This window comes from Senegalia massiliensis (assembly GCF_900626135.1).
Classification (GTDB): Bacteria; Bacillota; Clostridia; order Tissierellales; family SIT17; genus Anaeromonas; species Anaeromonas massiliensis.
In genome coordinates, this window is the sequence record NZ_LR130786.1 from 461371 (window position 1) to 519041 (window position 57671).

A 57671-nucleotide genomic window follows, 5' to 3' on the forward strand; every position below is an offset into this window, starting at 1 on the left:
AGATACATTTGCAATTCCTTTTGAAACTTCACTTGATACATAATCAAAATGTGGTGTAGCTCCTCTAATAACAGCACCTATACATATTACACCATCATATTTTTCTGACTTAGTCAATTTTTTAGCCACTAAAGGCATTTCAAATGCTCCAGGTACCCAAATAATTTCAATATCTTCTTCTTCAACCCCATGACGTTTAAAAGCATCTATAGCTCCAGACAATAATTTACTTCCTATAAACTCATTAAATCTTCCTACTACTATAGAGAATTTTAACCCTTTAGCAATTAAATTTCCTTCGTATGTTTTCATTTACTTTTCCTCCTTAAAATTTAGCATGTGCCCCATTTTTTTCTTTTTAGTTTTTAAATAATATTCATTTCTTTCATTATGATTCATCTGAATAGGTACTCTTTCTACAACTTCTATTCCATATCCTGAAATTCCTGATAATTTTTTAGGATTATTAGTCATAAGCTTTACCTTTCTTACACCTAAATCAGATAATATTTGAGCACCAATACCATAATCTCTCATATCTTCTGGAAAACCAAGAGCTATATTAGCTTCTACTGTATCCATTCCTTTATCTTGTAGAGCATAAGCTTTAATCTTATTTATCAGACCAATTCCTCTTCCTTCTTGACGCATATAAAGTAATATTCCTCTTCCTTCTTGTTCAATATTTTTCATAGCTGCAGCAAATTGATCTCCACAGTCACATCTAAGAGAACCAAAGGCATCTCCTGTTAAACATTCTGAATGTACTCTTACTAATACTGGCTTTTCATCAGATACATCTCCTTTAACTAGAGCTACATGATGTTCTCTATTTAATTTGTTAACATATCCTACTATTTTAAATTCTCCATATTTAGTAGGCATAAAAGCCTCTGATGCTCTTTCTATTAAAGATTCATTTTTTCTTCTATATTTAATTAAGTCTGCTATAGTTATTATTTTTAAATTATGTTCTTTTACATATTCCATAAGTTCAGGTACCCTAGCCATTGTTCCATCTTCATTCATAATTTCACATATAACACCTGCAGGATATAAATTAGCTAACTTTGCTAAATCTACTGCTGCTTCTGTATGACCTGCTCTTTTTAATACACCACCTTCTTTTGCTACTAAAGGGAATATATGTCCTGGCCTATTAAAATCATTTGATATTGCAGTAGTATCTATTAATTTTTGAACTGTCATGGCTCTTTCTTCTGCTGAAATACCAGTGGTAGTTTCTGTAGAGTCAACAGATACTGTAAAAGCTGTTTCCTTTGGATCCGTATTTACAGATACCATTGGATAAATATCTAACTCATTAACTCTTTCTTTTGTCATAGGAGTACATATAAGCCCTCTACCATATTTAGCCATGAAGTTTATCTCCTCAGCAGTTGCTTTTTCAGCTGCCATTAATAAGTCCCCTTCATTTTCCCTATTTTCATCATCTACTACTACAATCATTTTCCCAGCTTTAATATCTTCAATTGCTTCTTCTATTGTATTAAATTTATACATTGTGTCACCTTCCTTTATACAAATCCATTTTCTTTTAAAAAATTTATATCTATTAAACTTTTTGGTTGATCCAATTTTTCAAATGTCATAAATCTTTCAATATATTTTCCAACCATATCAAATTCTAAATTTACTTCGTTTCCCACTTTTTTACTTAATAATATAGTTTCCTCTTTAGTTAATGGTATAATTGAAACTTTGAAAATATTATCATCTACTAAAGCTACTGTTAAACTAGTTCCATCAATAGCTATAGAACCTTTATTAATGATATACTTCATAACTTCATAAGTAGATTCTATAGATACCCAAGTAGCATTATCTTCTTCTTCTATACCTTTAATAATACCTACTCCATCTATATGTCCAGATACAATATGTCCTCCAAATCTATCTCCTAATTTCATTGCTCTTTCAAGATTAACTCTACTTCCAGAATTTAAATCTTTTAAATTACTACGTCTCATTGTTTCAGGCATAACATCTATAGTGAAGGTGTTTTTACCAAAATCTACAACTGTAAGACATACTCCATTAGTACTTATGCTATCACCTAGATGTATTCCCTCTAAAACTTTCTGTGCTTTAACAGTTATTTGAGATGAATTAATACCCTTTACAATCTTATCAACTATTCCTATTTCTTCTATAAGTCCTGTAAACATTTATCTATCTTCCTTCCTTAAATAACCTTCAATTAAAATATCTCCATTGAATTTTGACATAGTCATATCTTTTAGAATAAATGCATCATCTATATAGGATCTACCTTGTCCTCCAACTGGAGTTTTAGCATTATTTCCTCCTATTATTTTAGGTGCTATGAAGGATAATACTTTATCTACAATCCCTTGTTCTAATGCACTATAGTTTAGAGTAGATCCTCCCTCTAATAAAATACTGTCTATTTTCATTCTAGCTAATTGACTCATTAAATTAGCTAAATCTACCTTCCCATTTTTTAATGGAGTAATTATAACTTCTCCACCTTTTTCTTTAATTAATTGTATTTTTTTATTATCAATTTTTTCAGTTGTAGCTATAATTGTTTTTGATTTTGACTTTATTTTTAATACATTAGCATCTAAAGGAACTCTTCCATTTGTATCTACAATTATTCTAATAGGATCTAAATATCTATCACCAAGTCTTGTTGTAAGTCTAGGGTTATCCTTTAACACAGTACCTATACCTACCATAATTGCAGATACTTTATGTCGTATTTGATGTACATATTTTCTAGAAAATTCATTAGTAATCCACTTTGAATCTCCAGTATATGATGAAATTTTACCATCTAAAGTCATTGCTGTTTTAAGTATGCAAAATGGCTTATTCTGAGTTATATACTTTATAAAAATTTCATTTACTTTTTTTATTTCTTCTTGTAAAACTCCTACTTTAACCTCTATACCATTAGCTCTTAAAATTTCAATACCTTTTCCTGATACTAAAGGATTAGGATCTTTCATGCCAATAATTACTTTTGAAATACCCTTCTCAACAATGTTATTTACACAAGGAGGAGTTTTTCCAAAGTGAGAACAAGGCTCTAATGTAACATACATTGTAGCTCCCTTCACATCTTCTGTAGCATTATTAAAAGCATTAACTTCAGCATGAGGTCCACCATAAAATTCATGATAACCTTCTCCAATTATTTTTTCATCTTTTATTATTACTGCACCTACTAAAGGATTTGGGTTAGTATATCCTTCACCCTTTTTAGAAATTTCTATGGCTCTTTTCATATATTTTATCTCCATTTACTCCCTCCCAACTCTTATAATAAAAATATTCTTTTTTTATTATGTCCTTTATTAAAACTATTAATTATTATATTATTTGACCAAAAAATAAAGCTCTGAAGGTTTAACTTCAGAGCTTTATAAATATGTCATATTATATATAAATACATCAAAATAATATATAAACTTATATTTATTAATTAATTATATCTTCTTCCATCCAGACTTTACTGTCGGTCTTGGAATTTCACCAAATCAACCATATTTTCATATGGGTCGCGGACTTTACCGCCGGTCGGGAATTTCACCCTGCCCTGAAGATCTTATTCAATTTTATGTTTAAAATATATCATTGTTAATTAGTTTTTGTCAAGAAAAATCTTAAAAAAGTTAAATATTACATATTAGTCAATTCTTTTTCTATGCTTTTTAGTCTAGGAGTTTCCCTTGTCCATATATATATGCTTACTGTACTTGCTATGGTAAGTAACATAATCCTAAGTATCAGTTTATCCAAAACAAATATCACAGAAAATCCTATTGTAAGCCAGATTAAAAGTATTGCTCTTTTTTTAGCTTTTAAAGGTATCCCATTACCTTTTATATAGTCAGATACATATGGAGCTAAATATTTGTTATTTAATATAAACTTATATAATCTATCACTACTTTTTACAAAACAAGCTAAAGATAATAGTAAAAAAGGAGTAGTAGGAAGTACTGGTAATATTATTCCTATTGTTCCAAATATCAAACTTAAGCTTCCTATTATAATTAAAATTATTTTTTTCATCTTATTTTCCTTTATATTTTTTGGCTAAGCTATTACACTTTCATTATATTTATAACATTTTTTATATTTATTGTATCATATTTTCTTAAATATTTAATTATAAAAAACCACTTTTCAATTGAAAAGTGGTTTTTTATAATTAATAATTTGATTGTTTTATTTCAAAATATGCTTCTTCATGTTTACAAACTGGACACATTTTTGGAGATTTTTCTCCTACATGTACATGCCCACATTTACGACAATACCAGCTTTGCTCATTTTCTTTTTTGAAAACTAATTCTTCTTTAACATTATCGTAAAGTTTTAAATAACGTTCTTCATGATCTTTTTCTATTTCTGCTATTGATTTAAATGCAATTGCTATCTTTTTAAACCCTTCTTCTTCAGCTATTTTTGCAAATTCAGGATATATAGCAATAAACTCTTCATGTTCTCCATCTGCAGCAGATTTTAAGTTTTCAGCAGTAGTACCTACCTTACCTGCTGGATATGTAGCAGTGATTTCAACATCTCCACCTTCTAAAAATCCAAAGAATATTTTTGCATGTTGATATTCATTTTCTGCTGTTTGTAAAAAGAAGTCTGATATTTGTTCATACCCTTCTTTTTTTGCTTGTTTTGCAAACATTGTGTAACGATTTCTTGCTTGAGATTCTCCAGCAAATGCTTTTAGTAAATTTTGTTCTGTTTTAGTTCCTTTTAAACTTGACATTTTAATAAATTCCCCCTTAATTATATATATTTAACTTTAAAGACAACTTTTACATTTACCTTTAAAGTATAAATGCTTTTCATCAATTTGAAACCCTTTTAAAGTCCCGTCTTGTAATTTTATATCTTCTATTTCAAAGTCATACACTTCTCCACAATCAGTACATTTAAAATGTCCATGAAATTTAGTATCAGCATCATATCTTGTTTCATTCTCTTCTATTGTAATCATTGTAGCAATATTATTTTTCATAAATAAACTAAATGTATTATATACTGTTGTTTTAGATAATGTAGGCATTTCTTTTATCAAATCATTATATATCTTTTCTACAGTTGGATGGTTTTTATTTTTTGATAAATATTCATATATTTTTATGCGTTGTAGTGAAGGTTTTATACCGTGTTCTTTTAAATAATCACTTGTACTAATCTCCATAATCTTTCCTTCATCTCCTTACATCGCTCTTTATTTGTAATAGTTTTAAATTTGTAATGATTACAATATAATCATAATAGATTCTCATTAGTTTGTCAAGTATTTATTATAAATTATAATGAAGTTATATATATCAAATTCCCTAACTACTATAGTGACTTAATCTTATAATAACACATATTATATAAAAAGATATAAATTAAAACTAAAATAATATTATCCAGGAGGTATGTGCTATGGAATCTTTCAAATCCTTCTCTGGAATTGTTGTTATGATTGATCACTTTTGGAGAGGTAACTCTGATAGAATAGGATGTAATAAATTAATTTCTGTACAAAATCCAAATAGACAATTAGTAAATTTTGTAGTATCACCAGATACTTACTTTGTAAATAGAGTAATGGTGAATATAGGAGATAGAGTAAATGTGTTTTATGATGCAAATCAGCCTACTCCTCTAATTTTCCCACCACAATTACAAGCAGTGGTTATTAGTAAACCTTCACAACTTCAAAATGTAAAAGTAGATTATTTTGATAGAAATTTAATAAGTAGTGATGGGACATTACAATTAAATATTTCTCCTTCTACTCAAATAATGTTAGAAAATGGGCAGGTATTTTTAGGCGATATTAAAAACCGAAATCTAATTGTTGTATATGGTCCCAAAACAAAAAGTATCCCACCCCAAACTACACCATATAAAGTTATTGTCATGTGTTAATATATAAGATAAGAACTGACATGTCAGTTCTTATCTTATATATATTATTTACTTCTCTTCATATCCCTTAGGATTTTCACTTTGCCATCTCCATGAATCCCTACACATATCTTCTAATGACTTTTCACTAGACCAATCTAATTCTTTTTTTGCCTTTTGTGGATCTGCAAAACAAGTTGCAATATCTCCTGCTCTTCTATCTTTAATATCATAAGGAATTTTTGCTCCTGTAGCCTTTTCAAAATTCTTTACTACATCAAGTACACTATATCCCTTTCCTGTACCTAAATTATATGCATCTACTCCTGTTGTATTTAATGCTTTTTCAAGTGCTTTTATATGGCCTTTGGCTAAATCTACTACATGTATATAATCTCTTACTCCTGTTCCATCATGAGTATTGTAATCATTACCAAAAATGGATAATTTTTCTCTTTTACCTACTGCAACCTGAGTAATATAAGGCATCAAATTATTTGGTATTCCAGTTGGATCTTCACCTATTCTACCAGATTCATGAGCTCCTATTGGATTGAAGTATCTAAGAAGAGATATGCTCCAATCTTTATCTGATACATAAACATCCCTTAATATTTGTTCTATCATTAGTTTTGTACTACCATATGGATTTGTTGTACTAAGTGGTAAATCTTCTGTTAAAGGAGATTCATTATTCATACCATATACTGTAGCTGATGAGCTAAATACCATGTTTTTCACATCATATTTATCCATAAGTTCACAAAGAATAAGAGTTCCTGTTATATTGTTATGATAATATTTTAATGGTATTTCTACTGATTCTCCTACTGCTTTAAGTCCTGCAAAATGAATTACTGAACTTATTTCATTTTCCTGAAATACCTTTTCTAAATTTTCTCTATCTAATAAATCTACTTCATAAAAATCAAAATCTTTATTTGTAAGTTCTTTAATTCTCTTTAAAACTTCAGGTTTGCTATTAGAATAATTGTCTACTATTACAACTTCATAACCATCATTTAATAACTCAACAACTGTATGGCTTCCTATATAACCTGCTCCTCCTGTTACTAATACTTTCATATTATCCCTCCAAAATTATTATCTATATATATAATACCATAATTTTAATATATAATTAAAAAAAGATAGTTAGAAAAATTATAACTATCTTTTTTTATGTAAATTCCAACCTATAACTGCTGCTCCTAAAGCTCCAATTATTTGTGTATCTTCTGTTGAAAATATTCTTTGTTTTAATTTAGTTTCTAATATATTTTTAAGATTTTTACTTTTTGCAACTCCACCAGTAAATGCAATTTTCTCATTAATATTAACTCTATTTAATAAAGAACATGCTTTATCAGCAATAGAATAAAGTATTCCAGTGGCTATTTGTTCTTTTGGTTTACCTTGAGCTAAAAGACTTATTATTTCTGATTCAGCAAAAACAGTACACATACTACTTATATTGACAGGTTTTTCATTTCTACAAAAGTCATCAATATCATCTACATCTATTCCCAAATTATTCAAAGTCACTTCAAGAAATTTCCCTGTACCTGCTGCACATTTATCATTCATTATGAAATTTACTACGTTTCCATTGGAGTCTAAACTTATAACTTTACTATCTTGTCCTCCAATATCCAATATTGTTCTGATATTAGAATTTAAACTATATGCTCCTTTAGCATGACAGCTTATTTCAGTTATAGTTTTGTCAGCAAAATCCATGGAAATTCTACCATAGCCTGTCCCGATTATTTTAGAAATATCATCTTTACAAAGATTATTTCTATCAATCAGTATTTCAAATGCATTTTTTGATGATGATTTAGGACTCCATCCAGTAGGTATTATTAATGTATCTATTATATTGCCATTATATAATACAGCCTTTGTAGCCACAGAACCAGTATCTATCCCTATACTATACAAATAACCACCTCTATTTAAACCAATTTCTAGACTTTTTCTCTATAGTATGAATCCCACTTACTTCTATATCCTTATTTTCTTCTATAATTTCTTCTATTAAATGTCGTAATTCTGGATCTATAATTATAGATATACCACAACATTTACTTAAACTTCTAGGAGTAGGTGAAATAATATATTTTATAGATTTCTCTTTTAATTTTTTCTCGAGTGCTAAACCATCACTATGTGAAGGAAAAAGTATATAAGTTTGTTTTCTCAAAACATCACCTTTATATCGCTAACTCTTTATTCATACTTATCATTTCAAAGAAAGCCTCAAGTCTAGTATTAATCTGACCTGCATCTTGCATACTATAGTCACTTTCTATCATCATTACTGGTATACCTTCTTTATCTAATGCATCTTTAACCTTTTTATATTCAATAGCATAAGTATGACAGAAAGGAAGAGAATTATATATTACTCCATCTGCATTATATTCTTTATATAATCTAATAATATCTTCTATTCTGCCTTCATTTGGGCTAAAACATGCACAATTTATCCCCATATATCTATCTGAAAGTGCTTTAAGTCCACTATCTAAATCTGTTATATTCTCATCTACAAGTCTTTCAAAATATTTTGTACCAGTACATGCCTCTTCACAAACTACTGCTCCCCCACTAGTTTCAATTAAATGATGCATCTTCCAGTTTGGTATAGCCATTGGTGTACCTGTAAGTAATATTCTTGGAGTATCATCTTTAAATACTGATATATTTTTCTCTATTCTTTCTTCTAATTCATCACAAAGTTCATTTGTTTTTTCTATGAATCTATTTGGATCATCATAAAAAGCTACTTGAGTTATTAAAAGAGCATCCTTACCACTAATAGGTAGTTTTTCTGACTTTCTTGCATCATATAATCTTTGTAATACTCTTCTTTTATCATTAACAAGTTTTATTTTTTCTTTTAAACTTTCCAAAGTAACTTTATTTCCAGTTAAATCCTCAACTTTTTCCTTAAAAATATTTATTTCTTCTTTAAAATGGTCATAATCTTTTTCTCTTTTCATTTGTGGTAAATCCATGACATGCATTGGTGTATATTCACCTAGTATTTCCCAAGCTTTTTTCTTGCCATCACAAGTAGTCTCACCTACAAGCATATCAGCAGATTGAAAATATGGACATGTTCCACTTAATTTAGCACCTACTGAAGCTTTTATAAGAGGACACATATTTCTTGGTAAAACCTTTTCACCATCAGGAACCCAAAAATCAGACCCACCACATAATCCAACTCCTATCCCATCTGCAGCCATTATAACCTCATCTGGAACAAACACACAAAAACTTCCGAAAACTTTTCCTCCATCTTTTCTATGCTCATTCAACTCTTTTATTCTTAGACCATGAATTTCAGATACTACAAAATTAAAATAATTCATACCTTCTGCTCTATTTTCTTGTGTCATGTAAATATCCCCATAAAATTCTGGCAATACTTCACATAATTGATCATGCTTTTCTAAATCCATATCTAATGAATCCCATAGTTCTCTGTAATCTGCCATTTCATTTCCCCCTATATTATATAATCTATTCAGATTATATAATATTTAAGAAAATTAATTAACAATTATTCATAACTTTGATACTTAAAATACAAAGTATTTATTTTATCTATACTCTAAATCATCTTCATCCAAAATACTACTAACATTATAGATATTGAATTTTTCTCTTATTTCTGGATATGTCATAAAAAAACTAACTAATTTTTCTATTGATCTTATTGTATCAATACACAAGTAATGCTCCATTGCTTCTGCTTCTGCTTTTTCATCACATGAAGAACCTATAATATCCACAAATTCTCTTAGAATTCTATTTCTTTCAACTAAAAATTTTCCTTTTCTCTCTCCTTTTTCTAATACTTCAATTTTTTCATAAGGTTCATATTTTATATAATTTAGCTCTTTTAGTTTTTTCAGTCCCTTAACAACTGAAGGCATAGATACATTTAATGTATCAGCAATATCCTTATTTCTAATATCTTTTTCTTTTAATGATAATCTATACACTTCTTCTAAATAGTCCTCTAAACTAGGTGACAACATATAATCATTCCTTTACTATAAATTAATTTAAATATCATTAATATTTATTATACCCATTTTAATATGATTATTATATAAAGAAATTAGGGGGTTAAATCTTGCAAGTATTAAATATTATAATAATCTCTATAGCATTGGCACTTGATGCATCTGGTATAGCTTTTTCTATAGGTATAGATAGAAGACTAAAGAGATATGATAAACTTTTCTTTATATTTAGTTTTGGTTTTTTTCAATTTCTTTTAGCATTTTTAGGAGGTTATTTTGGATGTCTATTTAATATTTATGTATTTAAACTTTCTTCTATGATGGGAGGAATAATTATAATATTAGTGGGAATTTTTATGATAAAAGAAAGTTTAGATAACAATACTAAATTAGTAAAGTTTACTTTTATAATAAAAATTGCTCTAAGTATTTCTGTAAGTATAGATGCTTTTGTTGTAGGGTTTTCAACTTTTAACTCTATAAATTCTATGTTTATTATATTTGATTATTCAATAATTATTGGTTTAATTACAACTTTAATGACTAGTATAGCTTTTAATATTAGTAAAAAATTATCTAAAATAAATTTTATTAAAAAATATGCTGACCTATCTTCAGGAACAATTTTAATATTATTTGGACTTAAAATGATTTTATTTTAAATATGGTTAAAATTACCTCGTTTAAAAATGTATTCATTACATAAAATATTATTGCAACATAAAAACATATGAAGGTGAGGGAAAACACATGGCTAGAAACACTTCAAACAAATTAGTAGTACCTGAAGCTCGTCAAGCTCTTAATCAAATGAAAGCTGAGATAGCTAGTGAATTAGGTATGGCTAACTATGAATCTATGGATAAAGGTAACTTAACAGCTAGAGATAATGGTTATGTTGGCGGATATATGACTAAGAAATTAGTTGAGCAAGCTCAAAGAAACATGAGTGGAAAATAATAACTTATAAACATACTAAAAGATAGGTGAATATTCACCTATCTTTTTTATTATTCACCAGGAGTAAATGTTCTTGATCCTAGTTCTTTATTTAACATAAATAATCCTTGTGGACTATCTCCTATTCTTTCTAATTTTGCTATTATAGTTTTCATAGTAGCTTCTTCTTCTACTTGTTCATCTACAAACCAATTTAGAAAACTTATAGTAGCATAATCATTTTCTTCATGAGCTAATTTCATTAAATTATTAATTCTTTCTGTAACTTTTTTTTCATGTGCAAGTGCAGTTTCAAATGCGTCTTTTATTGATGAAAATTCATTTTTAGGTTCTTCCATTGAGCTTATTTTTACTCTACCATCTCTATCATTGATATAATCATAGAACTTTCTTGCATGGAATCTTTCTTCATCTGCTTGAACCATAAAGAAGTTTTCAATTCCTTCAAAATCTTCGTCTGCACAATATGCACCCATTGCTAAATAATAATTTGCTGATTCATATTCAAAATTCAATTGTTCATTTAAAGCTTTTAACATTTTTTCTGATGCCATTTGTAATTCCTCCTTGAAATAATTTTTTTATTATTACCAATTATATGTATACCCAAAATATTGGGTGTAACTCTAGATATTAGTATAACATATTATTTGAAAAACATTAAGTTATTCCATTAATATTATATTTAGCTTTCTATACATTTCATAATTTATAAAATGTGTGGACTCAAGATTATTATCTTTTTTAAAATTAAGTACAGCAATTTTCATTGTTTCACCATATATTCCATCATTTGTTCCCTTGTAATAGCCTTTTAATTTTAATCTTTTTTGTACTTCCAATACATCTCTTCCTCTATCTCCTGGTTTTAAAATTCTAAAACCGTCTCCAAAAATTCCATATTGTCCTTTATTTATAGTTACTCTAGTATTGTAATTTACTATATCATACAATTCCTCTATATCTCTATTATTCATCCTAATACACCCATGAGATGAATCTAGTCCAATAGATTTTGGTTTATTTGTTCCATGAATTCCATAAATACCCCATGGTACGTTTAGTCTCATCCAACGAGAGCCAAAACCACCACTCCATACTGCTTTTTCTACTATTCTAAAATTACCTAAAGGTGTGGGAGTATTTTCTTTGCCTGTAGCTACTGTATATTTTTTCAATACATCTTTAGTGTCTAAATCTATAACTTTTAGTTCTTTACTATCTATGTTAATAAGTATCCATAAATTATCATAGTCGGTATTATTATGATTATACACTTGATAATTTTCTATAATTTCCATCCCTACCTTATATGTAATTTTATTTCCTAATATTATTACAATAAGCAGACAAAAAATAGCTACTATGATATGGTATCCACCTTTAAACAATAAAATCCCTCCCGTATATAAAATATATGCAAGAGGGAAATATTTTATTTTATCCTGAATAATTTATTTGAATTTTTAAGAGTTTTGTCATAATAAACAATTTAATTGAATCCAAACAGCTTAAGCAATTTCTCCCAAAAATTCAAAGTCTCTTTTGGTTCTTCATCAGCTTTATCTATTTCTTCTATTTTAATAGGCTCTGTTTTAATTACAAATTGTACAGATTTTATATTATCATTCTTTTTTGAAACAAATGAAGTTGTTTTACTTTTATTACTAGTAATTTTTGATTGTATATTATCAATTTGATCATTAACTTCATTATCCATATTAGATGTCTCTTCTTTAAGTTCATTTGTGCCTTTTGATAACTCTACTGTACCATTATATACATCATTTACTCCATTCATTAAATCTCTTGTCTTATCATAAAACTTATTAGTACCATTTGTTAAATCTCTACTTCCAGATGATAGTCTATTTACACCCTTAACAATTTCAGAATACCCATTAACTATTTCTGAAAGTCCATTTGTGTATTCATTAATACCACTATCAAAAACTGTATATTTTTCTACTAGAGTATCTATTCCATCTGATAGTTTTGTCATGTCAACTAACATACTATTAAGTCTATGACTTAGTTCTATAATTGCTCCATCAAATTCTTCATATTGAGATTTTAAAATTTTAGATCCATCAGATATCTCAGATATAGATTCAGAAACTCCATTTAGATAATTTTCTGTTCCATAAATAGCTGAATTATTTCCATTAAGTAAATTAACAATGTTAGTAAGCTGATCAATTTGATTCTTGAGCTGTTTTGCTTGTTCACCATATTCTGGATTGACTTTAATGTTATTATAAGATTTTCTTAGTGACTCAATTTGTGTATTCAATTTATTAATTGTTTCTGTATTACTTGACTTCAATACATCTATATTTAACCCATTACTTTTCATAACACCTTTATATTGATTATAATTGACACCAGATTTGAGTGACTGTATACCTGAATTAATATCATTTATACCTTTTTTTATACTTGATGAAGCATTTATCAAGTCTTCAATATCTTCAGTGCTAGTTGATACTTTAGACAATTTTTCTTGAATATCTAAAAGTGCATATTTTACCTGTTCAGAACCTTTTACAAGAGAAGATGATTTATCATTTAATTTGTTAAGTCCTCCTTGAACTTGAATAATTCCATTTTTAAGTGAGTTAACACCATTATCCAAATCATATGAACCTTTTTTCAAATCTTTAGTAGCAGATTCTAGCTTGTCAGTACCATCATTTACATTCGAAGATCCATCTCTTAAATGATCTGCACCATTATTAAGTTTTTCTATTGCTTCTGTTAGTTCATTAATATTATCCATTATTTCACTATCATCTATATCAGTGTTAATATTTAATTGAATACCATTTATATTTATAGCATCCATTTCAAAATCAGTAACATCTGCAGCTACAGAAATATCTGCCCCTTGTCCTGGAAGAATTGTATATGTTAATTTTTTATCCTTCCCTATATTAGCAATTGTTGCTCCTTTTGCTTTGATATTACTATATTTTGATGTATCTAATGTCAACTCAGTCTGTAAAGCATAATTCTCATAAAATATTTTATTAAACTCTTTATTTTGTCTGATAACCATATCTATCTTAAGATAACCTGATTTACCAGCAAGTTTCTCTGCAGTATATTCTTTACCATCTAAATAATATTTAATAGAAATATTCCATGGCAGTGTATTTCTTTTAAGCTTCCCCTCGTAATAAAGCTTTTTATTATTATTTAATACAGTAATTTTATTATCTTCCATATTAATTTTTTCTTTAGAAGTCATATTACGAATACTAGAGTAATCTCCATAATCAACAATTTTACCTTTTTGATCAAATATATTCACAACATAAACCCCATCAATTTCACCATTAGTATCAAGCATGGCATAAACTACTTCCTCTTTACCTTTATAATCTACTGCTAAAGAAGTAGAAACCATAGAAAAAATTAAAATAACAACAATTAACAAGATAAATGAAGGTTTTTTCATAGAAAAATATAAATTTAATTTCATTTTTTTACTCCTTTCTAAAAAACTTAACTCCTATAGTAGTTCTTTCAATAAATGTATCTAATAAATATAACAAACCTGGCAATACAAAAAATACTACAGTCATGGACATAAGTGTTCCACGTCCTATTAATAACCCAAGTTCTTGTAAAACTCCATGTGATGTAATATAAGCAAGTAAATAACCAACAATTACTAAAGCAGTACCAGATGTAAGTATTGATACTGTAACTGAGGATATAGTTTGTTGTATAGCTTTTTGTTTTACAATTTCGGATCTAAATTCAAGGTAACGATTAGTCATTAATATTGCATAGTCTACTGTAGAACCTAATTGTATAGAACCTACAATTAGATAAGCAAGATAAAACAGTATAGAATTTGAAAAATATGAAATAGATAAATTTATCCATATTGCTGTTTCAATTCCAAGAACAAGGATAATTGGTATTGCTAAAGACCTAAAAGTTAATAGTAATACAAAGAATATAGCTACAATTGCAATTAAATTTACACGGATATTATCATCTGTTATTGTATCTTTCAAATCATAAGTACTTACACTTTCTCCAGCAAGATACCATTCATTAGGATAATAGTCTTCTGCTGTCTTTCGGATTTCTTTAACTACTTTAAATGCTTTTTCACCTTCATACTGAGTTCCAACTTTCAATATCATGCGACTATATTTTTCAGAAACAAAATTTTCAAGGGTATTTTCATCTAAATACTCATAAGGAACCTCAGCTCCGACATTATCAACATAAGATATGATATTATTTACTTTTGTAATATCTTTTAAATCATCACTAAGATTTTTCTCATTAGCTGTATCTCCACGTGGTACCATTAACACCATTGTATTAGCCTTTCCAAAAATATCATTTATTTTTTCTGTATCTTTACCTAATTGAGTTGATTTATCAAATATATGCTCAGAGCCATAATAAAAACTATTATGTGTTTGTGCAAGATATGCTGGAACAACTATCATACAAAAAATAATCACCATAGGAATCATGACTTTTCTAACTAATATTCCAAATTTATTAAATTCAGGTAATAAAGGACGATGTCTTGTTTTTTCAAATACCTTATAAGTCAATAAAACCAAAACAGGTAGTAATGTGAATACAGTCAATATACTAAAACCAATCCCTTTAGCAAGAGATAATCCCAAATCAGGTCCAATTTTAAACCTCATTAAAATTAATGCTGCAAATCCTATTATAGTAGTAATACCACTGGATAAAATAGATCCAATAGATTTATATAAGGCTTGTAACATAGCTTCTTCAGCACTTAATCCTTGTTTGCGAAATTCCTCAAAACGATGCAATAAAAATACAGAATAATCAAGAGATATAGCTAACTGTAATATATTACCTGCACCATTTGTTATAAAAGATATTGTGCCAAATATAAGATTTGATCCTGAGTTAAGTAAAATAGCTACACCTATTGTAGCTAACAAAATAACAGGCTCAAACCAAGACGTAGTAGTTATAATTAAAATTAAAAAAAGTAAAGGAATAGCAATTTTTACTATTCTAGAAATCTCATTGACAGTAGATTCAGTGGCAACTGCATCATTAACTGCAGATCCTGTCATTGCATTGTCACTACCTATTAAATTACGAATAGAGTTAACTGATTCAACTCTATTCTTTTCATCAATAGTGACTGTATATAATGCATTATTATCTTTATAATAAGTCTCTATGATTTCTGAGTCTTGAGTTATAAGAGGTTTTCTAATATTTATAGAGTCATTTAGCCAAATTACATTACTGACACCATCTATATCAAGTAATTTTTCTTTATAATCTAGTGCTTCAGCAATAGTGACATTTGATATCATAACTCTAGCATTTGGAATTCCTCCTTCAAATTCATCTTCCATCACATTAATGGCCTGAGTAGATGGACTATTCTCTGGAAGATAATCATTAATATTATAATTAACCTTTACCTGCCTACTAAAAAAAATACAAAGAATGCTAAAAACTAAAAATATAAATACTATAAACTTTTTGTGATTTAACATTCTTCTAAAAAATACTTCCATATTAACACCTCACCTAATAAATCACGAATTTAAAAACATTCCTTATCTAAATTAATATTGTCTTATTAATTTTCAGATTTAATATTTAATAAACTATGCTACCTTATAATAGATTATATATACTGTTTTAAATGCTGAAAATGGATAATTCAATTGACTTTGTATAAAAACCGGACAATTATTACTTAATTGATGGTCAAATTAATTGATAAAATAACTGTTCAGTTGTATAATAAATACAAATGAGGTGATACATATTGAAGTATAAAACAACAAGTCTAATGACCAAAAGAGCCCTTGCCTCTTCACTTAAAAAATTTATGGAAAAACGACCTTTAAATAAAATTTCTGTCCGTGAAATAGTTGAAGATTGCGGTGTAAATCGAAAAACTTTTTATTATCATTTTTCAAATATATATGATTTAGTAAGATGGATGTTTGAAGAAGAAGCAATTGAAGTAGTAAAACAATATGATCTAATTACTGACTATAAAGATGCCATTCTATTTGTTATGAATTATGTAGAAAAAAATAATCATATATGTAATTGTGCTTTAGATGGGCTTGGACGGAATGAACTAAAACATTTTTTCCAAAAAGATTTTCTTTCAATTGTAGGTAATATTGTTGAACAGCTTTCTGAAAACATGGATGTTCCTTCTGATTATAAAATATTCATTATAAACTTTTATACTGAGGCACTAGCAGCTCTTTTGATTAGCTGGATTCAAGATAAAGATCACAAAGATAAAGAAGATATGGTTAAATATATTTCCATTACACTATATGAAACTATCAAGCAGGCTCTTAAAACAGCAGAAAGAGAATTATAGCTACAACATAATAGTAAAAATATTGATATTAAAATTAGTAAAAAATAAGTCTAATATAGAATATTCTATATTAGACTTATTTTCCTTTATTGTTATATATATAAGATATGTGGCATTACTCCTTGTAACTAAAAATATTTTTTTACATATTATATATTAGCTTATAAAAGAGCTATATAACTATTAAAAATAGTATACTATTTTAATTTATAAATTGAGTTCCTACGAAAGGAGATAATTGAAATGCCTCATAACTTTGGATATATGTTTAATAGAATTCTTTATGATGACTATGTTTTAGATGAATTAGAAAAGCATTCAAAAAAATATGAGAATATATCTGATAGAGACCTTATTTATGAAATAGAAAGGGTACAAAAAGAAGTTCCCAATGAAGTTAAATTGCATCATATGAAAAACTTAGAAGCATTATCCCAAATGAATACATTTTCTCAACAAAGTTCATCAGATAATCTTCCTTATCTAAAAGATTTAATAAAAGTAGATGAGAATGTTCCTAGTTCATCAAGATTAAGTAGAAGCCAATATGTTAGTGGTTCAAGTCTATTACTTTGGTTTTTATTAGTAGTTGCTCTCTATAGAAGACCTTTTGGTAGAAGAGGTTTCGGTAGAAGAAAATACTATTAATTATAATAAAATGTAAAAAAAGAAGAAGCTTAAAAGCTTCTCCTTTTTTTATAGTAAATTAACAGTCTCCATACCCTCCATAGCATTGACTAAATAATACTACAAGTAATAGGAAAAAGAATAATAATTCACTATCAACTCCACAACCTCTATTATATCCAGACATTAATAATCCTCCTTTTATAGTATCTTATATTAGCTTATAAATTTATAAGCTTAATAATAATATATGAGGATTATACCTTAAAAGTTACTATTATACTTTCTATTGACTTCTCATTATTTTAAATATATCTTTTAATTTTACTCTATTACCATACATTAACGTACCCATTCTATATATTTTAGCTGCAATATATCCTACTAATAAAGTAGAAAGTGCCAATAATGTTAAAGACATTATAACTGAAATATTTGAAACACTACCCATAGAAACTCTTACAAACATAGCCATAAATGAACTAAGTGGTACAAATGAAGCTACCTTTAAAAGCATACCTTCAGTATTCTGCATTCCAAACATTGAAATCATAAATACAGCTACAAATATTATTGTAATTGGAGTTGAACTTGCACTTATATCTTCTGTACGAGATACAAGAGCTCCAAGTGCTCCATATATGAATGAATAAAAAAGATATCCTAATATACCAAAAACAGAAAATAGTAACAACACATCTGAAGGTATATCAAAGATGAAATCTAATGCACCATTCCATGATTCACTATTTAACTTATATACACCAATTGCTGTACCAAGTATTATTCCAAATTGTAATACACCTGCTATAGCACCAGCCATAACTTTTCCAAATATAAGATACGTTGTATTTGTACTTGTTACTAAAATTTCCATTGTTCTATTACTTTTTTCACTTGCAACTGATGTTGCTATAACTTGACCATAGAATATTATCATAAAATATATTCCAAATACTAATATATATGTATAAAGATAATTACTTGCACTATCTTTACCAAGTATAGTAGTATCTGATTTTATTTGAGGATTTATTAATCCTTCAACTTCATTATATTCTATATCTTTTTCATTAAATCCATTTATCCTATATGCTGTAATCAAGGCCTGCTCAAACATAGCTGAATCAGGTGTTCCTAAAAGTTCATTGTTTTTTATAACTCTTATATATTCGTTAGGAGATTTTATTATATAGCCAGATTCAATTTCTCCAGAATTTACTTTTTCTTTAAGTTGATCTTCCGATTCAATTTTTTTCAATTCCCCAGCAAAGAAATTCTCTTCTAGTATTGTACTTTTTTGAAACTCTCCGCTATTATCTACATATCCAAATTTAGCATCCTTTGTTATATCTCCACCTCCATCTCCATCTACCTCTCCTTCATCAGATGAAAATAAATCTTTGATAGTGGGTACTGATAGCCCAATAGCTAATATTAAGAGTATTATTATTGTTGAAATTATAAAAGTTTTCTTTTTTATAAGTCCTAATAATTCAAATTTAAGTACTGTAAAAAAGTTTTTCATTATTTTTCACCTACTTTCTCAACAAATATATCTTCTAATTTAGGTTTGTATGATGAAAATTCTTCTATATCAATACCTTTTTCTATAATTCTTTTCAAGAAATCATTTTTTGAACTATTATGTACAAGTTCTAATAATAAATATTTATTTCTCTTTTCAATTACTCTAACTACATCATTTATTTCTCTACTTATTACTTTATTTAATTCTTCTAATGTTAAATTACTTGCACTTATGGTAAGTCTATTATTTCCATATTCTTTTTTTATATCATCTAAATTTCCTGTAAGTACTATATTCCCCTTATCAATAAGGGCTATTTCTTTACAAAATTCTTCTACATAACCCATTTGATGTGATGAAAATATAAGTAATTTTTCACCTCTTATAAGTTCATTTATAATATCTTTTAATATTTGTGAATTAACAGGGTCAAGCCCACTAAAAGGTTCATCTAATATAATTATATCTGGATTTGTAAGAAATGTTTCTGCAAGTTGTACCTTTTGCTGATTTCCTTTTGATAATGTTTCTAAATTTTTGTTTTTATATTCGTCTACCCCTAGTCTCTTTAACCAATAAAGAGTATTTTCTTTAGCTTTAGCTTTTGTAAGACCTCTAAGTTCCCCTAAATAAACTAATTGTTCAAATACTTTTTGCTTTGGATAAAGTCCTCTTTCTTCTGGTAAATATCCAATACTTTGTTTTCTAGGGTTAAATTTATTTCCATTTAGAATTATTTCTCCTTTATTGGGATCAAATAAATTCATAATAATTCTTATTGTAGTAGTTTTTCCTGCACCATTTCTCCCAAGTAATCCTAATGCCTTCCCTTGCTCTACATTAAATGATATTCCATGTAATACTTCTTTCTTGCCAAAAGTTTTATAAATATCTTTTACTTGTAATTTCATATACTCACTTCCTTTAATTAACTTTTTCTATAATCTTTTATATCAAAACCACCAAAAAGTACAATACAGTTAACTCTCAATTTTGGTAAGTTTTTATTTCCTTTGTTTCTAGTTTCATTATCCCATCCACCAAAAAGTGGCAATCCTTTAACTTCTACATTCCAACCTTCTGGCACAAATATATCTAATCCACCAAAGGCAATAAACAAATCTATTGTCGCTAACTTATCATTATTTATAGCAGCTTCTCTTAAATCTAAATCTATTCCACCAAATAATACAGTTGCAGAACCTCCTTTAAAATTATTTGAAGTATTTTTTAAATTTAATCCAGAAAATATCGCAATCGGTCTTACAATATCTTGATCCTCTTTGTTCCATTTATCTTTAGGTGAAATTATTAAACTTATACCAATAATTATAATGATAACTGGCCAGAATTCCAAATAATTAAATACATCAAACAAATCTAAATTTTTAAGTTGAAATAATATACCTATAGTTAAGACTATAGCTCCCCCTACCTTTGAGGATTTATTAGTAATTAAACTAAATAATCCTGACCCTATTAAAACTATAGGCCAATAAGTAAAAATAAAATTACCTATATCTAAGTCTAAAATATCATTAGAGTTTAGAAATAATACTATTCCTATTAAAATAATTATAACACCTATTATCTTTCTATTCATACCCTCACCTCTTAATTTTATTTTTAATTTTAATTAATACTATTCTATTTTCTCTAATCTTTTATCAATATTTTCTAAAAGATCTTTTGGGTAACCAATAAATTTTAATATTTTAACAGCATTTCTTGTGGGAGATATACCTTTTCTAAGTTTATAATCAAATTCCATTCCTTCATCTGTCATATTTTCCATGAAATAATATCTTATGTAATTATGTATAAGTGGAATTAAATTTAAATCATGTGTTGCAACAACAGTAAATGCATTTTGTTTGTCAATATAGTTCAATATTTCAGCTGCTGCATTTATCCTTTCAACTGGATTTGTACCTTTAAATATTTCATCAATCAAAGCAAGTGTTGTAACTTCACTTTCAGTTGAATTTATCATCCTTAATATTGCTTCTGCTTCAGCAAAGTAATAGCTTTTTCCTTCCCCAATATTATCTTGTAGACTAATAGAACTAACTACCCTATAAAATGATGATATATATTCTTTAGCTAAAACTGTATATATGGTCTGTGATAATATAACGTTTACACCTATTATTCTTAAAAATGTTGATTTACCACTCATATTTGAACCTGTTAAAACCATTCCTCCTTTTTCAAAGTTCAAATCATTTGGTATAGCATCTTCAAGAAGTGGATGAATTACATCCTTTGATTTCATTACCCTTTTTTCATCAGTAAATTCAGGTATGGTATAATACTCTAAATTATCTCTATATAATGATATTGAAACATATGCATCTATTTCACCTATCAAATTATATAATTCTATTATTTCTTTATTATATTTTTCTACCTGATCTACAATTGAAAAATAGTTTCTTTCTTTTACTAAAAATAGTATATTTATATAATCTGCAAATACATCTAAACCTTCAACAGTTGTAATCATTTTTGATTTCTTACCTATCTTTCGAGTAATTTTATATAATTCACTAATTTTTTCACAATAATCAGGAAGTCTATTCTCTAATATATTTAATAAATCACCACTTACCTTTATCATATTGCCTGTATATTCAATAGTTTCTATTTTATCTCCTATTTTTCTACCTGCACTGTAATGTAAAAACATATTGAGTGAAGATATAACTCCAAGAATTAAAATAGCATTACTTCTAAAGTTTGGAATTAAAAATATGGATACTATGCTTAAAACAGAAAATAAAGTAAATAAATTATAAATTATTTTCATTATAAAATTAGTTTCTAAACCTTCTTTTAATATATAAATAATATCATCATCTGTTCTTTCAATTCTATTTAATTGTTCGTGAACATCTCTTCTAAAATCATTATATCTATCAAATATAGATATAACCTCTCCTCTTTTCTCTAATTTTTCTTTATCATATAAAGGTTCCCTCAGAATAGAATACAATTTTTGCTCTCCTGGGGTTGTAAGGGTTCTATCAATATTTGAATATACTTTATTCATATTTAAGTCTGCCCAAGTACTATGATCTACAAAGTCATTTTCTTTTTTAATGCTATTAAACATTAATTCAATAGTTTTAAAATTTCTTTTTCTATTTATATTATATGTTAATTTCTTTTTCTTTTTAAATATATTTTTAATCTTTTTTATCATTAATTCAACTCCAATATCCCTGTTAATTATATACTTCTACATAAATATCTATTTTCCTTCTAAACTATGATATTATATTTTATTACAAAATATCAATACTCTATAAAAAAATGACAAGCATATGCTTGTCATTTTTTACATTTATCTTACATAACTTAACGGATTTCTATAATTTCCATTTACTCTAATTTCAAAGTGTAAATGTGGTCCTGTTGAATTTCCTGTACTTCCTATTCTTGCTATTGCTTGTCCTTGTTTTACAAATTGACCAGGACTAACTAAAAGAGAAGAGTTATGTGCATATAGAGAGGTTGTACCATTATCATGAGTTACCATAACAGTTTTTCCATATCCACCTTTCCAACCTGAGGAAAGAACTATACCATCTCTAGTTGCTACTACTGTAGCTCCACTTGGAGCTCCAATATCTATACCTGTATGCATTCTTACTGTCCCAAAAATAGGATGAGTTCTATTACCAAAAGGTGATGTTACCCTCTTATGCCCAGGTACTGGCCACTTATAAGCTCTTGTTGATTCAACAGGAGGCTTTGAGTTAGTGTTAGATGAATTACTATTTCCTTGATTTCCTTGGTTTTCTTTATTTGCTTGTTCTTGCTCTGCTTTTTTTCTTGCCTCTTCTTCAGCTTTTTTCTTAGCTTCTAATTTTCTTCTTGCTTCTTCCTCTAAGCTTCTAATTTCTTGAGCTATCTTCTGAGAATCTTCTTGTAATTCTTTATATTGTTCTTCGCTTACTTGAATGCTTTGATCTAATTCTTTTACTATTTTATTTTTACTTCTAGATGCTAATTCAAGTTCTTGTTTTTTCTCTTTTAATTTAACAGTTTGAAGCTTTAATTGTTTTTCCTGTGAAACTAATTTATCTTTTTTTGCCTCTACTATTTTTTTCTCTTTTTCCATTTCTTTTAAAAGTTCATGATCATTATCTGTTACTTTTCTTATTGTATCAAATGTTTCAATAAATTCGCCTATAGATTCAGCTGACAAAAGAATATGTAAATAACTTATATTGTTACCATTCTTGTACATTGCTCTCAATCTTTTGTTTACTAGTTCATTTTTAGCATCTATACTTTTTTGAGATTCTTCAATTTCTTTTTTGCTTTTTTCTATATTAGTTCTAACATTAGATATATTATTTTCTAATGCACTTATATCTGAACTTGTATTACTTATTTTAGATTCTAATTCCTGTAATTCACTTTCTACATTTTGCTTTTCTTTTTTTGTGTTATTTAAATCGTCTTTAACCTTATTAATTTCTTGTTGAGTTTTATTTAAATCATCTTTTTTACTATCTACATCAGCATAAACAAATGATGCATTAAGTAATATAGCTGCACACAAAACAGCAGATATCTTTCTGAAATTCACTGAAATTCCCCCTTAAGTAGTCTAAAATTTATATATGAAGTTTATAACGAGTATTTATATTTCATTTTTATTACATTATATCAAATTCCGAACAAATATATAACCTCTAAGTAACAAGATTATAATATTTTCCGATAAAACTATTATATAATTAATTTATAAAAATATCAAATTTAAATATTCTATGTCAAATAGTCACTATATCCCTCTAAATTTAGCACATTTTAGCTATTTAAAGTGATTTTAATGTTATAATTTAGCATAAAAATAATATAGGAATTTAGTCCTATATTATTACATAGGTATTACAATTTTTAAAACTATTAAGTTATATGTACATTAATTTATCATTTTATTTTAATTTTTTATTTTTAGTGTTATTTATATGTTTATATTTTACTTCGGAAAATATATTGTTATTTGTATCTTTAATTTTATTATCTTGAGAAGAAATTATCTTTTCAAATTCTCCTATTGTTAAAGGTTTATATTCTCTTTTAAGCTCATATCCTAATTGACCATTAGGCTCTATGGTTGCACTTTTAATATAATCTATTTGTGAGACCCCCTGTTGCCTAAGCCTCATTTCTAATTGATCTACAGTTAACCTTAATTTCTTTAAATTATCTACATCAATATTTCCATTATCAATTACAATAAGTGATTTACCTGTAATTAACTTTTCCATAAAGTTTAACTTAATTTGTAAAAACTCTAATATTATAGTAAATATTACAAATATACCTGCTATAATAACTGTTCTTGTTACACTTTTTTCTGCTATAGGTTGAACTATCAAAGAACCTATGGAAATCATTATAATTGTATGAGCTATAGTCATTTGAGAAATTGACTTTCTACCTGATATTCTTAAGAAAAACACACCTGAAATTAATAATATTAATGCATTCCATATAAAATCCATAAAAACACCTCCATATACATATATAGTTTACGAAGGTTTTATATATTTATTCAATATTTTTTGCTATATTATATCCTTGATTAAAACGAAACTCACAAAATTTTTCTTCAAATCTCAATGTATCTCCTGGCTCAAACTCTGTAGTTGGTTCTATTACTGTAATATCTTCTTTATCATAATAGTCTAGTATATACTCTGGAATTTGATAATCTTTTTTAAATTGTATTATAAATAATCTATCTACCTTATTTTTAATAAAGACTTCTAAAAAATTATTGTTTAATATTCCACCATCTAAATTATACCCATCATAGCTACCTTTTTTTAGTTCTTCTTTAAATTGTTCAAAAATTATACTTGAGTTAAAATTTTTAATTGCTTCATTAAGATGTATATTAATTGGACCTATATATGGAAGAAGGGAACTATATTTTATAGTATCTAAAACTTCTTTTTTAGAAATTTTTGATATGTTTTTAACTACATGATTAGGTACACCATTTTTTATATTTATATAATTTACATAAAAGTCTTTTATATCTTCATTTCTACCTTTAAGTTTACTAAGCTTTTCTATGAATACTTTATTTTCAATCACCTTATCTTTTATCACTTGGTCATTTATTTCCTTTTGATCTATTGAAAGCCATGTTTGTTTTAACTTTTCTATATTGTCTGTATATATGTAATATCCATTAATTGATCCTATGGAAGTTCCAGAAATTATATTAAATTTTATACCTCTTTCTTTTAATCCATAAATTACTCCAGCTTGAAAAGCGCCTTTTGCTCCTCCGCCTTGTAAATAAACTCCATTCATTATATACGCCTCCACATTGAAAATATTTACAATTATAAATTTATCATATATAATCATTAAAGACAAATATTCTATTTTAAATGTGTATTAAACATAACTTAGGGTAATATTAAAATGATTATAGTTATAACGAAAGGGTGTATTATTTGCCAAATAATGATTATGAAATAAAAAGTTCAATTTTCCCAATTATACTTTTAGTAATTGGATTTTTATTAGCAGGTATGCTTTTTTTAGGATTCTCAGAAATTGCAGGTGAAGTTATTGAAAAAGAAGTAAAAAATTTTGATAGTAGAATAATAGATTTTTTCACATCAAATTCTTCTGATTTTCTAGATAACTTCTTTACCATCGTAACTGAATTAGGCTCAGTTTGGTTTTTAGCTACTTTAACTATAATTATATCTGGGATATTTTTATTTAGAAATAAAGATAAATTAAATATTCTATTCCTTATAATTTCTGTAGCAGGTGGAGGACTTTTAATAAAGTTACTTAAAAATATATTTAAGAGAGAAAGACCTTCAATCATACCTGAAATAGATGCGGTAGGTTATAGTTTCCCAAGTGGACATGCAATGGGCTCAATAATTTTTTATGGTTTTTTAATTTATTTAGTTGTTAAAAGTAAATTCTCTAAAAAATTCAAATGGATTTTTTCTATAATATTTACAATTACTTTTATTATTATAGGTACTAGTCGTATTTACCTAGGAGCACATTTCCCTTCTGACGTAATTGCTGGTCAGCTTTCAGGGGCTTTTTGGTTAATTATATGTATAGTATCACTTGAATGGATAAAATGGCATATAAGACATAATATAAGGCCAGTGGATAATATTCGTAAAATCTTTAAATAAATCATAAAAGGTGATCAAATATTTGATCACCTTTTATGATTTTAAATTTTTCAATTTATTGTTATATTCTTCTTCACTTATTTCTCCAGATGCATATCTTTCTTTTAAAATATCTATTGCTCTATTTGAGTTATTATTTCTAGAGTTATTTATAAACATTTTTACTAAAACTAATACCACTATAACTATTATAATTAGTTTAATAATATCATAGATAATAAACCAACTACTTAATCTTGAGCCAAGATTCATCATATCATGCAATCCAGTATCCATAAATCCATCCATTTTATTCCCCACCTCAATCCTTTAATATTTCATCTCTACATATAATATAGTATTTAATTTTAGATGAAATATGAGTTTTATTTTTGATTTCTTATTTCTATTAACTTAACTATATCACTCCATAAGTTCATATCTTCAATATGTTCTTTTTTAAAACCTGCTTTTTTTAGATTATTTATTGTTCTTCTGTTAATATTTGCACCCCAAATATTAACAGGTATAAAATTTATTATATCCATAAATCCTCCTATAACTTTTTTATCACTTCTCATATGTTCAAGCATTATTATTTTTCCATTATTTTTACATACTCTTCTAATTTCTTTTAGCCCTTTTATGGGATCAGGAACAGAACAAAATACACAAGATGTAATTACAGTATCAAAAGTGTTATCATCAAATTCCATATTTTCTGCGTCCATTTCTATTATTTTAATATTGTCTTTATTAGAATTTTTTTGTTTAGCTTTTTCTAACATCTTTTCACTAAAGTCAATACCAGTTATATTTAAATCAGATGGATAATAGTCTAAATTTTTCCCTGTGCCAATTCCTACTTCAAGTATTTTTTCACCTTCTATTTTTTCAATTAGTAACTCTCTCCATTTACCCATAGACATGCTTTCCATAGGAGATTCTAGTATATCATATATTTTTGAAATTCTATTATATCTGTTTTTGATTTTTTCACTTTTGTTTTTCAATTATTTCACCTCAGAATATTTATACCCAAAATTCAATATAAATTAAAAATCTTTTAAGTTTTTATTTTTACTCATTATTATGGATAATATGATTATTAAACTTCCTGAAAGTATAGGTATAATGTATGGCTTAATTAAGTCTAATAATACTCCAGAAATTATTACACTTATTGGTGTCATAGCACCTCCTAATGACTCCATAGTTCCCTTCACTCTTCCCATCATTCTATCAGGAGTCATTCTTTGTATTGAAACATTAATTGGAATATTTACTAGAATCATAACGATTGAAAAAATAACCATGATTAATATATAATATATAAAATATATTTGTTTGTTTAAATTTTTCAAAACACCAATAGAAGGTATTCCCATAAGTATAATCATTAGACCCATTATAAAAGTACCAAACACTAATGTTTTAAATTTTTTTTCTCTTTCTGGAAGATTACCTATTATTATAGAAGTTATTAAAATACCTACTGAAAATGAACCTTGTATAATTCCAAATTGAGTAGAGGATAGTTTAAGTATGTCATTAATTATAAAAGGATTAATCACAGCTGTAGTAGAGTTTATTAAAAAGTTAAGAATTAAAGCAAATTTCATAATAGAATATATAGATTTTTTATTCTTTATAAATTGTAATCCCTCACTAACTTCTTTTGTTAAAGCTTTAAACCCTTTTTCAACTACTATTTCTTTATCTTCATTGGTATCACCCCTAATATTGTATTTAAAGTTAATAAAAAATTCAGAAATAGCAGATAGTATAAAAGAAATACCATTAATGATTAAAAATAATTTTAAAGGGATTAACCCATATGCTACACCACCTAATACTGGTCCCATAATACCTGCCAAAGATGTAGAAACCTGAGTGTAAGAATTTATTTTAACTAATTTTTCATCTGATACTAAATTAGGTATTGCTGCACCTATAGTTACATCAAAAAAAGTATTAACTACTGATAATAAAAAAGTAGTAATATAAATGAACACTAATTTCAAACCATATATAGATGATATAGCAACTAAACCAAGTACAATAATACCACTTAAAACATCTAAACTTACAACTATTTTCTTCCTGTCTTTTTTATCTGCTATAGAACCAGCTATGGGACTTAGAATTATTCTTGGTATCATGCTTAATAAAATACTAAGAGCAAATGAAGTGCCTGATCCAGTTGTCCTTAAAATATATAAAGAAATTGCAAAAGTGTATATATGTGTACCTAACAGAGATACTATTTTCCCTGTTAGGTATAAAAGAATATTAATTTGCTCTTTTGAATTTTTATTTTTCATTATATCAACTCCTATCAATACTTTTATTTTAAATTTTACTAATATATTCTTAACATCTCTAATATTATGTCTTTATTATCTTTTGGGTTATATTTGTGATCATTATTCATTACATAAATTTTCATTTTATAACCTCCTATAATATAATCAAATTATATTTAACTTCTTTTTAAATAATTGATTATAAAGTTTAATATAGTTTAACTTATAGTAACATCATATGTGTTATTAAGCATTTTGTCAACGGTTTAGTTTAATCTATTTAAACTTATTTTATCCACCTCTTGAAAGTTAAATATTTTTGTACTATACTATAATTAAAATATATTATGGAGGAAAATATGACTACTGGAGAAAAGATTAAATCATTGAGAAAAGAATTAAAACTCACACAATCCGAACTTGCTGGTAAGGAAATGACTAAAAGTATGTTAAGTCAAATAGAAAATAATAATGCAATGCCATCAATGAAAAATTTAAAGCATCTTGCTAATAAATTAGGTAAACCAATTTCATATTTTTTAGATGAGAATACTTTAAACGAAAACATACCAATAGAAAAAATTAAATCTAAAATAAAAATAGCTGATGAATATATGACAAACAGAGAAAGTGAAAAAGTTATAGAAGTATTAGATGATATTTTAAATAATTATGATATAAATAAAAATAGTAAATTATATGCAGATATTTTATATAAAAATGGAGCAAGTCAAGTAAATTTAATGAATTTTGAAGTATCAGACAAGTACTTAAAAAAAGCAGTGGAAATATATAAACAACATAATTTATATTCTTATGCTGCTAAAGCTTATATGGAATTTTTTGGACGTTATTGGAACGAACAAAATTATGATAAATGCTTAAAAATATTATCTGAAGCTTATGAGTTATATATGAATTCTACTACAGAAGATATTACTTTTCATTTAGAATATCTGTCTAATAAATCTTTGATATTATCTTCTATGGGTAAAATAAATGAATCTTTTAAACCTATTGATGATGCAATAAATTTATCCAAAGAAACTAATGTATATTATAATACAGGTGAATTATATAGACTAAAAGGCAATTTAAATAGAGTAATAGAAAATTATGAAAATGTATTATATTATTTTGAAAAAGCAAAATTATTTGCTCAATTTACTGATAATGAATTAGATTTAGCTATATTAGAATTTAACTTTAGTGTTTATTATACAGATATCAATGAACCTATAAAAGCCTTAGAATATTTAAAAAGAGCTAGAGAAATGTTTAAAAATACTCCTCACTATCCCAATCATCTATTTCATAATCAATTAGCAATTGTATATTATATGCTAGAAGAATACCAAAAAGCTTATGATGAGATTCGTAAAACCACTTTCCGAAATTTACTCTTTCATAAAGCAGATTATGTAAATATGTGGTTAGGAAAGGTTTATGAAGGCATGATATTATCTAAACTTGGTAATATAAACCAAGCAATTGAATCAATTAATAAAGGAATAGAAATGATGAGTAAAGTGGGAATTTCTAAATATTTATCTTTTGCATACAAAGAATTAAGTAATATATATTCTGAAATTGATGATTATAAAAATGCATTTAAGTCTTTAAAGAAATCAGAACAAATACTGAAAGAATTAAATGGAAACCCTTTCTAAAATAATAAAAAATCTCTTAGGTAATTACCTAAGAGATTTTTATTTATATTCTCAAATTATTATTTTGCACTTTCTAATGCTTTTTCAGCTAGTTCAAAGAAAGATTTAACTTTGATTGATACTCCTGATATTGCATCAGTTGCTCCTTCATCATTTGAATATTCTATAGCTGTTGGATCTTGTTTTTCTATTAAGTACGCTTCAACTTTATCTGCTTGCTCAACCCATGGTGCTTGTGCTCCACCTTTTTCAACCATTCCATATTCACCGTCTGCTGATACTTGGTCTTTTGTTTTGATGTTTCCATCGTCATCTTTAGGCTCTTCTTTGCTTAAACCATCCCAATCAGCTGCAACTATATATCCATTTATTACTGTAATATCTGTTGTGTATTTCCAACCACTTTCTTCACTGAAATCTTCTTCTTCAGCTGTATAGTTTCCATCTTTATATTGTCCTTCGCCAACTGGATCACTACTTAAAGCTTTTTCTGCAAGATCAAAGAAAGATTTAACTTTAATTGATACTCCTGATATTGCATCAGTTGCTCCTTCATCATTTGAATACTCTATAGCTGTTGGATCTTGTTTTTCTATTAAGTACGCTTCAGCTTTCTCAGCTTGTTCAGCCCATGGCGCTTGTGCTCCACCATTCTCTACCATTCCATATTCACCAGATTCTGATCTAGTTACTTTGTCAGTTCCACCATCTTTATGTGCTCCATTCCACTCAGCTTCTACTATTTTTCCATCTTCAACTTTTATTGTAGCAACATATTTCCAGCCACTTTCCTCAGAAAAACTATCTTCTTGAGCAAAGTAAACACCATCTTCATAACTTGTATCCCCTGATGAATCTTCTTCTCCATCTTTTGTTTCTTCTTGCTCTTGTTCTGTACCTGTTGAAGTTTCTTCTTCCTCTGTATCATCACTTCCACATCCAGCTAATAAACTAGCAGATACTAATAATGCAAGACCTAGTGATAAAAATTTCTTTTTAGACATTTTATAAGTCCCCCTTAATAATTTGTTTTGTTTATTATTTCACTTTTTATTATAGTCTATAGATAATTTATTGTCAATACCTAGTATTATTATATATTTAATAGGATTATTTCTTTTTTGAAACATATTAATATTGATATTAATATTCTTAAAGGGTATCATAAAAGAAAGGAGGCGATTTTATGAAAAAAATTGTTTTAGCTGGAGGTTGTTTTTGGGGTGTTGAAGAATATATCAGTAGAATAAATGGAGTAATTGACACTGAAGTTGGATATGCAAATGGTAGACGTAAAAATCCTACTTATGAACAAGTATGTACAGGTACTACTGGCCATTCAGAAGCTGTTAAGGTAGAATATGATCAGAATAGTCTATCTTTATACTCTCTTTTAAAGAAATTTTTTAGTATTATTGATCCAACAATTGAAAATAGACAAGGTCCTGACAGAGGTACTCAATATAGAACTGGAATTTATTATATAAATGAAAATGATAAAGATACTATTTTAAAAGTAGTTCAAGAGGAACAAAAAAAGTACGATAAAAAAATTGTAACGGAAATAGAACCTCTAAATTCATTTTTTGAAGCTGAAGAATATCATCAAGATTATTTGAAAAAAAACCCTAATGGTTATTGTCATATAGATTTAAGCTAAAATATGGCTTGTACTTAAGTACAAGCCATATTTAAAATTTATCCTTTTAATTTTTTTGTTATTTCAGCTATATGTCTACCTTGAAACTTAGCTCCTTCTATATCTACATCTGTAGGTGATAATCCACCATCTCCTCCTGCTATAGTAGATGCTCCATAAGGAGTTCCTCCAGATAGTTTATCTACTTGGGATAAACCTTCAAAGGCATAAGGAAGTCCACTAATAAGCATTCCATGATGTAATAAAACTGTATGAAAACTAAGTATAGTAGACTCTTGACCTCCATGTTGAGTTGCTGTAGAAGTAAATACTCCACCAACTTTTCCTACTAATGCTCCTTTTGACCAAAGACTAACTGTGCTATCTAAATATGCTTTCATTTGTGCACTCATATTACCGTATCTTGTAGGAGTTCCAAAAATTATAGCATCAGCTTCTTCCAAATCTTCTAAGGTTGCTTCATCATATTCACTAGACATCTCTTTTACAATATCCTTGCAACCCATTTTTTCTAATATATCATCAGAAAGCGTCTCTCTAACTTTCACTATCTTTACTTCAGAACCATCAACTTCTTTTGCACCTTCTGCTACTGCTTCAGCCATTTGCTTTACGTGTCCATACATAGAATGAAATACAACTAATATTTTCATACCTATTCCTCCTTCATATTAAATAATACCCTAAAAAACTATAATTTAATCATATGAATAGATTAGCTCTATCTAGTATTATTTTTACTTAGGTAGTGCAATTATAAATTCTGTCCATTTCCCTTTTTCACTTTCTACTTTCACATATCCATCATGAGATTCTATAATTTCTTTTACTATAGCAAGACCAAGACCTGTACCACCTCTATCTCTATTTCTTGATAAGTCTGTTCTATATAACCTTTCAAATACATGAACCATATCTTTTTTATCTATTCCTTCACCTGTATTTTTAATTTTAAACATTCCATAGTTATTATCATCATCTAAATATATATTAACCTTTCCATTTTGTGGAGTGAATTTTACAGCATTAGAAAACAAATTGATCAATACTTGTTTTATTTTATTATTATCTGCTAATACACAAACACTTTCTTTTAAATTATTTTCTAATTTAATATTTTTCTTTTTAAAACTAATTTCAAAGCCATCTATTATTTCTTCTATCATAGGATTCAAATCTATTTTACTTAATTCTAATTTCATTTTATGTTCTCTTATATTATTTAATAATTTAAGTTGTTCTACCAATAATATAAGTCTATCTATTTCCTTTTGAAAAGTATTAATTCTTTCTTTATCAAGCTCCCATATTCCATCACTTATAGCTTCCATATGACTTTTTAATATTGCTAATGGAGTTCTAAGCTCGTGAGAAATATCAGATGTAAGTCTTTTTCTAAGCTTATTTTCAGTTTTTAAGGATTCCTTTAAATAATTTATTGAAGCTGTTAATTGATTTAACTCTTCTATTTTACTTCTGGATTCTACAGATATGTCTAAATTACCATGACTTAACTCATTAGTTGTATTTTTAACATCAATTATAGGTTTAGATATGAATTTTGAAAAATATACTCCCAGTAAAATTGCTACAATTATTGAAATTATTGCTGAATAAAGTATAGATTTATTTATTTCTTTTATAAATTCTATTTCTCTATCTCCTACAACTAAGGAATCAGAGTAACCTATTTCTATTTCGCCTATTTTTTTATTATCTTCTTGTAAATCTATCTTTTTTACTACATAATTATTTCCACTGTCACTATCCATCCCCATCATATCCATCATATGTTCATGCATGTTTGAATTATTTCTTGTTATAGATAAAATTACATCTCCTTCATTATTTTTAACTAATATATCAAATCCCTTTGCAACTGGAGAGAATTTCATATTTTTCATTTCAGATTTGTCCCAGTTATTTTCCCTATAACTATTTTTTATTAAATCTACAACATCATCTACTCTATTTTGTTTTTGGCTTGTTAAATATTCATCAAATTTATTTGAAAGGGTAATATTTGATATTATAGCAATTGTTATAACTGCTATAAGTGATGCTACTATCATAAGTGTTGTTATTCTACCTCTTAGATGATTCAACATGTTTTATCACTCCAAAAATTTATATCCAACCCCATATACCGTTTTTATATATTTATTATTTTTATCTTCTATTTTGTGCCTTAAGTTTTTAACGTGTGCATCTATTGTTCTATCATAACCTTCATAATCATAGCCAAATACTTTTACGATTAATTCATCTCTTGTAAATACTTTTTGTGTGTTTTCTACAAATAATTTAAGTAAATCAAACTCAGTTTTAGTTAGATCTATAACATTATTTGACTTAGTAACTTCTCTACTCTCAAAATTAATATCTAAATCTCCAATAGTTAAAATATCATTTTTCACATTGTTTTTTTCTATTCTTCTAAATATTGCCCTTATTCTAGCTAAAAGCTCCTTTGGACTAAATGGCTTGACTATATAATCATCTGCACCTATATCTAGTCCATTTATTCTATCTTGTTCCATAGATTTTGCTGTAAGCATTATTGTAGGTACTTGTGATGTTTTTCTAATCTTTTGTAATATTTCTTCACCTTTTATATCCGGTAACATTAAATCTAAAATTAAAAAATCTATATTTTCATTTTCATATATATCAAATGTTTGTTTTCCGTTGTACGCAGTATATACATTATATCCTTCTTTTTCTAAGTAAGCTTTTATAACTTCTACTATTTCCTTTTGATCATCTACTACTAAAAAGTTTTTTTTCATATTAACACCTCTACCTAATTATACTATATAATAAAATCCAGCATTAGCTGGATTTTATTATATTATAACATTTTGAAGAAAATATGAATTTAATATTTCCTCTTTAATAATTTTTCTGTTATTTCATATATAATTTTTTTACTTTCGTTTTCTGGAAGTGATTCTATATTTTTAAATGCTCTATTTGTATATTTTATAGCTAGCCTCTTTGATCTTTCTATTGCATCTGAATTTTTAACTATATTTATGATTTCGATTACATCTTCGTTATCAATATTATCTTTTTTTATTATATCTTCTAAATTATTATTGCCTTCTAAAATAGCATATATTAAAGGTAAAGTAAAAAATCCTTGTTTAAGATCATTTTTTATGCTCTTCCCCATTGTATTTTCATTCGCTGTATAATCTAATATATCATCTATTATTTGAAATGCCATACCTATATTATAACCAATTTTCCCTAGTTTTTTTGATAGCTTTTCATCACAATCAGCTTCTTTTGCACCTATTGTAAAGCTCATTGCAAAAAGAGCTGCAGTTTTACCTGAAATTATTTTTAAATATCTTTTTAAAGACACATTTCTATTAAATCTAAAATGATGTTGTCTTATTTCCCCAATACAAATTTTTACTATAGATTGAGATATTTTTTTTATATTTTCCATAGAATAATCTTCACTTAGCATAAGAAAACATTTGGAAAAAAGATAATCTCCCATATATACTGCTTGATCCTTGCCATACTTTGATTGTATTGTTACATTCCCTCTTCTTAATTTTGATTCATCTATTATATCATCATGAATAAGAGTAGCCATATGAAGCATTTCTATTACTGCTGCTAAGTTTTTATGCTTTTTATCATTATAATTACCAAATTTGGATGATAACAATAAAAATGCAGGTCTAAGCATTTTTCCACCTGAAAGAATCAAATCAGTCAAAGGTTCTTCTATATATTTCTCTGTTGTTTTTACATTTTCTATCATTATTTTGTTTACATCTTGTAACTCACTTTTAATTTGAGGATAACCATCCCAAAACATATTCATATTATTTATCACCCTTGATATTTACTTTTAATTTTTAAGTCTTAAAAAATAAACCAGTATCTTTTAAGAATTTCAATATATATTTTACTGTAATACCTACAAATAATCCTGTAATAACCGAAGATAATAATAATAGAGGTAGATATATAAATATATTTAAATTTTCTATTATTAATGCCGCCATTAAAATTTGACCTATATTATGAAATACAGCTCCTACAATACTAATACCAATTACACTTATTTTTTCTCGTCCTATTACTTTTAATATATACATTATTAAGAAGCTTAATATTCCACCAGAAATACTAAATAGAAATCCTGATACATTTCCTCCCAGTAGACTAGCAAGTATTACTCTTAAAATTACTACAGTAAGTGTTTCTTTAAAACCAAATAAATATAAAGACACAAGAGTAATAATATTAGCAAGTCCTAATTTAGCACCAGGAACTCCAAAATTAAATGGTATCAATCTTTCTACCAAATGAAGTACTAATGCTTGAGCTACTAATAATGATATCACTACTATTTTCCTTGTTTTATTCATAACTCCCTCCTAGTAAGAGGTATCATCTAATCCACCCTCTTTTTCTCCTATAATTTCTACTACAACTTTATTTGGAAGGCATACTAAAATCTCACCAGGTTCATCTATTTCTCCATCCTCTACACAAACTTTATCAGGACAGTTTGCATCTATAATATTTGCTTTATTATCAGATAATTTTATAGTATTCTTCCCAAACTCAGTATCTAAATTTATTGTTTCATCTGTTGTTTCTGTTAATTCAACAGTTTTATAAACTTGTCCATCTATTGAAATTTGAGCTTTCTTACTATTAAAATCATCGTCTTTTATATAATTTAAATATAAAAACCCTAATAATGAAATTAAAAGTACAGAAATGATAATTATCTTATCAAATTTTTTCATAAATATTCCTCTTTCTAAACTATTATCTTCTATAGTTTATCAATTTTCAAACCTTTAATCAAATAAAATCCTTTCGCAAAAAAATAGTGCGAAAGGATAATATTTCTAATCTATATATAAATATGATTTCCTTGCAAATGGGGTTTTCATCCACCACTTTTTAAGTATTGGCATTACATAGTAATCTAAGCCAAATACTCTTCCTGCACCACCTATTAAAGCTATTCCTGCTGCTAAATACCAAAGCATTTCATAAGGTGCCATACCTGATGTCCAAATCATTATACCCATTACTACAGATACTATAGAAGCTATCGCTGTAAATAAGCCAAGAATTAATAGTCCACCTACTACAATTTCAGCTATTACCATTCCTGTTTGGAATACACTAGCAAGTATTGTGAAATCACCATCATCAGTATAGAAAAATATATTCATAAACCAATCCATAATATCACTTATAAAATCTGGTACTGGTAAAGCGTCTCCCCACTCTGCTGCTTGTTCTCCAGCTGCTGCAGTTGTTTCACTTGCACCTGTAGTCCCTTCTACAGATAAAGGAGATTGTGGGATTAAGAATATATTAGTTGGATCTTCTATTACTTGAGGTATCTTATTTAATCCTTCTCTTAACCATTTATATCCTACAAATACTCTTAAAGGTACTAACCAGAAATTAGGACTTCTATATGAGAAATGTCCTCCTAATATTGATCTATTCTCTTTTATAGTAAAGAATTGATGCATTATATAAGACCATACTACATTAAATCCACCTACTCCAAATAAATAATGAACATTTACCATATGCTTCATAAACATTGCAAAGAAACCTGATAATTCCATATTTCCTAAATGAGCTACTGCATATCTTGACCCTATTGAAACCATAAATCCATGATAATTAGATTTAAATCCTTTTAAATCCTTATTATTGATATCAGATTCAATGTTTTCTACTGCTGTTTCTGCTGTTTGAAGTGCTGTTTCAACTATTTGAGGTGTAGGTCCTGATTCTTCTTCAAAATATGAATTATCACCTATAACATATACATTTTTATGATCTACAGACTGCATATATTCATTTGTTTGAATACGACCTCTTTTTCCTAAAGTAAGACCTAAATTTGCTGCAAAGCTACTTCCTTGTACTCCAGCTGTCCAAATAAGAGTGTGTGTTTTGAACTCTTGACCATCTTTTAAAGTTACACTATCAGGAGTAACTTTAGTTATCATTGATTGAGTTAATATTTCTACTCCTAATTTATTAAGTCTTCTTTCTGCTTTTGCTATTAATTTATCGTTTAATATAGGTAATATTTTTGGAAGCCCTTCTACTAATTTAAGAGAAACTTCTTTTTCATTTATGTTAAACTTTCTTGATAATTTTTTCTTCCATTCTGCAATTTCACCTATTGTTTCAACTCCTGTAAATCCTGCTCCTGCTATTACAAAAGTCAACATTTTACGTCTTTTCTCTTCGTCTCTTTCAGTGCTTGCAAGTTCAAACATTTTATAAACATGTTCTTTTATTTTTACAGCATCATCATATGACCATATTGTAAAACTGTGCTCTTTTGATCCTTCTACTCCAAAAAATGCTGGTTCAGATCCAGAACCTAATACTAAATAATCATATTCATATTCTTCTGTCTTGGATATAAGCTTTTGAGATTCAAAATCAATGCTATCAATCTTATCAGTAACAACGTTTACTTTCTTTTTACCAAATATCTTTTCTAAGTTGATCTGAACACCATGCTTCTCAATTCTACTACCTGCAACTTCATGCAAGTCAGTTAAAAGAGTATGATATGAATTTTTGTCAATTAAAGTAATTTCTACTTCATCGTTTTTCTTGAATTTTTTATGAAGTAATTTAGCTGAATGAACGCCCCCATACCCTGCGCCCAAAATCACTATTCTTTTCTTACTCATTATGAGCCTCCTTAATTTTTTTATATTAACTCTGTATTTAATTATATTGATAAAAATGTAACTTTTATGAATAAAATAATAGCATGTCCATATATCATTGTTAATATTGTAACTATGATGTATACAGAGTTGTATTGATATTATAACATAAATTTTATATTAATCTATACAATTTTATTAAATTTATATTACAGTTTTTTTATTTGTTTACTAGGATTTAATTTTATTTATAAATATAAGTAGTTGTGATATAATTATTTACGAATTTTACAATTGGAGGTTATATATGAACTTAAAAAGATATTTTATATTATTAATATTATTTGTTTTATTATTCTTTACAGGGTGTAATTCAAATGAAATTCCAACTGATGAAAATGGAGAACCTAAAAGTGAAAATGCTTTTTATCTTGGAACAGTTGTAGATATTACCATATATGATAAAGCTCCTGATAATATATTTGAAACTCTTTTTTCAAAAATAGAAGATATTGAAAATAAAATGAGCTTAAATATAGATTCATCTGAAGTAAACAAAATAAATGAAAATGCAGGAAAGAACTTTGTTAAAGTGTCAGAAGATACGTATAATGTAATAGAAAAAGGAAAATATTATTCTGATATAACAAAAGGTAATTTTGATATTACAATTGGTCCTGTTGTCAACCTTTGGCAAATAGGAACTGAAAATGCAAAGGTGCCAAGTGAGGCTGAAATAAAAGATAAGCTTCCTCTAATAGATTATGAAAATGTAATATTAGATGAAAATGAAAAAAAAGTAAAATTAAATAAAGAAAATATGAAATTAGACTTAGGTGGAATAGCAAAAGGTTATGCAGCTGATGAATTAGCAGACATTTTAAAAGATAATAATGTAAATCATGCAATTATAAATTTAGGTGGAAATGTCTTAGCATTAGGTGATAAACCTGATGGGTCATCTTGGAAAATAGGTGTACAGAACCCTTTTGAACCACGTGGAAAACATATAGCTATAGCTAATGTAAAGGATAAGACGGTAGTATCATCAGGTGTATATGAAAGAAATTTCACTGAAGATGGAAAATTTTATCATCATATATTAAACCCTTTTACAGGTTATCCAGTGGAAAATAAATTACAAAGTGTCACAATAATTTCAGATACCTCTTTTGATGCTGATGGACTCTCTACAGGTATATTTGCTCTTGGTCTAGAAAAAGGACTAGAATTTGTTGAAAAAACAGAAAGAGTAGATGCTCTTTTCATAACTAATGAAAAAAAAGTATATATTACTTCTAACATAAAGAAAAATATTGAAATGACAAATAAAGAATTTGAATTAATGAATTAAAAAAAGCTCAGAAACTGAGCTTTTTTTAATAATTATGACAATATCCTCCAAAACCATTGTATCCACCATATCCATTTCTTTTTCCATCTCTTTGACCTCTTCTAAATCCCATTCCGGGTCCAGGATAATCTTCATCATCAAATCCATTTTCATTGTGATAATCTTCTACTTCTTTCAATCTTTCTTTATAATCCTCTGCTTGTTCAGGAGTTATATCTCCATTTTTTACCCCTTCGTCAATTCTATCTTTTTGCCACTCCATTTTATCTCTAAACCATTCTGGAACAACACTTCCATCTCCATCTGCAAAGGCTACAACTCCAGCTGAAAATACTAATGCTGAAATCAATAATACGCTTAAAAATTTCTTCATAATTTACATCTCCTTTTTATATTTATATTTTGTTTAATATAATTATAAAAAAATATTATGAAGAAATTATGAATAACTATGATTCTTTTTTAAACTCATTTAAATTTAAATTATCTTCAAAATATAAACTTGTACTTGGAAATGCAACTTCTACTTTTTCTTGTTCTAAAATATCCATTATTTTAAGGTTTATATCTTGTTTTATATTTAAATACTCATTATAATCTACTGCTTTTGCAAAATATTGTATAAGTATATCTAAACTACTATCATTAAATATTTCAAAATTTGTAAGTATCATTTCACTATCTACATCAGGATGTTGTAATAACATATATTTAATATTATCAACAACTCTCTCTACTTTATAAGATGATGTAGAATATGTTAATCCTAAATAGAATCTAACGCGTCTAATTCCTCTTTTTGAAAAATTAGTTATAGCATTTTCAGATACTTTTGAATTAGGTATAGTTATTAATGCTTTTTCAAATGTTCTTATTTTAGTACTTCTAAAATTAATATCTTCTATTACACCTTCAATATTAGAAAATACTACCCAATCACCAATATCAAATGGTTTATCAATTAAAATTGAAATCCCACCAAAGATATTTGCTAAACTATCTTTTGCAGCCATTGCTATAGCAATACCTCCAATTCCAAGACCTGCTATAAAAGCACTAATACTATATCCAAATTCCTCAGCTATTATAGCTATACATATTGATACTATAATAACTCTAATTATTCTTGAAATAAAAGGTTTTAATATTTTTTGTGATTTTAAATTTAATTTTGCTCCTAGTTTATCATAAATCCATTCATAAGTTCCTACTACATTATATAATCCCCAAGTTATAATTATTATAATGGAAACTCTAAATAACTTAGTGATTATAGTTTCAGTAATATCTTTAAATGGTAAAGAAATAAGAGCTATATAAAGTCCTATTGCAATAATTAATGTTCTTATAGGTTTTTTAAATTCATCCAAAATATAATCATCTACTTTATTTTTGGTTTTTTTAGTAAAGATACTCACAAATTTATATATTATTTTAGTAATAACTGAACTAAATATTATAGAACCCAAAAATATTGCTACTGATATTCCAATTTGCATTAAAGAAACTGCAAAATTTTCATCAAAAAAATTTTTTATCCATTCTAAAACTTCCACAAATATTCCTCCATATTAAATTATATTTATTATTTAAAAGTATATACATGATTTTAAATTTTATCAATATAGATAAAAAAATAATCCCGTATACGGGATTATTTTCATCTATTTAATTTTTTCTATAATTTTTGTAGTAAATGCTATTAAGTCTTCAGGACTTCTAGATGTAATTATATTTCCATCAACTACAACCTCTTCATCTTTGTAAGTTGCTCCAGCATTTATTAAATCATCTTTTATTGTGTGATATGAAGTTAATTCCTTTCCTTTTATATCACAAGTAGAAGCTATCATCCAAGGTCCATGACATATTGCTGCAATAATTTTTTCTTTATTATTCATATCCTTTACAAAATCCTTAGTTGCTTTACATGCTCTCATTTTATCTGGTGAATATCCTCCAGGAATAACAACAGCATCATAATCACCTGCATTTATATCACTTGATGCTAAATCAGATTTAGTAGGAACTCCATTTTTACCTTTGTAAACAGTATCTTTTTCAGTACCTATTAAGTCAACATCAAAGCCTTCTTCTTTAAGTCTATATAAAGGCCAAAGAAGTTCAATATCTTCATACATATTTTCTACTAGTAAAGCTATTTTTTTCAATCTTATAACCTCCTATATTTTTGACTCTATAAATTACTTACCCCCTAAGTATCTATTTATTCACTATACTTAGAGTTTAATCTATTTACAATTGTGATATAATATAATTTAGAAAATAATTATAGGGGTGATTTTTTGAGAAAATATATGATTGCAGAAGCAGACATTCATTCTACTGCTCTTAGACAATTAGGAGCTGAAATTCATGTCATGAATTCTTTATTATGTTATGTTTCATTTAATGTTAAAGGAACAAAAGTATCTTATGTATATAATATAAACAAAAAAAATAAATACTTTTTACAAAGAATAAAGCCATATCCTGAAACTGCTGGAACTTTTAGTAGTGAAGATGAATTAATAAAAACTATTAAAATAGACATTGAACAATTTGAAAACGCAGCTAATTCACATCACTTTAAAGAGTTTATTGAGTTTAATAAAAATCTAAATGAAACAATAAGAAATTTTGAAGACTTATATTTATATTATAATGTTCCGAATGAAACTGTAAAAGAAATTCAGGTTGAACTAAATAAAATGCAAGCACTTATAAAAAGAACAAAAGAAACTTCACAAAGAGTCTATAAGAAAAAAGATCCTGACACAATTTAATATAATCGTTAACTTAAATACTATTAAGATTATATTAAGTTTTAAAAAAACTTAGACTTAAAAGAGTTTTTCTTGTATTATAGATAAGTGGAGAATTTACAACTGAATATTTTAAAGGAGATGTTTTAAATGACTTTAGATACTGGAGTTTATATTGCAGTTTCTATATTTATACTAACTTATATTTTTATTATTTCAGAGAAGATTAATAGGACATCTATTGCACTCTTTGGAGCATCTCTCCTGATTGGTCTTAGAATCATAAGTCAAGAGTATGCATTTGATACTATTGACTTCAACACAATTGGCTTACTTGTAGGAATGATGGTAATTGTCTCTATAGTTAAAAAAACAGGCATTTTTCAATATGTAGCTATAAAAGCTGCTAAAAGTGCCAAAGGAGATCCGTTTAAAATTATTTTAATACTTTCTATTATAACTGCTATATCATCAGCTTTATTAGATAATGTGACTACTGTTTTATTGATAGTGCCAGTTACTTTAGTTATAACAGAAACATTAAAAACTAATCCACTACCATTTCTAATCCCAGAAATTTTATCAGCAAATATAGGTGGTACTGCTACACTTATTGGTGACCCACCTAATATAATGATTGGTAGTGCTACAAACTTAGGTTTTATGGATTTTGTTTTGAACTTAGGTCCTGTAGTTGTAATTATCCTTATTGCTACGCTATTTATGATTAAATTTATTTATGGCAATTCTATGAATGTAAGTCAAGAATTAAAAGACAAATTAATGAAATTTGATGAAAATAAATCAATAAGAGACTATAAACTACTTAAACAAAGTTTGTTTGTATTAGCTCTTACAATGATAGGATTCATAACACATCAATATTTAGGATTAGAATCCGCAACAGTTGCATTAATAGGAGCATCACTTTTATTAATAATTAGTAAATTAGATCCAGAAGATATTTTACTAGAAGTAGAGTGGTCTACTATATTCTTTTTCGCAGGATTATTTGTTTTAGTTGGAGGTCTTGAAAAAGTAGGAGTTATAGAATTTTTAGCTAAAGAAGTATTAAACTTAACTAAAGGAAATTTAATGCTTACAACTTTAATGATATTATGGGTTTCAGCATTAGCATCAGCTTTCATTGATAATATTCCATTTGTAGCTACAATGATACCTCTTATTAAAAGTATAGGATCAATGAGTGGTATTGCTATAGGTCCCCTTTGGTGGGCACTTGCACTTGGTGCATGCTTAGGTGGAAATGGTAGTTTGGTTGGTGCATCTGCCAATGTAATAGTTGCAGGTTTCCTTCAAAAGACCGATCATAAATTATCTTTCGTGAAATTTTTAAAAGTAGGTTTTCCTATTATGATAATTTCTGTAATAATATCAAGTATATATTTAGTATTATTTTATGTATAAATAAAAATAACACCCACATAAAATGTGGATGTTATTTTTTTATTTAAGTAGCTCGTCCAAATCTAGTTCATTAAAATCTTTTATAACCATATCTGCATGGGATAAATTTTGATTTGAAGTTTCATCTCCTTCATATCCAATAACTTTAATCCCTGCATTATTAGCAGCTTTTACTCCATTTTCTGAATCCTCTATAACTATAGCCTCTTCTTTTTTTACGTTTAATTTATCTAAGGCATATAAAAATATATCTGGTGCTGGCTTTGAATCTTCTACAAAATCCCCACTTATAAGTTCTTGAAAATACTCTCTTATCTCTAATGTTCCTATAATTTTTTCTATCCAAGATACAGGAGAAGAAGATGCTACAACCATCTTGATTCCTCTATTATGCAAATCTTTTATTAGAGGTATAACTCCATCTATTGCATTTACATTTTCTTTTAATTGAATATGATCTAAATATATTCCTCTTACTTCATCTACTAATTCATTTACTGTCTTGTTTAAATTATATTTCTTTTTTAATTTATCAAACATATAATAAGAATTAGTTCCTACAAATTCATCTAAATCCTTTTTTGTAATTTCAACTCCAAAATTAGCCATATATTCAATTTCTATTTTTACAAGTTCTGGCTCACTATTAACTATTACACCATCCATGTCAAATATAAATGCTTTAATCATAAAATCACCTTTACTTTCTTTCATATTATATGTATAATATTATCATAATTTATCAAAAATAAATAGGTGATGGAGCTCACCTTTAAATATTACATATAATGTAATTGATGGCTCCTACTTCTTTAGGATAACTCTATGGAAGTAGGAGCTTTTTTAATTTTAAAAAGGGGTTGTTTTTATGGCAGTTAGTTTTGCAATTATAATTATTTTGGGTTTACTGGCTAATAAGTTGTTTACTAAATTAAAGTTACCTGGTCTTCTAGGTATGCTTATAGTAGGTATTCTATTAGGTCCTTATGCCTTTGATATTCTAAATAAAGAAATATTAATAATTTCAGGAGATTTGAGAAAAATAGCACTCATAGTTATACTTCTTCGTGCTGGACTTGGAGTAAAAAAAGAAACATTAAAGAAAATTGGAATTCCAGCAATAAAACTTAGTTTTATACCTGGTATATTTGAAGGTTTTACACTTATATTCATTACAATGAAAATATTTAACTTCTCATTTGAACAAGCAGGCATACTTGCTTTTATAATATCAGCAGTCTCTCCTGCTGTGGTAGTTCCTTCAATGCTTTCACTTATTGATAAAGGAAAAGGAGAAAAGAAAGCTATTCCTACACTCATTCTTGCTGGTGCCTCTATTGATGATGTATTTGCAATAACAATATACTCTACTTTTTTAGGAATGTATAATGCAAAAAATGCAAATATCTTAAAACAATTATTAAATATACCTATATCTATAGCTCTAGGAATATCTATTGGAATTATAATTGGGTTTATTATGACTTATATTTTCAAACATTATCATATAAGGGATACTAAAAAAACACTTATCCTTCTATCAACTGCAATAATATTTAATAGTTTAGAAGAACCTTTAGAGAAAATTGTTCCTATAGCTACTCTTTTAGGTGTTATGACAATAGGTTTCATATTACTAGAAAAATACCCTAATGTAGCAAATAGATTATCATCTAAACTTAACAAGGTGTGGGTATTAGCTGAAATAATACTTTTTGTACTTGTAGGAGCAGAAGTAAATATTTTTGTTGCAATGGATTCAGGTTTAATTGGAATACTTGTTATAACTATTGGTCTTATTGGCAGGTCAATTGGTGTAATAATATCACTTATAGGTACAAATTTGAATTTTAAAGAAAGACTATTCTGTATTATATCATATACTCCTAAGGCTACAGTCCAAGCAGCTATAGGAGCAGTTCCTCTAACTATGGGAGTTAAAGGTGGAGAACTAATACTTGCTATTGCAGTACTTTCAATAATTATAACAGCCCCACTTGGTGCAATAGGCATTAAATTTGCTGGAGAAAGATATTTAGAGTAAAACTGTACCATTTAATTATCCACCTCATATTATATTGTGAGGTGATAAATATGTATTACGATTTTGTAGTTGCTGAGATTAAAGGTGGCCCTTTAAAAAGCGATATTAGAGGATATGTAAGTTTTAGAGATATAGATGGCGGCATAATAGTTTGTGCATATATTTACGGATTACCTGAATATATGCCTGGAACAAATAAAAAAGATCCAATTGGACCTTTTGGTTTTCATATTCACGAAGGAGAGTCTTGTACTGTAGGAGATCCAAACAATCCATTTCAAGCAGCAAAGGGACATTATAATCCTAGAAATGTTCCACATGGAAATCATCCAGGAGATTTTCCAGTACTGATTTCTAGTGATGGATTTGCTCAAATGTGCTTTTTCACAAATAAATTTAGCATAGATGAAATTATAGGAAAAGCTATTATAATTCATCAAAATCCTGACGATTATAGATCTCAACCTGCAGGAAATGCTGGTAAAAGACTAGCTTGCGGTATAATTAAACCTATGTATAATAAAATGCAAATGAGATGGTAAATAGATAGGTCTATTACCTATTACTCTAATGATAATAAAAGATTTAATATTTTAATACAATTATTGCCAAGGATATTTTTGTTCACATAGAAATATCCTTGGCAATAATTGTATATTTTTTTAAAAAAGATAGCATCCTACTATTATTAGTATTTAAGAATAAATATTCACATTTTTAAGAACCTTGAAATTTACACACTTTTGATTGTTATAAAAAAATCGTTAAAAAATAATCGTTTAATTATTGACATTTTTATTTCGTTAGTATATATTAGTTCCTGAAGGTAGCTACTAATAAAAATATTTAAATTATAATTCTTTTAAAGGTTTATGTTATTATTATATTAGTAATTTATACTAAATAATATTGAATATAAAGGAGAATTATAATGGATAAAGTAATTAGGATTTTAAAAAGTTTTAATTTTAACGAATCTGAGGCAAAAGCATATATTACACTGTTTCAACATGGTCCTTGTTCAGGTTATGAGTTAAGTAAAATGTCTGGTATTTCACGTTCTAAAATATACAATATTTTAGAATCATTATTTCAAAAAGGTTATGTATCGAATACCCAAGACGGAAAAGTTCTTTTATATAGAGCAGAACCAATTGAACATATTTCTAGATTAATAAAGACTTCTGTAGAAGATGGATTAGATATGCTTCAAGAAAGTATGTCCAATTTTGAAAAAACTATAGATAGTGAACAAATATGGAATATAAAAGGATATGAAAATATTATAAATAAATGCATAGATTTAATAGAATCTTCAAAAAAAGAAATCCTAATTCAAGTTTGGAGTGACGATTTAACTGATCGTTTAGAAGAAATTATTGTAAAAAAACAAAAAGAACTCGGCCGAGTTTTAGTAATAATCTATGATTCAGAAGATAATTACAACACTAAAATTGAAAAATTCTATAAACATGGTTTTGAAAAAAATAAAATTGCAGATACAGGAAGTAGATGGATTACAATTACTATAGACTCTGAAGAGATGTTACATGCATCTATTAAAAACTATAACGTAGCAAAAGGTATTTATACGAAGAATAAAGGTATGGTATTTTTTGCAAATGAATACGTAAAACATGATGCGTATTGTCTTAGATTAATAGACGCATTAGGTGATAAAGTAAAAGATGTTTTTGGAGAGAATATGGAGGGGATCCGAGATGTATTTGCTATAAATTAGGAGGATTATAATGGTATTAAATATTATTTTAACACTGATTGTTTTAGTAAACGGAACTTTTGCAGTAAAATTTGTTAAGAATTTACTTGCTAATAAAAATGAGGCAATGAATGAACCGGGAAACCCTATTGGAATGGCAATTTCTTCATTTACACTTTTTTTCCTATCAACTTTTGGAATATCAGATTTTGCAATATCTACTGTATTATATAGAAAGTTAAAATGGACTAGTGATAAGAAATTACCTGGAACATTAAATACACAATGTGTTATTCCTGTTGCAGTTATGGCTTTATCATATATTTCATCAATAAGTGTAGAGCTTAAAACATTAATAATAGCTATATTAGCTCAAGTTCTAGGTGCTTATATAGGCCCTAGATTTGTTGTCAAAATGAATGTTGATCTAATCAAAAAGTTTATATCTGTAGGTCTTTTAATCGCTGCTGGACTTATATTAATGGGCAAATTTGGAGTTTATCCTTCAGGCGGTAATGAAGTAGGTTTAGCAGGATTCAAATTAATATCTTTAGGTATTTTATCTTTTGTTTTTGGAGCACTTAATAATGTGGGAATAGGTTCATATGCATTAACTATGGCTACTGTTTATGCTTTAGGATTAAATCCTGGTGTTGCCTTCCCTATAATGATGGGAGCTTGTACTTTCTCAGTTCCAGTAGGAAGTATGCAATTTGTTAAATACGAATCGTATTCAAGAAAAATAACATTATTTACTTCTATATTTGGTTCTATTGGAGTTTTAGTTGCTGCATTTATTGTTAAGAGTATGAATGTTTCTATGCTTCAATGGTTAGTAGTTGCAGTATTAATATATAGTGCCATAACAATGATTTCTGATATAAGAAAATCTGAAAAAACTGGTGTTAAAGTCACTGCATAATTATATATAATTTATATTTTAAAAAGGATGTGTTTATTATTAAAGTTGTTGTTTTGAAAGATCATGATATTGAAAATGTATTTTCCATGAAAGATGCAATCAAAGCAGATAAAGATGCTTTAGAATTTTATTCAAAGGGAAAAACTTCTATACCTTTAAGAACTAATATAAGTGTAGATGAACAAAATGGACAAAGTCTATATATGCCAGGTTATGTATCTGGTGCAAATGCTTTAGGTGTAAAAATTGTTTCTGTATATCCAGATAATATTGAGAAAAAATTAAACTCTGTACCTGCAACAATGATACTTCTAAATAATGAAACTGGAGAAGTTTGTTCAATAATGGATGGAACCTATTTAACAAGAGTTAGAACTGGTGCAGTTTCAGGTGCTGCAACTGATGTATTAGCAAGGAAAGACTCTAAGATTTTTACCATTTTTGGTACAGGTGGACAAGCAGAGGGACAACTTGAAGCCGTATTAGAAGTGAGAGACATTGAAGCAGTTAGAGTATTTGATATAAGTAAAGATCGTGCAATAGAGTTTTCTGATAGGATGTCTGAAAAGTTTGCTGATAAATTTAATGTTAAAATTTTTCCAGTTGATAGCTCAGATGAAGCAGTAAAAGATGCTGATATTATTACATGTGTTACAACTTCAAAAAAGCCTGTTTTTGATGGTAAACTTATCAAAAAAGGTGCTCACATAAATGGTGTTGGTTCATATACTCCAGATATGCAAGAAATTGATGAGTATATTTTAAAGAAGTCTGATAAAGTATATGTAGATACAAGAGATGGAGTCTTAAATGAAAGTGGAGATTTTATAATACCTATAAAAGAAAATAAATTCTCAGAAAGTGATATAACTGGAGAACTAGGTGAAGTAATAATGGGCAAAGTTCCATCTAGAACTAATGATGAAGAAATTACTTTATTTAAAACAGTTGGCAGTGGAGTATTAGATGTTGTAACTGCAAGAAGAATATATGAAAAAGCCTTAGAAAAAGGAATTGGAAGTATTATAGAATTTTAATAATTTAACACCTCTGAAATATTTCAGAGGTGTTAAATTATATTTATATATTTTCATTATCTATCTTTTGAGATTTTTTTCTTAAAAACTCCCATTTAGTTTCTGCAGTGATAATTCCAACAAAAATAACAGCACTACCTATAACCATTTTAATTGTAAATAATTCTCCCAATAAAAGAATGGAAAAAAGAGTTCCAAATACAGCTTCTAAACTAAGTATAATAGCAGTATGAGTTGAGGTTGTATATTTCTGTGCTATATTTTGTATTAAGAAAGCTATTAATGTGCTAACTCCTCCTAGATAAAGTACAGTAAACCACCCTTGTCCACTTATATCTACATTTATAGGCTCAAGGGGTATTGCAAGAATAATAGAAAATATTGCTGCAAAAATAAATTGTAATATTGTAAGAACTATAGGATCATGTTTTTTTGCAAAATGACCTATTGATGTTATATGTGCTGCAAATAATAATGCACATAAAAGTGTAAGTAAATCACCACTATTTAATGCTACTCCACCTTCAAGAGTCAAAAATCCTATTCCTACAAGTGTTATAAAAGTAGCTAATATTTCAAGATTATGTGGCTTTCTTTTACTTATAAACCAAAAAAGGAAAGGAACCATTACTACATTTGTAGCAGTTAGAAACGCTTGCTTGCTAGCTGTAGTAAATTGTAAGCCTACTGTTTGTGCTGCAAATGCTGAAAATAAAAAACTACCTATTATAGCACCTGCTATTATATCACTTTTATTTACAGTTTTAAGCTTTTTAAAAAATACTACACTCATTAAAATAGAAGCTACAATAAATCTCATAGCATTCATAAAAAGTGGTGTCATATCATCTAATCCATTTTTAGTTACAACAAATCCACTACCCCATATAATGGCAACTAATACTAATGCCATATCTGCATATAAACTTTTTTTCTTATCTAATTTTACCACTACATCACCTCTTTATATTTAAGTTATAATTACATTATAGTGCATATCATATAAAAGGTAAATGAGAAAAAAGATATAAAATACCCTTAAGAATAAATATTCTTAAGGGTAAATATTAATTAAATATACTATTAAAAAATTCTTTTATAGCATCTATTATCTTTCCAATAAATGATCTTGCTTCTGGATTTTCATCTAATGCTTTATCAATCTTATCTCCTAAACCTTTAATTTGATTTTTTATTTCATTTAAATCTAAATCAAGTCCAGATATCTTATCCATTAATTTTGATATATCATCAATTTGTTCCTGAGTTAAATTTATATTTAATTCATTTGCTTTATCTTCTACTACTTCCTTTATTTCATTTACATTTGTAATATTATTATTTATAATATAAATTTTAATTTCGTTTATTAATTCTGTTGCCTTTTCTTTTCCTATGTTCTCATCTTTACCTAATTCTGAAGTTTTTGCTAATTCTTCTGATGCTATTTCTTTTTCTTCTTCAGATATTTTTTCACCTGATAAATCTTCAAATGCCTTTATTATCCCAGTAAGGGCTGCTGTACCTGTAACTTTCATAGGACTATTTACCATTACTTTAGCATCTTTTATTCCTACTGTTACTAAAGCATTTTTATACATTTCATCAGTTACCCATGTAATATTATTACTATCTACTTCAATCCCTGCACCATCTTCAAGTTTTTCAACATAAACAGAAGACAATGCTTTAGTACCTATTATACTTTCATCAATATGTTCTAAAAAATATTTTCTCTCTTCTTCATTTGTCACTTCAATAACTCTTACATCTTCACCTACTCCAAAGTATTCTTTCATTTCTTCTTTTTGCTTATCGGTTAAATCTTCTCCAATACTTACTACATTGTCACCAACTACTGCATCAGCAAAACCAAAAGATGATATAGCAAATATAGATATTAAAAGTATAGACATTATTTTCTTAATCATAAAAACACTCCTTTTAACTTGTTTAAATGTATTATACCATATTGATAATATTTTAATCTATATTTGTAGTTATAATGAAATATGTTATTAATATTACAGAATTAAATTTTCATTACTTTCTGATAATTTGTGATAAATACTATTTATATATGGTATAATTTTGTAAAGGAGGTATTGTATATGAAAAAATATGGTTCTCTTATAGGATTAACTAGCTTATCATTAATTGAATTTATATTTTATCTAAATGGTGGTAGGGATGATTTAGAAACATTCTTTTTGATATGGTCTATAGTTTGGTTAGCTATGATTCTATTTGGATTATTTAATACATTTCAAAAAGGAGGTACATACAATACTGCAAGTCCCATGGGTCATCCCAATGATTTTTTAATTACCTCCTAGCAAAAAACAAAAGGTAATGTAACTAACAATTCACTTACTACAGTATTTATGCTAGTATTTTTATTCGGATTTAATTTACTTGGATATTTGATTTTTATGTAATATAAATGCTAGTTCTAAATTAGAACTAGCATTTAGTATTTATTTAAGTCTTTCAAATAATATATTATTTTCCAAATGAATATGCTCAAATAAATCTTTTTCTATAGCTTCTATTTTTTCAAAAGTTATTATATATGTGTTACATCCATCTTCTGGAACTTTAAATCCATCTGTTATTTTTCTCATTTCTTTTAATATATCTCCTGCTGCCTCATGTTCTGATTCTGTTTCTTCTAATACTTTTAAAGCTTTTATTCTATTTTCTTCTGTAGGATCTTTTTCATATTGTTTGATCATAGGGAATAATAATTCTTCTTCTTTTATTAAATGCTCTTCTATTTCAGCTTTTAAGCTATTAAATAATTTGTGTAATTTTGATAATTCAGTTCCATGTGATACATAATGCACTTTTAATATTTTTGAAAGTAATTCCTGTGTAATAGGCATTTCTTCTTTCATAAATGTATGATGTTTGTTTACAATATAATCTATTTGTTCACCCATAGTTTTTTCTTTGAAATTGTAACTATTTTCTACTTCATCTTTCATCTTTTCATATTCACTATTCAATCTATCTAGTAATTCTTTTTCATTTAAATCTTTTTCTTCTATAGCAATACTAAGTGATCTGTCTCCGCCACAACAAAAATCTATTTCATAATCCATAAATATATTTGTAGCCCCTGGAAAAATTGTTGCTATATCACCTATTCTTTGCTCTTTATTTATTGTTCTTTCCATTGATATTACCTCCTTATTTATTAGGTGTAAAACTACAATATCCTATTTCATCACATCTATTCTTCATTTCATCCCAAGTATCTATTTTTTCTATTGATTCTAAAGCTGTAGGATACAATATATAATTTTCTTTAAATATATGATCCCTTAGATTAAAAACTATATATTTAGATACTTCATCTAACTTGATTTTAAATCGTTCAAAGTTCATATTCTCTACATTATGAGAAATTTCTTTTAATAAATTTTTTCTTTCTCTCAAATTATCATGTTCCATTCTCATAATTCTAGTTGGTCCTGTAATCTCTCTACCTTCCATTTCTAAAAATAATACTTCTTCTTCTCTTTGATGATGCTTTTCAGCATCTAATATATTAAGTGATAACTGTCTTAACTTTTTAAATTCTTCTCTATCTTTACTATAATTAGTCATTTCTTGTATTTTTAAATTTAAACTATCTAACTCTGTTAAAAATTCTAATATTCTATCATGTTCACTTATCAATGTTTCTAATACATGGCCTTCATCTATTTTTAACTTAAGTTTTTCTAACTCACCTTTTAACACTTCCATATGAATATCACATAAATGTCTTAAATCTTCTGGTTTCATTCCTTTGTCAATCAATTTTTGCTCAGCCATTGATAATTCTAAAGGATTAATATTTTTAACTAATTCTAATGCTTCATTTCTTAATTCAGGAGTTATATTTCCTTTGTTAAGCTTTTCTAATATATTTGATAATTTATCTATTTTATTCACTATAATCACTCTCCTTAACTTACTAATATATCTTTTATTACTCGTGTAGAAGCTTTCACTTCTTCTATATTTTCCTTATCTGGATTAAATTTTACTCTTATTGGAAACTTGATATTATCCATACCCGTTGTTTTAATTACATATGAACTATCTACTAATTTTATATTTGTATCTTGTAAATAATCTTTTATAACTTCTACTGCTTCTCCACTCCATCCATAAGATCCAAATGCTATTCCTAATTTTTCTTCTAAATTCATATATTTTAATATTTTTAATACTTTTTCTATTCCACCCACCATATCAGCATATCTTGTGGAACTTCCAAAGAAAATAGCATCAGAATTCTTAATTTTTTCTTTTACATCATCCATATCTACATTTTCTTTTATATTAATCATTTCTGTTTTTATTCCTTGTAATTCTAGCTCTTCAGCTATATGTTTTGATATTCTTTTTGTATTTCCTGTCATTGTAGAAAAAAGTATAAGAGCATTTTTATCTTTATTTGGCTTGCTCATTTCATCATATAAATCAATATATTTCTTAGGATTATCTCTTAAAATATATCCATGGGATGGAGCTATTATATCTATATCAAGTCTTCTAATTTTTTCTATCATATCTTGAACATATGGTCTGTGAGGATGCATAATCAAACTATAATAAACTTTAAAATCTTCTGTAATATCATATGGAGCTAAGTCATTAAATAATTTATCAGTAGCTACATGAGTGCTAAATATATCACAAGGATATAATACTTTATCTTCCACTGAATAAGTTATCATTGTTTCTTCTGTATGAAGGAAAGGTGTTTCAAAAAACTGAAGTGTTTTGCCTCCTATATCCAAAATATCTCCATCTTTTATAATCATAAATTTTTTATCATGAAGTTTATACATTTCCTTAAGCTCTTCTGCTCCTAGCTCTGTTGTAACTATTGTAGCTTGTTTAGCTTTATTAATTAATGCTGGTAATCCTCCAGAATGATCTGGCTCAACATGATTTATAACTATATACTGTATTTTTTCTAATTCTATATAATCTTTTAACTCTTCAACAAAATTTCTTCCAAAACTTATATCTACTGTATCTATAATTGTTGGTTTTTCAGTATCTAAAAAATAACTATTATAAGTTGTTCCTTTTTCTAATGTTAATCTATGGAAAGGTACCTTTCTGTCATCTACATATCCTACCCAATATGAATCTTTAGCTATTAATTTATCGTTCATTATAATACCTCCTAGAGTTTTTTCTCTGTATCTTTAATTACATTATAATGGCAAATAAAATATAAATCTGTGATAAATATCAAAATCCCGATAAAATTAATCGGAATTAATTTAAAAACTAATTATATGCATAAAAAATGCTAGATATCAATTTTTGATATCTAGCATAATAAAAACTCTAATCTATAGGTATATCAATAACTTTATTATATTCTTTGGAATACGTCATTCTTCTTATATCTAACTTATAGTTTTCTCCAACATCTTCAAATTCTAAAGTTCTAGTATAAAGAATTTTTCCATCTTTTAACTTCTTATATTTTCCATCAGTTATTCTATTTAATTCTATCTTTTTATCCTCTATTAATAGATATAATTCTGAAATAACTACATCTTCCTCAGTTGTAATAGTAATTAAAGTTTTTCCTTTTTTTTCTTCAATATTATTTATCAATACATTTTGATTATATATTTTAAAATCTTTATTTTTAATTTCCTTATTTATATCTATAATCTCATTTACATCATGATCCCCAGAAAAACTAACTAATTCCAATTTTAGAGACTTTAAATCTTTTGGTAATGAATCGTATTCTTTATGAAATGTAATACCCTTAAGATCTGTACTACTCCCTCCCCCTTGCGATTGGAGTTCTTCATCATTTGCATATAATTTTATTTCTATTCTATCCGGTCTTAATCTTTCATTACTTATAGTGTCTTTAGCAAGTTCAAAAATATTTTGTATTGAACCTTTAATAACTGTTCGTGTAGGAGAAGCCAAAACAGAATCAAAATGTATGTCCTCTCTGTCTATTTTAATGGTTTTATTAATAGAAGATTTTAGAGTATTTCCCATAGCTTTATCTCTATCTATTTTAAATGAAATTTCTCCTTCTTCATTTATATTTTCATTAAATAAATGAATTTTAAAATCTAATGTTCTTTCAAAAAAATAAGGTGTCTCAAAACTTTGTATATACTTAATCATTGTTCCTTCCTCATTAGATTTTCCTTGTCCTCCTTCAGGAGAATACTCATTTATTAATCCTTTTAAGCTTAATTGGGGTATCATATCTTGTGCATTTCCACTGGGATCTTTTATGGTATAAAATGCTAATAATTGACTGTCATCTATCATAATAGCATCTAATGTTACAGAGACATCATTCTCAAAAATATAACCTTTATTAATAATTTGACCTTTACCTTGTTCATTTAGATCTTTTATGGCGCCATTCATTACATTGTCATATCCTAATATTTTTTTACCATAAAAGGCTAAAGCATCAAAGTTATACCCAATTAATAAAAACACTAAACTTGCAGCTATAATTCTGATTAATTTACTTTTGTTTCTTTTTGGAATTTGCTTATCTTCTAATGCTTTTGTAAGTCTATATTCTAAATTATCTGGAGCATTAATTTTATCTAATTCTTTTTTCTTGTTTTTTAACATCTTCTCTATATTATTCAATATCTTCACCTCCAATTTTATCTTTCAATTTCTTTATAGCATTAGAAATTCGAGATTTTACCGTTCCTAAAGGTATATTCAATATTTGTGATATGACCTTATATTCTAAATCTAAAAAATATCGTAATCTAATTACATCTTGGTACTTTTCTCCTAATTGTGATATGTATTTTTCTAATATAATTTTATTATCCCTTTTTTCAATATCTCCCTCGTAATATAATTCATTTATAGAATTTAATGGAATTGTTCTTTTTCTTTCCTTAAGAAGCCTTTTACACCTATTAACTAATATAGTCTTACTCCAACTATAAAAAGATTCATGTTTTTTTAACTTATCAATATTTTCATATAAAATTATAATCATATCTTCCATAGCATCTAATGCATCTTCTTTATTTTTAAGATAAACATATGCTAATTTATAATATTCATCTTTTTGGTACATAACTAATTGAACTAATGCGTTTTTATCTCCAGCCTTTGCTTTTTTCACTAGAATTTTTGTCTGCATTATTTCACCTCGCTTTCATATATAAGAGTATCATCTATATTAAAAAGTTCAATTTAATTTATAAATAGAACAAATTAGGTATATATCTTAAATTTAAGATATATACCTAATTTGTTTATCTTCCACGTCATCTTCTCTATGTATTAATGCTATTTATATACTACTTCAAACTCTTCAAATACTACTGGCATGTCTTTTGAAAATTTCATATTATATTCTTCTAATTCTTTTTCAAAGAAGTCTATAT

General features: G+C 27.0%; 63 protein-coding genes and 2 riboswitches (2 of these 65 only partly in view). Of the genes, 17 read left to right on the forward strand and 46 right to left on the reverse strand.

The genetic code is table 11. The features are described from left to right. From ribH to E0D94_RS12115, 7 genes are all read right to left on the reverse strand, one after another. On the reverse strand, positions 1 to 312 hold the 5' portion of the coding sequence (gene ribH, locus E0D94_RS12085) for a 6,7-dimethyl-8-ribityllumazine synthase (protein ID WP_130807822.1). The gene continues 150 nt to the left of window position 1, outside the view; 312 of the gene's 462 nt are visible here — the first part of the coding sequence; its start codon is at positions 310 to 312; the stop codon falls past the left edge of the window. Further along, positions 313 to 1524 carry a bifunctional 3,4-dihydroxy-2-butanone-4-phosphate synthase/GTP cyclohydrolase II gene (locus E0D94_RS12090; protein ID WP_130807823.1) on the reverse strand — a complete coding sequence of 404 codons (1212 nt, stop codon included), beginning with the start codon at positions 1522 to 1524 and terminating at the stop codon, positions 313 to 315. It abuts the gene before it with no gap. 14 nt (positions 1525 to 1538) lie between these two features. Then, positions 1539 to 2189: a riboflavin synthase gene (gene ribE, locus E0D94_RS12095; RefSeq protein WP_130807824.1), complete on the reverse strand. Its 651-nt coding sequence runs from the start codon at positions 2187 to 2189 to the stop codon at positions 1539 to 1541. Then, a complete protein-coding gene (gene ribD, locus E0D94_RS12100; protein ID WP_130807825.1) occupies positions 2190 to 3290 on the reverse strand; it encodes a bifunctional diaminohydroxyphosphoribosylaminopyrimidine deaminase/5-amino-6-(5-phosphoribosylamino)uracil reductase RibD in 1101 nt (366 codons plus the stop codon). 186 nt (positions 3291 to 3476) lie between these two features. Continuing rightward, positions 3477 to 3598, reverse strand: a riboswitch (FMN riboswitch). Between the two features lie 71 nt (positions 3599 to 3669). Beyond that, the gene (locus E0D94_RS12105; protein WP_130807826.1) at positions 3670 to 4065 is read right to left on the reverse strand and encodes a YbaN family protein; all 396 of its coding nucleotides are present in this window, start codon (positions 4063 to 4065) and stop codon (positions 3670 to 3672) included. Between the two features lie 139 nt (positions 4066 to 4204). Then, positions 4205 to 4780, reverse strand: a complete 576-nt coding sequence (gene rbr, locus E0D94_RS12110) for a rubrerythrin (protein ID WP_130807827.1) — start codon at positions 4778 to 4780, stop codon at positions 4205 to 4207. A gap of 36 nt (positions 4781 to 4816) precedes the next feature. After that, positions 4817 to 5218: a Fur family transcriptional regulator gene (locus tag E0D94_RS12115; protein WP_130807828.1), complete on the reverse strand. Its 402-nt coding sequence runs from the start codon at positions 5216 to 5218 to the stop codon at positions 4817 to 4819. A gap of 236 nt (positions 5219 to 5454) precedes the next feature. Between E0D94_RS12115 and E0D94_RS12120 the strand changes: the two genes are divergently transcribed. Continuing rightward, complete coding sequence (locus tag E0D94_RS12120; protein WP_130807829.1) at positions 5455 to 5943, forward strand: hypothetical protein; 489 nt, start codon at positions 5455 to 5457, stop codon at positions 5941 to 5943. A 48-nt stretch (positions 5944 to 5991) separates the two neighbouring features. Here the strand turns inward: E0D94_RS12120 and galE are convergent, their stop codons facing one another. The 5 genes from galE to E0D94_RS12145 form a co-directional block, all read right to left on the reverse strand. Next, complete coding sequence (gene galE, locus E0D94_RS12125; RefSeq protein WP_130807830.1) at positions 5992 to 7008, reverse strand: UDP-glucose 4-epimerase GalE; 1017 nt, start codon at positions 7006 to 7008, stop codon at positions 5992 to 5994. A gap of 84 nt (positions 7009 to 7092) precedes the next feature. Further along, the gene (locus tag E0D94_RS12130; RefSeq protein ID WP_130807831.1) at positions 7093 to 7866 is read right to left on the reverse strand and encodes an acyl-CoA dehydratase activase; all 774 of its coding nucleotides are present in this window, start codon (positions 7864 to 7866) and stop codon (positions 7093 to 7095) included. Between the two features lie 10 nt (positions 7867 to 7876). After that, the gene (locus E0D94_RS12135; RefSeq protein WP_130807832.1) at positions 7877 to 8128 is read right to left on the reverse strand and encodes a putative Se/S carrier protein; all 252 of its coding nucleotides are present in this window, start codon (positions 8126 to 8128) and stop codon (positions 7877 to 7879) included. A 10-nt stretch (positions 8129 to 8138) separates the two neighbouring features. Beyond that, positions 8139 to 9431: a double-cubane-cluster-containing anaerobic reductase gene (locus tag E0D94_RS12140; RefSeq protein WP_130807833.1), complete on the reverse strand. Its 1293-nt coding sequence runs from the start codon at positions 9429 to 9431 to the stop codon at positions 8139 to 8141. Positions 9432 to 9536: 105 nt separating this feature from the next. Next, complete coding sequence (locus E0D94_RS12145) at positions 9537 to 9977, reverse strand: metal-dependent transcriptional regulator (RefSeq protein ID WP_130807834.1); 441 nt, start codon at positions 9975 to 9977, stop codon at positions 9537 to 9539. Between the two features lie 98 nt (positions 9978 to 10075). On the opposite strand from E0D94_RS12145, the gene E0D94_RS12150 reads away from it, so the two are divergent. Together E0D94_RS12150 and E0D94_RS12155 are read left to right on the forward strand one after the other, a co-directional pair. Beyond that, positions 10076 to 10627 carry a manganese efflux pump MntP gene (locus E0D94_RS12150; RefSeq protein WP_130807835.1) on the forward strand — a complete coding sequence of 184 codons (552 nt, stop codon included), beginning with the start codon at positions 10076 to 10078 and terminating at the stop codon, positions 10625 to 10627. Between the two features lie 88 nt (positions 10628 to 10715). Beyond that, a complete protein-coding gene (locus tag E0D94_RS12155) occupies positions 10716 to 10925 on the forward strand; it encodes an alpha/beta-type small acid-soluble spore protein (RefSeq protein ID WP_130807836.1) in 210 nt (69 codons plus the stop codon). 50 nt (positions 10926 to 10975) lie between these two features. Here E0D94_RS12155 and E0D94_RS12160 read toward each other — a convergent pair whose 3' ends face one another. The 4 genes from E0D94_RS12160 to E0D94_RS12175 form a co-directional block, all read right to left on the reverse strand. Next, a complete protein-coding gene (locus E0D94_RS12160; protein WP_130807837.1) occupies positions 10976 to 11479 on the reverse strand; it encodes a ferritin in 504 nt (167 codons plus the stop codon). A 111-nt stretch (positions 11480 to 11590) separates the two neighbouring features. Further along, positions 11591 to 12316 (reverse strand): L,D-transpeptidase family protein, encoded by a 726-nt coding sequence (locus E0D94_RS12165; protein WP_242620540.1) that lies wholly within the window; start codon positions 12314 to 12316, stop codon positions 11591 to 11593. Positions 12317 to 12417: 101 nt separating this feature from the next. Next, positions 12418 to 14409, reverse strand: a complete 1992-nt coding sequence (locus E0D94_RS12170) for a YhgE/Pip domain-containing protein (RefSeq protein ID WP_130807838.1) — start codon at positions 14407 to 14409, stop codon at positions 12418 to 12420. A gap of 4 nt (positions 14410 to 14413) precedes the next feature. Continuing rightward, on the reverse strand, positions 14414 to 16474 hold the full coding sequence (locus E0D94_RS12175; protein WP_130807839.1) for an efflux RND transporter permease subunit: 2061 nt from the start codon (positions 16472 to 16474) through the stop codon (positions 14414 to 14416). A gap of 257 nt (positions 16475 to 16731) precedes the next feature. On the opposite strand from E0D94_RS12175, the gene E0D94_RS12180 reads away from it, so the two are divergent. Further along, positions 16732 to 17307 (forward strand): TetR/AcrR family transcriptional regulator C-terminal domain-containing protein, encoded by a 576-nt coding sequence (locus E0D94_RS12180; RefSeq protein WP_242620541.1) that lies wholly within the window; start codon positions 16732 to 16734, stop codon positions 17305 to 17307. Between the two features lie 243 nt (positions 17308 to 17550). Beyond that, positions 17551 to 17955, forward strand: a complete 405-nt coding sequence (locus E0D94_RS12185; protein ID WP_130807840.1) for a hypothetical protein — start codon at positions 17551 to 17553, stop codon at positions 17953 to 17955. A gap of 265 nt (positions 17956 to 18220) precedes the next feature. Here E0D94_RS12185 and E0D94_RS12190 read toward each other — a convergent pair whose 3' ends face one another. The 7 genes from E0D94_RS12190 to E0D94_RS12220 form a co-directional block, all read right to left on the reverse strand. After that, positions 18221 to 19462, reverse strand: coding sequence for an ABC transporter permease (locus tag E0D94_RS12190; protein WP_130807841.1), 1242 nt, complete (start codon positions 19460 to 19462; stop codon positions 18221 to 18223). Beyond that, the gene (locus E0D94_RS12195) at positions 19462 to 20376 is read right to left on the reverse strand and encodes an ABC transporter ATP-binding protein (RefSeq protein ID WP_130807842.1); all 915 of its coding nucleotides are present in this window, start codon (positions 20374 to 20376) and stop codon (positions 19462 to 19464) included. Before E0D94_RS12195 ends, E0D94_RS12190 begins: the two co-directional genes overlap by 1 nt. A 17-nt stretch (positions 20377 to 20393) precedes the next feature. Further along, complete coding sequence (locus E0D94_RS12200) at positions 20394 to 21068, reverse strand: LiaF transmembrane domain-containing protein (RefSeq protein WP_130807843.1); 675 nt, start codon at positions 21066 to 21068, stop codon at positions 20394 to 20396. A gap of 39 nt (positions 21069 to 21107) precedes the next feature. Beyond that, positions 21108 to 22670 (reverse strand): MutS-related protein, encoded by a 1563-nt coding sequence (locus E0D94_RS12205; protein ID WP_130807844.1) that lies wholly within the window; start codon positions 22668 to 22670, stop codon positions 21108 to 21110. A 141-nt stretch (positions 22671 to 22811) separates the two neighbouring features. Further along, entirely contained in the window at positions 22812 to 24065 is a 1254-nt protein-coding gene (locus E0D94_RS12210; RefSeq protein ID WP_130807845.1) for a murein hydrolase activator EnvC family protein, read from the reverse strand. A 352-nt stretch (positions 24066 to 24417) separates the two neighbouring features. Continuing rightward, complete coding sequence (locus E0D94_RS12215) at positions 24418 to 24990, reverse strand: DUF421 domain-containing protein (protein WP_130807846.1); 573 nt, start codon at positions 24988 to 24990, stop codon at positions 24418 to 24420. Positions 24991 to 25036: 46 nt separating this feature from the next. Next, entirely contained in the window at positions 25037 to 25810 is a 774-nt protein-coding gene (locus tag E0D94_RS12220) for a patatin-like phospholipase family protein (RefSeq protein ID WP_165442964.1), read from the reverse strand. Positions 25811 to 25956: 146 nt separating this feature from the next. On the opposite strand from E0D94_RS12220, the gene E0D94_RS12225 reads away from it, so the two are divergent. Next, the gene (locus tag E0D94_RS12225) at positions 25957 to 26670 is read left to right on the forward strand and encodes a phosphatase PAP2 family protein (protein WP_207289766.1); all 714 of its coding nucleotides are present in this window, start codon (positions 25957 to 25959) and stop codon (positions 26668 to 26670) included. Between the two features lie 33 nt (positions 26671 to 26703). On the opposite strand, the gene E0D94_RS12230 is transcribed toward E0D94_RS12225, so the two are convergent. From E0D94_RS12230 to E0D94_RS12240, 3 genes are all read right to left on the reverse strand, one after another. Continuing rightward, a complete protein-coding gene (locus E0D94_RS12230; RefSeq protein ID WP_130807848.1) occupies positions 26704 to 26958 on the reverse strand; it encodes an SHOCT domain-containing protein in 255 nt (84 codons plus the stop codon). A 77-nt stretch (positions 26959 to 27035) separates the two neighbouring features. Next, the gene (locus E0D94_RS12235; protein WP_130807849.1) at positions 27036 to 27662 is read right to left on the reverse strand and encodes a class I SAM-dependent methyltransferase; all 627 of its coding nucleotides are present in this window, start codon (positions 27660 to 27662) and stop codon (positions 27036 to 27038) included. A 42-nt stretch (positions 27663 to 27704) separates the two neighbouring features. After that, the gene (locus E0D94_RS12240; RefSeq protein ID WP_130807850.1) at positions 27705 to 28973 is read right to left on the reverse strand and encodes an MFS transporter; all 1269 of its coding nucleotides are present in this window, start codon (positions 28971 to 28973) and stop codon (positions 27705 to 27707) included. Between the two features lie 341 nt (positions 28974 to 29314). Here E0D94_RS12240 and E0D94_RS12245 point away from each other — a divergent pair, with 341 nt between their 5' ends. Then, on the forward strand, positions 29315 to 30625 hold the full coding sequence (locus tag E0D94_RS12245) for a helix-turn-helix transcriptional regulator (protein ID WP_165442965.1): 1311 nt from the start codon (positions 29315 to 29317) through the stop codon (positions 30623 to 30625). Between the two features lie 59 nt (positions 30626 to 30684). Here E0D94_RS12245 and E0D94_RS15045 read toward each other — a convergent pair whose 3' ends face one another. Next, positions 30685 to 31629 carry an FMN-binding protein gene (locus tag E0D94_RS15045; protein WP_130807852.1) on the reverse strand — a complete coding sequence of 315 codons (945 nt, stop codon included), beginning with the start codon at positions 31627 to 31629 and terminating at the stop codon, positions 30685 to 30687. 182 nt (positions 31630 to 31811) lie between these two features. Between E0D94_RS15045 and msrA the strand changes: the two genes are divergently transcribed. Then, positions 31812 to 32285: a peptide-methionine (S)-S-oxide reductase MsrA gene (gene msrA, locus E0D94_RS12255; protein WP_130807853.1), complete on the forward strand. Its 474-nt coding sequence runs from the start codon at positions 31812 to 31814 to the stop codon at positions 32283 to 32285. A 38-nt stretch (positions 32286 to 32323) separates the two neighbouring features. Here msrA and wrbA read toward each other — a convergent pair whose 3' ends face one another. From wrbA to E0D94_RS12290, 7 genes are all read right to left on the reverse strand, one after another. After that, positions 32324 to 32938 carry an NAD(P)H:quinone oxidoreductase gene (gene wrbA, locus E0D94_RS12260; RefSeq protein WP_130807854.1) on the reverse strand — a complete coding sequence of 205 codons (615 nt, stop codon included), beginning with the start codon at positions 32936 to 32938 and terminating at the stop codon, positions 32324 to 32326. 84 nt (positions 32939 to 33022) lie between these two features. Beyond that, positions 33023 to 34393, reverse strand: a complete 1371-nt coding sequence (locus tag E0D94_RS12265) for a sensor histidine kinase (protein WP_130807855.1) — start codon at positions 34391 to 34393, stop codon at positions 33023 to 33025. A 6-nt stretch (positions 34394 to 34399) separates the two neighbouring features. Next, positions 34400 to 35074: a response regulator transcription factor gene (locus tag E0D94_RS12270; RefSeq protein ID WP_130807856.1), complete on the reverse strand. Its 675-nt coding sequence runs from the start codon at positions 35072 to 35074 to the stop codon at positions 34400 to 34402. Between the two features lie 89 nt (positions 35075 to 35163). Further along, positions 35164 to 36129 (reverse strand): polyprenyl synthetase family protein, encoded by a 966-nt coding sequence (locus E0D94_RS12275; protein WP_130807857.1) that lies wholly within the window; start codon positions 36127 to 36129, stop codon positions 35164 to 35166. 34 nt (positions 36130 to 36163) lie between these two features. Next, complete coding sequence (locus E0D94_RS12280) at positions 36164 to 36679, reverse strand: Gx transporter family protein (protein WP_130807858.1); 516 nt, start codon at positions 36677 to 36679, stop codon at positions 36164 to 36166. Positions 36680 to 36688: 9 nt separating this feature from the next. Beyond that, positions 36689 to 37066 carry a NusG domain II-containing protein gene (locus E0D94_RS12285; RefSeq protein ID WP_130807859.1) on the reverse strand — a complete coding sequence of 126 codons (378 nt, stop codon included), beginning with the start codon at positions 37064 to 37066 and terminating at the stop codon, positions 36689 to 36691. Between the two features lie 105 nt (positions 37067 to 37171). After that, a complete protein-coding gene (locus E0D94_RS12290; RefSeq protein ID WP_207289768.1) occupies positions 37172 to 39004 on the reverse strand; it encodes an FAD-dependent oxidoreductase in 1833 nt (610 codons plus the stop codon). A gap of 286 nt (positions 39005 to 39290) precedes the next feature. On the opposite strand from E0D94_RS12290, the gene E0D94_RS12295 reads away from it, so the two are divergent. Continuing rightward, positions 39291 to 40337, forward strand: coding sequence for an FAD:protein FMN transferase (locus tag E0D94_RS12295; RefSeq protein ID WP_130807861.1), 1047 nt, complete (start codon positions 39291 to 39293; stop codon positions 40335 to 40337). A 25-nt stretch (positions 40338 to 40362) separates the two neighbouring features. Here the strand turns inward: E0D94_RS12295 and E0D94_RS12300 are convergent, their stop codons facing one another. From E0D94_RS12300 to E0D94_RS12310, 3 genes are all read right to left on the reverse strand, one after another. After that, entirely contained in the window at positions 40363 to 40710 is a 348-nt protein-coding gene (locus E0D94_RS12300; protein WP_130807862.1) for a DUF2680 domain-containing protein, read from the reverse strand. A gap of 76 nt (positions 40711 to 40786) precedes the next feature. Next, a complete protein-coding gene (locus tag E0D94_RS12305; RefSeq protein ID WP_130807863.1) occupies positions 40787 to 41893 on the reverse strand; it encodes a mechanosensitive ion channel family protein in 1107 nt (368 codons plus the stop codon). Between the two features lie 108 nt (positions 41894 to 42001). After that, the gene (locus E0D94_RS12310) at positions 42002 to 42508 is read right to left on the reverse strand and encodes a type 1 glutamine amidotransferase domain-containing protein (protein WP_130807864.1); all 507 of its coding nucleotides are present in this window, start codon (positions 42506 to 42508) and stop codon (positions 42002 to 42004) included. Between the two features lie 135 nt (positions 42509 to 42643). Between E0D94_RS12310 and E0D94_RS12315 the strand changes: the two genes are divergently transcribed. Both E0D94_RS12315 and E0D94_RS12320 read left to right on the forward strand, forming a co-directional pair. Then, positions 42644 to 43123, forward strand: a complete 480-nt coding sequence (locus E0D94_RS12315) for a hypothetical protein (RefSeq protein ID WP_130807865.1) — start codon at positions 42644 to 42646, stop codon at positions 43121 to 43123. Between the two features lie 129 nt (positions 43124 to 43252). Continuing rightward, a complete protein-coding gene (locus tag E0D94_RS12320; protein ID WP_130807866.1) occupies positions 43253 to 44530 on the forward strand; it encodes an ArsB/NhaD family transporter in 1278 nt (425 codons plus the stop codon). Positions 44531 to 44569: 39 nt separating this feature from the next. Here E0D94_RS12320 and E0D94_RS12325 read toward each other — a convergent pair whose 3' ends face one another. Continuing rightward, entirely contained in the window at positions 44570 to 45244 is a 675-nt protein-coding gene (locus E0D94_RS12325) for an HAD family hydrolase (protein ID WP_130807867.1), read from the reverse strand. A 32-nt stretch (positions 45245 to 45276) separates the two neighbouring features. Continuing rightward, positions 45277 to 45344: riboswitch (Fluoride riboswitch) on the forward strand. Positions 45345 to 45398: 54 nt separating this feature from the next. On the opposite strand from E0D94_RS12325, the gene E0D94_RS12330 reads away from it, so the two are divergent. The 5 genes from E0D94_RS12330 (at position 45399) to E0D94_RS12350 (ending at position 50253) form a co-directional block, all read left to right on the forward strand. Next, positions 45399 to 46574: a cation:proton antiporter gene (locus E0D94_RS12330; RefSeq protein WP_130807868.1), complete on the forward strand. Its 1176-nt coding sequence runs from the start codon at positions 45399 to 45401 to the stop codon at positions 46572 to 46574. Between the two features lie 50 nt (positions 46575 to 46624). After that, positions 46625 to 47116 (forward strand): superoxide dismutase family protein, encoded by a 492-nt coding sequence (locus E0D94_RS12335; RefSeq protein ID WP_130807869.1) that lies wholly within the window; start codon positions 46625 to 46627, stop codon positions 47114 to 47116. Between the two features lie 389 nt (positions 47117 to 47505). Then, positions 47506 to 48315, forward strand: a complete 810-nt coding sequence (locus E0D94_RS12340) for a TrmB family transcriptional regulator (protein WP_130807870.1) — start codon at positions 47506 to 47508, stop codon at positions 48313 to 48315. Positions 48316 to 48325: 10 nt separating this feature from the next. Further along, entirely contained in the window at positions 48326 to 49216 is an 891-nt protein-coding gene (locus E0D94_RS12345; RefSeq protein WP_130807871.1) for a sulfite exporter TauE/SafE family protein, read from the forward strand. Between the two features lie 53 nt (positions 49217 to 49269). After that, positions 49270 to 50253, forward strand: a complete 984-nt coding sequence (locus tag E0D94_RS12350; protein ID WP_278044705.1) for an ornithine cyclodeaminase family protein — start codon at positions 49270 to 49272, stop codon at positions 50251 to 50253. 43 nt (positions 50254 to 50296) lie between these two features. On the opposite strand, the gene E0D94_RS12355 is transcribed toward E0D94_RS12350, so the two are convergent. Continuing rightward, a complete protein-coding gene (locus E0D94_RS12355) occupies positions 50297 to 51205 on the reverse strand; it encodes a DMT family transporter (protein ID WP_242620542.1) in 909 nt (302 codons plus the stop codon). 115 nt (positions 51206 to 51320) lie between these two features. Then, on the reverse strand, positions 51321 to 52184 hold the full coding sequence (locus tag E0D94_RS12360) for a DUF1002 domain-containing protein (protein WP_130807872.1): 864 nt from the start codon (positions 52182 to 52184) through the stop codon (positions 51321 to 51323). A gap of 180 nt (positions 52185 to 52364) precedes the next feature. Here E0D94_RS12360 and E0D94_RS12365 point away from each other — a divergent pair, with 180 nt between their 5' ends. Next, complete coding sequence (locus E0D94_RS12365; RefSeq protein ID WP_130807873.1) at positions 52365 to 52589, forward strand: hypothetical protein; 225 nt, start codon at positions 52365 to 52367, stop codon at positions 52587 to 52589. A gap of 141 nt (positions 52590 to 52730) precedes the next feature. On the opposite strand, the gene ric is transcribed toward E0D94_RS12365, so the two are convergent. The 6 genes from ric to E0D94_RS12395 form a co-directional block, all read right to left on the reverse strand. Next, a complete protein-coding gene (gene ric, locus E0D94_RS12370; protein WP_130807874.1) occupies positions 52731 to 53432 on the reverse strand; it encodes an iron-sulfur cluster repair di-iron protein in 702 nt (233 codons plus the stop codon). Positions 53433 to 53445: 13 nt separating this feature from the next. Continuing rightward, on the reverse strand, positions 53446 to 54195 hold the full coding sequence (locus tag E0D94_RS12375; protein ID WP_423213403.1) for a DUF438 domain-containing protein: 750 nt from the start codon (positions 54193 to 54195) through the stop codon (positions 53446 to 53448). Between the two features lie 14 nt (positions 54196 to 54209). Beyond that, positions 54210 to 55436 carry an FprA family A-type flavoprotein gene (locus tag E0D94_RS12380; RefSeq protein ID WP_423213404.1) on the reverse strand — a complete coding sequence of 409 codons (1227 nt, stop codon included), beginning with the start codon at positions 55434 to 55436 and terminating at the stop codon, positions 54210 to 54212. A gap of 175 nt (positions 55437 to 55611) precedes the next feature. Next, positions 55612 to 56910, reverse strand: a complete 1299-nt coding sequence (locus E0D94_RS12385) for a DUF4179 domain-containing protein (RefSeq protein WP_130807876.1) — start codon at positions 56908 to 56910, stop codon at positions 55612 to 55614. Next, positions 56903 to 57406, reverse strand: a complete 504-nt coding sequence (locus tag E0D94_RS12390; protein ID WP_341274576.1) for an RNA polymerase sigma factor — start codon at positions 57404 to 57406, stop codon at positions 56903 to 56905. Before E0D94_RS12390 ends, E0D94_RS12385 begins: the two co-directional genes overlap by 8 nt. A gap of 167 nt (positions 57407 to 57573) precedes the next feature. Beyond that, positions 57574 to 57671: the final stretch of an ASCH domain-containing protein gene (locus tag E0D94_RS12395; RefSeq protein ID WP_130807878.1), read on the reverse strand. Its footprint extends 376 nt past the window's final position; only the last 98 of its 474 coding nucleotides appear in the window; the start codon falls outside the window, past its right edge; the stop codon is at positions 57574 to 57576.

What these genes read in the sequence shown, in the direction of transcription:
- E0D94_RS12090 (WP_130807823.1), bottom strand. Translation starts at nt 1,524, where the DNA reads ATGTATAAATTTAATACAATAGAAGAAGCAATTGAAGATATTAAAGCT.
- ribE (WP_130807824.1), bottom strand. Translation starts at nt 2,189, where the DNA reads ATGTTTACAGGACTTATAGAAGAAATAGGAATAGTTGATAAGATTGTA.
- ribD (WP_130807825.1), bottom strand. Translation starts at nt 3,290, where the DNA reads ATGGAGATAAAATATATGAAAAGAGCCATAGAAATTTCTAAAAAGGGT.
- E0D94_RS12105 (WP_130807826.1), bottom strand. Translation starts at nt 4,065, where the DNA reads ATGAAAAAAATAATTTTAATTATAATAGGAAGCTTAAGTTTGATATTT.
- rbr (WP_130807827.1), bottom strand. Translation starts at nt 4,780, where the DNA reads ATGTCAAGTTTAAAAGGAACTAAAACAGAACAAAATTTACTAAAAGCA.
- E0D94_RS12115 (WP_130807828.1), bottom strand. Translation starts at nt 5,218, where the DNA reads ATGGAGATTAGTACAAGTGATTATTTAAAAGAACACGGTATAAAACCT.
- E0D94_RS12120 (WP_130807829.1), top strand. Translation starts at nt 5,455, where the DNA reads ATGGAATCTTTCAAATCCTTCTCTGGAATTGTTGTTATGATTGATCAC.
- galE (WP_130807830.1), bottom strand. Translation starts at nt 7,008, where the DNA reads ATGAAAGTATTAGTAACAGGAGGAGCAGGTTATATAGGAAGCCATACA.
- E0D94_RS12140 (WP_130807833.1), bottom strand. Translation starts at nt 9,431, where the DNA reads ATGGCAGATTACAGAGAACTATGGGATTCATTAGATATGGATTTAGAA.
- E0D94_RS12145 (WP_130807834.1), bottom strand. Translation starts at nt 9,977, where the DNA reads ATGTTGTCACCTAGTTTAGAGGACTATTTAGAAGAAGTGTATAGATTA.
- E0D94_RS12155 (WP_130807836.1), top strand. Translation starts at nt 10,716, where the DNA reads ATGGCTAGAAACACTTCAAACAAATTAGTAGTACCTGAAGCTCGTCAA.
- E0D94_RS12160 (WP_130807837.1), bottom strand. Translation starts at nt 11,479, where the DNA reads ATGGCATCAGAAAAAATGTTAAAAGCTTTAAATGAACAATTGAATTTT.
- E0D94_RS12170 (WP_130807838.1), bottom strand. Translation starts at nt 14,409, where the DNA reads ATGAAATTAAATTTATATTTTTCTATGAAAAAACCTTCATTTATCTTG.
- E0D94_RS12175 (WP_130807839.1), bottom strand. Translation starts at nt 16,474, where the DNA reads ATGGAAGTATTTTTTAGAAGAATGTTAAATCACAAAAAGTTTATAGTA.
- E0D94_RS12185 (WP_130807840.1), top strand. Translation starts at nt 17,551, where the DNA reads ATGCCTCATAACTTTGGATATATGTTTAATAGAATTCTTTATGATGAC.
- E0D94_RS12190 (WP_130807841.1), bottom strand. Translation starts at nt 19,462, where the DNA reads ATGAAAAACTTTTTTACAGTACTTAAATTTGAATTATTAGGACTTATA.
- E0D94_RS12195 (WP_130807842.1), bottom strand. Translation starts at nt 20,376, where the DNA reads ATGAAATTACAAGTAAAAGATATTTATAAAACTTTTGGCAAGAAAGAA.
- E0D94_RS12200 (WP_130807843.1), bottom strand. Translation starts at nt 21,068, where the DNA reads ATGAATAGAAAGATAATAGGTGTTATAATTATTTTAATAGGAATAGTA.
- E0D94_RS12205 (WP_130807844.1), bottom strand. Translation starts at nt 22,670, where the DNA reads ATGATAAAAAAGATTAAAAATATATTTAAAAAGAAAAAGAAATTAACA.
- E0D94_RS12215 (WP_130807846.1), bottom strand. Translation starts at nt 24,990, where the DNA reads ATGGATTTTATATGGAATGCATTAATATTATTAATTTCAGGTGTGTTT.
- E0D94_RS12220 (WP_165442964.1), bottom strand. Translation starts at nt 25,810, where the DNA reads ATGAATGGAGTTTATTTACAAGGCGGAGGAGCAAAAGGCGCTTTTCAA.
- E0D94_RS12230 (WP_130807848.1), bottom strand. Translation starts at nt 26,958, where the DNA reads ATGGATGGATTTATGGATACTGGATTGCATGATATGATGAATCTTGGC.
- E0D94_RS12240 (WP_130807850.1), bottom strand. Translation starts at nt 28,973, where the DNA reads ATGAAAAATAAAAATTCAAAAGAGCAAATTAATATTCTTTTATACCTA.
- E0D94_RS12245 (WP_165442965.1), top strand. Translation starts at nt 29,315, where the DNA reads ATGACTACTGGAGAAAAGATTAAATCATTGAGAAAAGAATTAAAACTC.
- E0D94_RS15045 (WP_130807852.1), bottom strand. Translation starts at nt 31,629, where the DNA reads ATGTCTAAAAAGAAATTTTTATCACTAGGTCTTGCATTATTAGTATCT.
- msrA (WP_130807853.1), top strand. Translation starts at nt 31,812, where the DNA reads ATGAAAAAAATTGTTTTAGCTGGAGGTTGTTTTTGGGGTGTTGAAGAA.
- wrbA (WP_130807854.1), bottom strand. Translation starts at nt 32,938, where the DNA reads ATGAAAATATTAGTTGTATTTCATTCTATGTATGGACACGTAAAGCAA.
- E0D94_RS12265 (WP_130807855.1), bottom strand. Translation starts at nt 34,393, where the DNA reads ATGTTGAATCATCTAAGAGGTAGAATAACAACACTTATGATAGTAGCA.
- E0D94_RS12270 (WP_130807856.1), bottom strand. Translation starts at nt 35,074, where the DNA reads ATGAAAAAAAACTTTTTAGTAGTAGATGATCAAAAGGAAATAGTAGAA.
- E0D94_RS12275 (WP_130807857.1), bottom strand. Translation starts at nt 36,129, where the DNA reads ATGAATATGTTTTGGGATGGTTATCCTCAAATTAAAAGTGAGTTACAA.
- E0D94_RS12280 (WP_130807858.1), bottom strand. Translation starts at nt 36,679, where the DNA reads ATGAATAAAACAAGGAAAATAGTAGTGATATCATTATTAGTAGCTCAA.
- E0D94_RS12285 (WP_130807859.1), bottom strand. Translation starts at nt 37,066, where the DNA reads ATGAAAAAATTTGATAAGATAATTATCATTTCTGTACTTTTAATTTCA.
- E0D94_RS12290 (WP_207289768.1), bottom strand. Translation starts at nt 39,004, where the DNA reads ATGAGTAAGAAAAGAATAGTGATTTTGGGCGCAGGGTATGGGGGCGTT.
- E0D94_RS12295 (WP_130807861.1), top strand. Translation starts at nt 39,291, where the DNA reads ATGAACTTAAAAAGATATTTTATATTATTAATATTATTTGTTTTATTA.
- E0D94_RS12300 (WP_130807862.1), bottom strand. Translation starts at nt 40,710, where the DNA reads ATGAAGAAATTTTTAAGCGTATTATTGATTTCAGCATTAGTATTTTCA.
- E0D94_RS12320 (WP_130807866.1), top strand. Translation starts at nt 43,253, where the DNA reads ATGACTTTAGATACTGGAGTTTATATTGCAGTTTCTATATTTATACTA.
- E0D94_RS12325 (WP_130807867.1), bottom strand. Translation starts at nt 45,244, where the DNA reads ATGAAAGAAAGTAAAGGTGATTTTATGATTAAAGCATTTATATTTGAC.
- E0D94_RS12330 (WP_130807868.1), top strand. Translation starts at nt 45,399, where the DNA reads ATGGCAGTTAGTTTTGCAATTATAATTATTTTGGGTTTACTGGCTAAT.
- E0D94_RS12335 (WP_130807869.1), top strand. Translation starts at nt 46,625, where the DNA reads ATGTATTACGATTTTGTAGTTGCTGAGATTAAAGGTGGCCCTTTAAAA.
- E0D94_RS12340 (WP_130807870.1), top strand. Translation starts at nt 47,506, where the DNA reads ATGGATAAAGTAATTAGGATTTTAAAAAGTTTTAATTTTAACGAATCT.
- E0D94_RS12345 (WP_130807871.1), top strand. Translation starts at nt 48,326, where the DNA reads ATGGTATTAAATATTATTTTAACACTGATTGTTTTAGTAAACGGAACT.
- E0D94_RS12360 (WP_130807872.1), bottom strand. Translation starts at nt 52,184, where the DNA reads ATGATTAAGAAAATAATGTCTATACTTTTAATATCTATATTTGCTATA.
- E0D94_RS12365 (WP_130807873.1), top strand. Translation starts at nt 52,365, where the DNA reads ATGAAAAAATATGGTTCTCTTATAGGATTAACTAGCTTATCATTAATT.
- ric (WP_130807874.1), bottom strand. Translation starts at nt 53,432, where the DNA reads ATGGAAAGAACAATAAATAAAGAGCAAAGAATAGGTGATATAGCAACA.